The following is a 57,671-nucleotide window of genomic DNA, read 5'->3' on the forward strand; positions in this document are numbered from 1 at the left end:
TGCAAGTAGTCGTTTTTTAGCAGAATCATCTAACTCAAAGGACAAATCGATCCATTCGCAAAGGATAGCTTCTGTGCTTAATTCATTGTTCCAAATCAATCTGCCATAGCCAAAAAGGTTCGCTTGCGCTAGCTTGTGTCCGGTCCAATTATCATCCATGCCGACATTGACGACTGCTGCCACGCCAGAGTATTTAGGATTTGGACTTTGCTCTGGTAGAATCTTCTTTACTGTAGCGTGTTCAAGTGGATGCTTCGTATCAAAATCTAGCACATCTTTCCACATAGGTAGTAAGCAGCAAATGTGCTTTTGTTGTCCGGTATACTCTTGCGTCATTTGGAATTCCAACATTTGATTGGTGTATTTTAACGCGCCAAAAAGCGTCGTCACGGGTTCTCGTACTTGAAAATCAATCGGTCCATTTTTAATCTGTAAAATAACATTTCCCTCAAACGTACCGTCTAATTTCATGAAGTGGTCGTAGGCAGCTTTGGCACGATCAATTGAGCGATCTCGCCAATCCTGTAAACAGTCATAAACAAAGCAGCGCCATATCAGTAGCCCTCCATAGGGTTGCAACGCCCGTGCCAGCATATTGGCACCATCATTATGGTCACGCCCGTAAACAAACGGTCCCGGTTCCCCTTCAGAATCAGCTTTGACTACAAACCCACCAAAATCCGGCATCACTTGATAGATTGTATCTGCTGTTTTTTGCCAAAATGCAATAACTTCCTCAGCTAACGGGTCGGCGGTCGTTAGTCCTCCAACGGATATAGGGGCCGCAAAGTTGATACTTAAAAACGTCCGAATCCCATAGGCAGCGAATGTATCTGCGATCTTTTTAATCTCGATCAAATACGGTTCCGTAATAAACCATTTGGCATCTCCGCGAACATTCACGTTATTGATAGAAACCGCATTCATTCCGATGGAAGCTAAGAAACGCGCATAGTCGCGTACCGTTTCATGGTCTTGCCGAAACTGATTGTTTGAATAGAAAATCGATTCTCCAGCGTAGCCACGTTCAATCGTCCCATCAAAATTATCCCAATGATTGACCATACGAATGGCTTGATTGGGAATCGACCTCAGATTTTCTGGCAACTCAGTGGTTCGAATCACATGCTTGTAAAGTTCAAAGAAGCCATATAACCAGCCTTTACTAGCATTCGCATAAACGACTGTCTGATTGTGCTCATGACTGATCTCAAATCCTTCATCCTCAAGCAGCGCATCCGTTGCCTTTTTGAAATATAACTCTGCATTTGCCTCTTCCACACAGCGGCACATTGGAAATAATGTCTGCATCTCTCGTTTGATCGTATCCGTCAATTGGTCCGACTGCTCGAAACTATATGTCGAAACTACATCAGTTGCTACACGCTTTTTTAGCCAACACTCGTCTTTCTTTCTCATTGCTTCATCCCCTCTTTTATCTAAAAAATCCCTTCCGGCAGTTTCCAAGCAACTTCACTTTCTATGTGAATCCCTCCTCAGAACTTTTTGATTATTTGATAGACGAATAGAAACCGAGGCTTGCCGACACTTTATTTTATAAATGAAATGTGTCAATACCTGTTATTTTAACTTCCCCATTTTAAACACAAAAAAAGGATTGGACGACTGTCCAATCCTTTTGACATAGCGAAATAAGCATAAGGCATCCTGCATAAAATCCCAGAAAATCTGCTTTTCCTACTAGAAAAAGAACAGAATATTAGGTACAATAAACAGGTCGATACCTTAGGGTATTGACTATGGCAACTTGATTAGTCAGGCGAATTGACTTTTCAAGGCCTCGTATTGGAGCGCCAACTCTGATACGGGGTGCCTTTTTTTATTCGGTTTCTATTCCCCTCTATTGTATAGAAACCCGTTTTGGAAAGCAAGACCAAATCTGAGGGAAATGATTTAATAACAGAATTGATTTATGGTTTTTTGATGGATAAAGTAATCGATGTGTACAATTTGTTATTATGCTGTAATCTCTTTGACCGTATTAATATTATCATATGAGGTGATTTTGTGTATCATAGAATTCGCGACTTACGCGAAGACAAAGACTTGAATCAAGAACAACTTACTAAACTACTGAATATCAGCCAAACCACTTACTCCCGCTATGAGTCAGGGAAATTAGACATTCCTACTCAACTTTAATATCCTCGAGATATCATCAATGTCCAACGCATCTGCAATCCTTTCAATGTGTTCTAAATAAATTTTTTGTCTTTTTCCATTTGCCAAATTGCTTAAATTTGATGGCTCAATTCCCGACAACCTTGCGAGTTCTCTTAAAGACATCTGACGTTCTGCTAATAAATCGTTGATTAGCACTTCCACTTTTCTATCACCTTCATTTTCGTTCATTTATATTTCCTCCTCGTGTTGTCTATATAAACATGGTATAGTACAATAATTTTAGATTGTTGTTCGTATAGACATGAAGTTTATAAATATAGAAGAAGGTACCCTTATGACATCGGAAAATGAAAATAAAGAATTCCTGACAAAGAAGAATCAACCGATTAAAACCATTACTCAACAAGATATCAATGCGCTATAAACAACACATGAGCAACTTCGATCATGGTCATCGACGCTAGAGGTATTTATCAAATTATTTGGTTGTAAAAAGAACCGATTAATAATGAAAAATTGTTCAAACTTACCATTAGATACGAAAAAAGACACTCTCCAAAAAGAGAGTGTCTCGAATCTTCGATAAAAAGATTAACGTTTTGAAAATTGAGAAGCTTTACGAGCTTTCTTAAGACCTGGTTTTTTACGTTCAACCATACGTGCGTCACGAGTAAGTAAGCCAGCACGTTTAAGAGCTAAACGGAAACCCTTATATATCAACGTTTACAATGGTTTTTATCGCCATTTATTCCCCTTTAGAATACAGTCTTAAATTCTTCGATTTACCTCAAAATTTCAAAATCCAGACCCAAAAATAAAATGGAATTTAGCTATATTTATCAAGGGATTAGATAACATTTCTAAAATAAAATAGACCCAATTTATTAGAATATGGAAAGTTTTTGCATGTATTCTACAGCCCCTAATACATGTGAATCCTCAGAAGCATACAATTCGTCCTTTAATTGCTCCGTATCTATTACAATACTTCCACTTAGAAAATCAACTGCATTCTTAAATTCTTTATCTTCATGATAACCATCATAAAAATCGGCAAGCTGTTTACAAGTAACTGCTCCATCTACGGTTAGTTCTATTAATGCTTTCTTGATGTTCATATTTACTTACCCCAATCTGTTTTTAAAAATACTTCTTTTAATTCCTCTAAAGTTTTTATTCTTTTAGATAAGTCCGCATTCATACCAGAGTCAATGAACTTCTCTACTTCTTTATTTTTATTATTATTCAAATTCTTTCTTCCAGTCATTATATAAAAAATCACCTGAGTTAGTGCGTAAATTTCATGTTGAATAGTGTATTTATCCGCTCCCATAATTTTCAACTGTGGGTCATTTAAACTTCCTTGAAATTCAGTGTTTTGACGAGTCAATGTACTATCTGATTCTTTTAGATAACCAAAGTCACAAACTTTTAAGATAACGGTTTTGTCATCGTATTCCTTTACTAATATATTGGGTAAAGAAATATCTCTATGAAAAATCCCTTTAGAATGAATGTATTTAAACGCATTAAACAATTGAATTACTAACCATTTTCTTTCAAATAATTCTAATTTAGTATTATTTGAATCAATAAAGTCTTTTAGCGTTTGCTTCACGTATTCCATAATAAATTCATTTGCATCATCATTATAGCTATAAACTTTTAATACATATAAGGAATCCATATTTCTCATATTTTCAAACTCTTTTTTAAATCGTATTAACTCAGTAGATGTCAATTCTTTTCTTGCTCTTTTTAACGCAAAAATCTGATTATAAAAAGTGTCTTTAAACTTATAAACTGTAGCATAAGAGCCTGAATTAACCAATTTTAAAGAAGAGTATAAACTGTTATTCTCCTTGACGATTTCAATTTGCTTTTCAAAATAAATGATTGGTTCATATTTAACAATATTCAGTAACTTATAGTCTTCTGGAATAGCTGACCCACCAGAATTACTAAGATGCGGTTGAATAAATCGAATCGTGTCTATATAATCATCAATCATTTTAAAAGCATAATCAGTTCTAGATAAAGCATGTTCAAATTCTTCATATTTATCAATTAATATAATTAAATCTCTACTGGGGTCTGCATTAAAATGATTATTATACTTTGCTTTTTCATTCAAGAAAGATAATAGAGAATTGAACTGATTTTGAAATACTGCGAAACAAAATCTTAGGCGGTCATCTTCTACATTTTCATATAACCGTTCTTCCGTTAATTGTCCCATCACTTTATTGGAAAAACCCATTAAAAAATCAACATTTTCATCTAAAATATAGTCCACATTCATAATATTTCAGCTCCATACATCAATAGTAATTTTCTATTAAAAAATATATTTCTTAATACAATAAAAAGCCTAAATAAAGGCTTCTTATTGAGAATATTTTACACTTTAGTCAATTATCTCCAAAGGTGGTAAACTTTCTACTAAATCCATTGTTTGCATAGATACATTAATGATTGACAACAGCAGATTAAATATATATTTTGGATTATCTGAGAACTCGTTAGGGTCATCAACTATCCCAGATTTTTTATCTTTTTTCACTTGGTATTGGTCGATAATCCACTCAATAGCAGGCCTTCCATTCACAACATATTCATATGCACGTTCAGGAATATCTGTTATCACAATATCTTCATTAAATACAATGGTATCTAACTGACCACGTTTAGGATGTTTCATCTTCTTCACTTTGAAACTTGGATTATCTGATTTAAAGACTATACTCACACCATCATAAGCAGGAACATCTTCATAATTTAAGTGTAAATCAGCTAATTGTTTGCCGATTTTCACATATTCTTCTTTGTCTTTAACTAATGGTATACGAGGAAGTTCTTTTTTTAAATCATTTGCGTATTTTTGACGATACTCTATAGAATGAAGAACTCCATAAATATAAAATAAACATTCATCTTCTGATTTAAAATTATCAAGGAATTTTGAAGAGAAATTTGATATATCCTCATTAAATAAAATTGAAGGTTCTGACTTAATTTTTTCCATAAAACCTGTTCCACTCCCCCCCAATACGACTTCGGCTGGAACATTTTTTAACATCATAGCTGAAAAAGACTTTGTACCTTTTGTGACATATAGAATTTTAGAGTTTTCTATATACTTAGTTCGATATTGACCTGGCATGTCAACTACATCAGACGAATACATCAAATATTTTTTTGTGAAAGGACGATATTGGCTAACAATAATTTGGCTTGTATCTACTGATAAAGTTTTTTTAGATTTAATCTTATTTATTAATGCTCTTGACCACTTAATAAAATTTTCATCACTATTTAGAACCGATGTTATTTCCGTAAATTGTAATTGTGAAATTCTATTTAACTCAAACATATAATTTTGGACTAATTTTTGTGAAGTTTTATCAACCATAATTTTGCTGAAATTATACACCCAAGGGTCACGCTTAGTCCCTGCTCCAATGGCTTTTTCCAAAAAAACATCTTTATCAAGGGAAGAATAGTTTTCGTAGTTACTATCCCGCTGATTTACCCAGTCATTATTTTTATCTGGTATAACTTCAGCAAATTTCATTCCTTCAATGGAGCTTGCTTCTTTAATAATCATTAATTTTTGGTCACGATTAAGATAATCGCCAATATCGTGATAAAAAATTTCATGATTATCACTACCATCTTTTACCAAAATACTAATTGCAATCGATGTTCTGCTACCTGACCCAAATATTTTCCCACCTTCCTTACGAGAAATTTCCCCTTGTGTTCTTTGGTCACCTCGTAAATTAAAAATATATAAATGATTAAATTCTTCATACAAGCACTTTCTTAATCCATCCGCTGCTCTCGAGTCAATAAATGAACCATTTGAGACAAATCCAATAACACCTTTGTCAGTTAATCTATCTGATGCCCAGCGAATAGCTGCATTATATGTATCATAAGCAGTATTACTTGCAACAGCATCTGAATATTTAACAAATGTATCCTTAATTCTTTGTTCTAAAACTGGATATGATATATTCTGATTTCTTTCATTTGCTGAGTTTTGTCCACTAGAATAAGGTGGATTTCCTATAATCGCAGTAATTGGAACTTCTTGCTGACGCTTCAATCGTTCATCATTTGTTCCAAAGAACGAATCGTCTAAAGTATCTTCTTGTTCAGTGGATTCAAACGTATCAGTCAATACAATCCCTTCAAAAGGTTTATATTCTTCATGATTAATCTCTGCAAAAGTTGATTCGATATTAATGGCTGCAATATAGTAACTCAACAATACAATTTCATTTGCGTGTAATTCTTGTGTATATTTTCTTGTAATATCAGCTAAAGTTATTTCTCCATTTGTTAATTTATCTTTTAGATAATGCAATGTCCGAACAATAAATGTCCCTGTGCCAGTAAAAGGGTCTAAAATATGAACCCCTTCATCTTCAAGAGCTTTTCCAAAGTGTTTTTTTAACACATCATCGACTGATTTAACAATAAAATCAACAACTTCTACTGGGGTAAATACAATCCCTAATCTTTGAGTAGTTTCTTTGAATCCTTTAGAGAAGAATTTATCATATAAAGTAATAATGATTTTTTGTTTTGCTTCTGCGTTATCAATACCTTCCGCACGTAATTTTACAGAATCATAAAACTCTTTTAATTCATCTTGCTCTTTATTAAACCCACCAAATCTTGACAACTCTTCTACAATTTTATCCATTGCTTCAGAAACAGGATTGTTATTCACAAAGCTATATTCCCCAAAAAGAGCTTCAAAAATAGGAGCAGTAATTAAATGCTGAGCTAACATTTCAATTGCTTGTTTTTCATCAATACTTTCATTGATATTATGTTGTAAACTTTTCAAAAACTTATTAAATTTAATGGCAGTTTGAGAATTTTTATCACTAATCATGATGGTTATTTGTTCAATATGACGTTGTGCTATTTTCGCAACATCTTCTGACCAATCTTCTAGGTATCTTCTGTCTCCTACCTTTTTGACAACTTTTGCATAAATAGCATTCTCTATTTCTCCCCAATCTAAATCTAAAGAAGTTTGATAAGTCGCATCACCCTTTTCTCCAATTGTTGAAGTATTCTCTATATCTTCAACAGAAGGTGCTTCGCCTATACCTATGACGTCCATATTTTCAGGTTTTTTTCTATTTAATTCCAGTTTATTAATCATTGCTGAAAACCGCTCGTCCACTGAACGCAAAGCATTTAGAATTTGCCAAACCGCTTCATATTTTTTATTATTATCCAAAATTGATTCTGGGGTTGTCCCTTCTGGTATTACAATAGGTAGAATAATGTAACCATACTCTTTATCTTTAAATTTCCGCATAATACGTCCAACTGCTTGGACAATATCTACTTGGGACTTTTTAGGTGCTAAAAATATTACAGCATCTAAATTAGGAACATCAATTCCCTCTGTCAAAAATTTCACATTAGATAATACTCTTGTTTCATCTTCTGCAAAGTCCTCTGAAAGCCAATCTAACGCTTCTTTCTTTTCTAAGGTATTCATCATACCGTCTACATGTCGAACATTTATTGATTGCTGAATACTTTCATTTCCATCTAGGTATTCATTGACTACTTCATTGAACTGCGAAGAAATTTTCTTTGAATTATTTATGGTATTAATGAAAGAAATAGCTCTCTGCATAGGTTTTCCTTCAAAAACAGCATCTTTATCTACACTACTTCTTTTCATTAATCCGTTCCAAACACCGATTAATTTAGAAACATCATCAACATCTAAGCCATTTTCACTATCCGATAAGACTCTTTGCATGTCTTTTTGAATAACCTTTTCATCAACTGCTAAGACCATTACTTTATAATCCGTCAAAATATCGTTTGAAACGGCTTGACCAAATCCTAATCGGAAAATTTCTTCTCCATAAATACCCTTATTATCCATTGATGATAAGACAATACTAGAATCTTCTGCTTTTTGTTTTGCATCTGTTCCGTAAATTTTAGGCGTTGCTGTTTGATACAAGCGTTTGTTTGCTTTGACATAATTGTTATTATGAACTCTTGTAAATACGCTTGCTTCTTCTCCTAAAGCCTTAGCCCCTGTGGTTCTATGTGCTTCATCACAAATAATAATATCAAATTCAGGAAATCCTTTTTCTTGTGCTTCATGTAGAACTTCAATAGATTGATAAGTAGAATACACAACCGTTAAGTCACGTTGATTATTCTCTATTTTTTTATAATTGGATAGTAATTTTTCTGAATCTGTTGTCGCAGGAAAGCCAATATCTTTAGCAGATAATTCGTCATCATTCTTCTTTTTAGAAGCATTTCTGTCACTTGTGACAGCAAATGAATGCATACTTAGTTCCGTGTCATTATTCCAGCCAATTAGCGTTTGACTCAATAATTGTATACTTGGCACTAAATATAAAACATTAAAGGTTTCTTTATTCGTTTGTTTAGCCATCTTTTCAACTAATTTCAAGCTGGTAAAGGTTTTCCCTGTTCCCGGTGCCATAATTAACTGACCACGGTCATGTTCCTGAAAGTATTCAATTGTTAAATCAATTGCTTCATTCTGATAAGGTCTAGTTTTCTTCACATTCTTTACTTTTACTTCATTCGGTCTACTTGGAATAAAAGATTCCCAATCAACTTGACTATTTCTTAAATCACTCAAACCAATTTGTGCAACTGGTTTTGATAATTGATTAATCGCTTCATCTGCATTACTACTCAATGAATCTAATGAATACACAATAATTCCATCAGAATAATAAGACTTCCCAAGTTCAGCTAAAAATGAATCAATATGTCTTTTATATATTTTGCTATCATAAAATTTCGCTTGAATGGCAGTTAGTTCACCTGTAGCTTCATTCCTTGCTACTAAATCAACCCCCGTATCTTTTTTTGGGATTGCATATTCCTCTGGAACTTCATTTAATAGCCAAACATCTGAAAATAAGTTTTTGTATGTGGGTTCATTTTTGAAATAAATTTGTGCAATTTTTTCAAAAAGAGTTCCCTTATCTCTTTGAATCTCACTTGATTGTTCTCTTGCTAATTGAATAAGTTCATCAAATGTCATTATTTTTCTCCTTCACCAAGTATTCATTTTAATTATAACAGTTTTCAACTTAGTTGAGTTTTAAAAAAAAAATTGGCCCTATAATTTTTGGGTCCGATGTATCAAACTGATGTTCACTCTGATACAGACTTGATTTTGCGAAATTCATCAGACCTTATCACCAAAGAGCAAAAAAAGACACCATCCAAACGGATGATGTCTTGAAACTGCTGATATACCAACGATTAACGTTTTGAAAACTGTGAAGCTTTACGAGCTTTCTTAAGACCTGGTTTTTTACGTTCAACCATACGTGCGTCACGAGTAAGTAAGCCAGCACGTTTAAGAGCTAAACGGAAATCAGGATCAACTTGTAACAATGCGCGTGCGATACCGTGACGGATTGCACCTGATTGTCCAGCGTATCCACCACCATTTACGTTTACAAAAACATCGTATGAACCTTTAGTTTCTGTAACGCCGAATGGTTGGTTGATTACTTCACGCAAGTCTGCGTGTGGGATGTATTCTTCAACATCTTTTTTGTTAACAGTAATTTTACCAGTACCTGGTACTAAACGTACGCGGGCTACTGCATTTTTACGACGGCCAGTGCCGATATATTGAGCTTGTGCCAATGAAATTCCCTCCTATTAGATTAAGTTTGTGATGTCCAATACTTCTGGTTGTTGTGCAGCATGTGGGTGTTCAGCGCCAGCATAAACATGAAGTTTCATTCCTTGTTTACGGCCTAAAGTGTTTTTAGGAAGCATGCCTTTTACAGAAGTTTCGATCAAACGACGAGAATTTTTAGCACGTAATTCTCCAGCAGAGACTGATTTCAATCCTCCTGGGAAGTTTGAGTGACGGTAATAAATTTTATCGCTTGCTTTGTTACCTGTTAATTTGATTTTTTCTGCATTAATGACGATTACGAAATCGCCTGTATCCACATGAGGTGTGAATGTTGGTTTATTTTTACCACGTAAGACAGATGCTACTACTGCTGAAAGACGACCCATAGGAACATCTGTTGCATCTACTACGTACCATTTACGTTCTACTTCGCCTGGTTTGGCCATATATGTTGTACGCACAATTTTTTCCTCCAATTCAATTTCACGAATGTTTGACATACACTTGAGTTTCCGGGGCTCTTGTGGGGCAAACAATACCATATAACATAATACCTTCTATAAAGCCTAATGTCAACGTAATTCCGCCTCTTTTTGAAAATTTTCTCCATTCGTTTTCTGCCATTTTCTCTGAAAAACGAAACTTGTTGTTGCAAGCTTCTAAAACTGAATAACTTTATGAATATCATGTATAAACTTTCATTAACAAAGTGAGCATCCTCTTCTTTACCTCAATCACCGATAATAGTATAAAAACCTGATAATCGACACTTTTATGTATAAATATTTAATTTTGCCCTTGATTTATTATTTTTATTCTGATAAGATAGCTTCAATCACTTGAAAACACGCGGAAAAGGAGTTAATAAGTATGAAAGAAAAAGTAATATTGGCCTATTCTGGAGGATTAGATACCTCCGTTTCAATTAAATGGTTAACGGACCAAGGATATGATGTGGTGGCTTGCTGCCTAGACATCGGTGAAGGTCGCGACACCCAATCCATTAAAGACAAAGCTTTGGCAGTTGGCGCGATTGAATCTTATGCCATCGATGCCCGCGAAGAATTCGCCCAAGATTTTGCTTTGATCGCTTTACAAGGCAATACTTTTTATGAAAATTCTTATCCTCTTGTTTCCGCTTTGTCTCGTCCATTGATCGCCAAGAAATTGGTAGAGTTGGCATTAGCGACTGGCGCAACGACCGTCGCCCACGGCTGTACTGGTAAAGGCAACGACCAAGTTCGGTTTGAAGTGGCGATCGCTGCTTTAGCGCCTCACTTGAAAGTCATCGCACCGGTTCGGGAATGGAAATGGTCCCGGGAAGAAGAGATTGCCTATGCGGCTGAAAAAGGAGTGCCGATTCCCGCTGATTTGGACAATCCGTATTCCATCGATCAAAACTTGTGGGGACGTGCCTGTGAGTGTGGCGTCTTAGAAGATCCTTGGGCAACGCCGCCAAAAGGGGCCTACGCTATCACGCAAGAATTAGAAGATACTCCTGACGTACCAACGATCGTTGAGATCACCTTTGATCAAGGGGTACCGACCGCCATTGATGGCGAAACGATGAATCTAGCAGAATTGATCATGAAACTGAACCGGGTGGCTGGCGAACATGGCGTTGGTCGGATCGACCATATCGAAAATCGTCTGGTGGGAATCAAATCACGGGAAGTTTATGAATGTCCGGGAGCGATCGCTTTGATGACGGCTCATAAAGAATTGGAAGATTTGGTCTTTGTACGGGAATTGGCGCATTTCAAACCAATCATTGAGCAGCAATTAGCCCAAGTCATCTATGATGGTCTTTGGTTCAATCCATTGACGGAAGCTTTGATTACCTTCCTGAAAAGCACGCAAGTCTACGTCAACGGAATCGTGCGTTTGAAATTGTTCAAAGGCAACGTCATTTGTGAAGGACGGAAATCTGAAAACAGCCTGTACGATGAAAACTTAGCAACGTACACGTCTGCAGATACCTTTGATCAGCATGCGGCCATCGGCTTCATCAAATTATGGGGACTGCCAAGCAAAGTGCACGCTGAGATCCAAGCACAACAGCAACTAACAGAAACATTGATTTAAGTATGCACGGCTGAAGCTGCCGCTTCAGCCGTAATCTTTTTTTGAGGTGAGAATATGGCAAAATTATGGGGCGGACGTTTCGATGGGAAAAATGAAGCTTGGATCGATGCTTTTGGGGCTTCCATCACGTTTGATCAAAAGTTAGCAAAACAAGACATTCTTGGCAGTTTGGCACATGTCAAAATGCTGGTCCATACGGGCATCATCAGTCAAACCGATGGCGAAGCGATCATTGGCGGCTTGACCACGATTCAGCAGCAATTAGCCGCTGGCGAATTGACCTTCACGATTGAAAATGAGGACATCCATTTAAACATCGAGACATTCTTGCATGAATTGATTGGACCAGTGGCAGGCAAATTGCATACTGCCCGTAGTCGTAATGACCAAGTGGCGACCGATATGCATTTGTATTTGAAAGAAGTCGTGCAAGACGTGATCACTTTGATCACTGAATTGCGAGAAGCGCTGGTTTTACAAGCCGAAGCCAACATCTACACCATCATGCCCGGTTATACCCATCTGCAGCATGCACAGCCGATTTCTTTTGCCCATCACCTCTTAGCCTATTACAGTATGCTGACGCGTGACCAAGAGCGTTTCAGTGAGAGTTTGAGCCGCATCGATGTGATGCCTTTAGGCAGTGCTGCTTTGGCAGGCACCACCTTCCCTATCGATCGTGATTTCACCGCTCAAGAGTTAGGGTTCAGCAATATTTACAGCAACAGCCTAGATGCGGTCAGCGATCGTGATTTTATCTTGGAATTTTTAAGCAACGCCTCTTTATTGATGATGCATCTGTCTCGTTTTTGTGAAGAGCTGATTCTTTGGTGCAGCCACGAATACCAATTTGTGGAGCTGACCGATACCTTCTCCACTGGCAGTTCCATCATGCCTCAAAAGAAAAACCCTGACATGGCGGAGCTGATCCGTGGAAAAACAGGACGTGTCTATGGGAACCTCTTTGGTCTTTTGACGGTCATGAAGGGCTTGCCGCTGGCGTACAACAAAGATTTCCAAGAAGACAAAGAAGGCATGTTTGACAGCGCCGAGACCATCACGAAAAGCTTGCAGATCATGACGGGCATGATCGCAACGATGAAGGTCAATCAAGCACGGATGCAAGAATCCACTGAAAAGGATTTTTCCAACGCAACAGAATTAGCGGATTACTTAGCTGGCAAAGGCGTGCCTTTCAGACAAGCCCATGAGATCGTCGGCAAACTCGTCAGTGAGTGTTTGAGCAAAGGCATCTATCTGCAAGATGTTTCCTTGGAAGACTACCAAGCGATCCATCCTGCCATCGACAGCGATATTTTTGAAAAACTTGACTCCTATACCGCCGTCAAAAATCGCCATTCTTATGGCGGCACCGGTTTTGATCAAGTGGCACAGCAAATTGAAGCCGCTAAAGCATTATTGGCAGGCCATTAAAAAAACCAGCGAAGAAAATTCTTCGCTGGTTTTTTTGTTGATTAATGACGTACGCGAGATTTCGCTGGATCGATCAATGGCGCTTCGCCTAAGTGCGCTTGGATCATCCAAATACGTTTTTCGATGGCTGTTTTGAAGCCGATGAAGATATCTTGGGTTGGATCGTCGCCTTCTTCACCAGATACTTCGATCCCTTTTTGGTATAAGTCCGCTAAGTAACGGTAGCCTTCCACCAATGTAGCTAAGCGTTCTGGAATCGTGCGGTCCCAGTTGCCGACTTCATCAGGGATTTGAGTGTGTTCTGCCATTTCACGCAAAGTTGAATATGGTGAACCGTCTAATGTAATCAAGCGTTCAGAAACTTCATCCAATTGCTCATTTAAATCATCCATGAATTCGTCCATCATTGGATGCAATGTCAAAAAGCCAGGTCCACGCATGTACCAGTGTGTTTGGTGAACGACCATAGCCATTTGGCTTAAATCAGCAACAAGTTGGTTTAATACTTCTTTTGTTTGTTCAAATTTCATAACGATTCCTCCTCTAAATTATCTATTTTAAGGATAATACGAAACAAATAAAAAGTACAACAAAATCATCTATTTGAGAAAATTTCTCACTCTCTTACGTATTTCTTTATAAGGAGGATCAAAAAATGACGATTTTCGTGTTTTTTTTAGGCGCTTTACTCGGCTTCTTTTGGCTTATGCTCTTACATACCCTGTTTTGGAATCCACCAAAAAGTGATTCTCGTTCTCATTACGAGAAGGTGAACAAAGTTTCGGATAACCATTGGTTTTTTCGCCTTCCTACGAGATGGCTTTTACCCCTGCTTTATTGGGCCATCGTCTGCTTGTGCTATGGCGGACTTTGCGTGGTTGCCTTTCATGATTCCCAAAGCTTCCTGGCTTTTGTCTGGCTGACCAGTGCCTTTTTACTCAGTTTGACCGACTTGATAGACTATAGCGTCTACCCGCAACTGCTGTACCCCGCCCACCTACTGCTAGCGCTGGCACAGCTTAGGAGCGGCGCTTCTTTTCAATGGCTGTCTTTAGGCTTGCTGGTTCCACTGGTCTTTTTTGTCTGGCAGAAAAAAATGGGCGGCGGCGATCTCTTAGTGCTGGCAGGTTGGAGTATTTGGCTAGCGCCAACGACCCTTTTGGCCCTCTTACTAATAGCCAGTAGTCTTGGTCTTCTCGCTTTTTTTAGCTATCAAGGCATCTGGAAGAAACGATTGGCGCAGTTGCCCTTTGTCCCCTTCTTGAGCCTGGGTTTGCTGATTGTTCGCTTCATAGCGTTCCATACTTTTGACGCTTTTTTTCTTTGAAGTGAAGAAAAATAGGGCAGGAAAAAGCGGGACAAGTTGGCCTCATCCCGCTTTCTCTTTCTGCTCTGTTGCTTCCCCTGCCTATGATAACGGCGTCCGTTTTTTGCGATCAAGGTAGATGCCTACTGCGATCACTACTAACAACAGTCCCAAGACGACCCAACCAGCGGTCGTGGTGTCATTGGTTTTCGGTAAGTTGCCAGTTCCCGGTTTCGTTGTTTTGCCTTCTTTGACACGGTTGTTGAATACCATGTCTGCCGTTTGTTCCGCTTCAGCCACTAATTTTCCGTCTTGATCTTTGACGGTGACCGTCACTTGATAGGTGGTTTCATCATAGATGATCGTTGCGTCATTGCCAGCTTTTTCACGAATCGTGTAACGATGTTCCCCAGCATCGTCATACGTCAATGCATCAAAGGTAATCGTTCCATTTGCGTCATTGCGTTGGGTTTGCAGAACCTTTCCAGCTTCATCCACTAATTCAAATGCGAATTCGTTGGCTTGCAAGTCTCTACCCGTCAAGACTTTCTTAGCACTTAGTACGACACTGCCAGCTTGTGGTTGGTAGCTGTTTTCAAAGACTTGATCGCCTTCGTATTCCGCCACTGCGGTCAACTGTCCAGCTTCATCGGTGACCGTTACGACTACTGCCAGTTCTTTTGCATCGTAGGTGATGGTACCGTCAGTTCCTGTTTGCTCACGAATGGTGTAGTGGTACTCACCTGTTTCTTCGTAAGGGAGAGCATCAAAGTAGATTTGTCCGGTTGCATCATTGGCTTTTGTCTGAAGTACAGTTTCGTCTTCATCGACTAGTTCAAAATCGAATTCATTTGCTTGTAGTGTACGACCAGTTAAGACTTTCTCGGCATTCAATACGACACTACCAGCCTTTGGTTGATAGCTGTTTTCAAAGACTTGGTTGCCTTTATATTCCGCTACGGCGGTCAACTGTCCATCTTCATCGGTGACGGTCACGACTACCGCTAGTTCTTTTGTATCGTACGTGATAGTGCCATCGCTGTCTATTTTCTCACGAATGGTGTAGTAGTACTCACCTGTTTCTTCGTAAGGGAGCGCGTCAAAGTAGATCTTGCCAGTTGCATCATTGGCTTTTGTTTGAAGAATGTTCCCTTCTTCATCGACTAGTTCAAAGTCGAATTCATTTGCTTGTAGCGTACGACCGGTCAATACTTTCTCGGCACTCAGTACGACACTACCAGCTTTTGGTTGATAGTCGTTTTCAAAGACTTGATTGCCTTCGTATTCGGCCACTGCGGTCAACTGTCCGTCTTCATCCGTCACGGTCACGACTACTGCAAGCTCTTTTGTATCGTACGTGATAGTGCCATCGCTGTCTATTTTCTCACGAATGGTGTAGTGGTACTCACCTGTTTCATCATAGGCGAGAGCGTCAAAGTAGATCTTGCCAGTGGCATCATTGGCTTTTGTTTGAAGTACGTTGCCTTCTTCATCGACTAGTTCAAAGTCGAATTCATTTGCTTGTAGTGTACGACCAGTTAAGACTTTCTCGGCACTTAGCACGACACTGCCAGCTTTTGGCGTATAGTCATTTTCAAAGACTTGGTTGCCTTCATATTCCGCCACTGCGGTCAATTGTCCGTCTTCATCGGTGACGGTCACGACTACCGCTAGTTCTTTTGCATCGTAAGTGATGGTACCGTCAGTTCCTGCTTTCTCACGAATAGTGTAGTGATACTCACCGGCTTCCTCGTAAGGGAGCGCGTCAAAGTAGATCTTGCCAGTTGCGTCGTTGGCTTTTGTTTGAAGAACAGTTCCTTCTTCATCTACCAGTTCAAAGGCAAATTCGTCAGCTTGTAAGGTGCGTCCGGTCAAGACTTTCTCGGCACTCAGTACGACACTACCAGCTTGTGGCGTATAGTCGTTTTCAAAGATCGCATTGCCTTCATACGTTGCTTTTGCCACCAGTTGCCCGTCTTCATCGGTGACTTTCACGACAACGCCAATTTCTTTCATGTCATAGGTAATGGTACTATCTGCGTCAGCTTTTTCTCGAATTGCGTAGCGGTATTCGCCGACTTCGTCATACATTAATTCATCGAAGTAGATTTGTCCGGTTGCGTCATTGGCTTTTGTTTGAAGTACGTTGCCTTCTTCATCTACCAGTTCAAAGGCAAATTCGTTGGCTTCCAGCGTGCGGCCGGTCAATACTTTCTCAGCATTCAGCACCACTTCGCCAGCTTTTGGCGTATAGTCATTTTCAAAGACTTGATTGCCTTCGTATTCCGCCACTGCGGTCAACTGTCCGTCTTCATCAGTGACGGTCACAACTAACGCTAGTTCTTTTGCATCGTAGGTGATGGTATCATCAGTTCCTGCTTTCTCACGGATGGTGTAGCGGTATTCGCCTGCTTCATCATATGCGAGAGCGTCAAAGTAAATCTTGCCAGTGGCATCATTGGCTTTTGTCTGAAGTACAGTTCCTGCTTCATTGACTAATTCGAAGTCAAATTCTTCTGCTTTCAAATCACGACCAATCAGCACTTTCTCAGCGCTTAAAACGACACTGCCGGCTTTTGGTGTATAGTCATTTTCAAAGACTTGATTGCCTTCATAGACTGCTTTCGCAATCAACTGGTTGTCTTCTTCAGTGACGATCACGGTTACCTTTAGTTCTTTGTCGCTATAGGTGATGGTTGGATCATCGCCGGCTTTTTCCCGAATCGTGTAATGATATTCGCCAGGCTCGTTGTAAGTGATGGCGTCAAAGGCAACTTGACCGTTGCCGTCATTGGTTTGGGTTAGAATCACAGAGCCAGCTTCATCCACTAGTTGGAACGTAAATTCGCCGTCTTTTAGCTCGCGCCCATCAAGTAGCTTCTGAACATTCAAGGCAAGGGTTGTCTCTTTGGTATCTCGCTTATTAGCTAGTTCAAAGACATAATTGACTTGCTTATCAGAAATAGTGAAGGTGTACTGAGTCGCATCTCGTTCGTATCCGTCCGGTGCGGTGATTTCTTGGATCATATAATCGCCGTAACGCAGATTGTCGATCCGATCAATGGCGTTGCCGTTTTCCATGATCTGATTGTTTTTCACCACCAGGTTCGACAAGATGACTTCATAGGTATTTTGTGCATTTTTGCGGCTTAATTGGAAAACCGCTTCTTCATCGATCCCTCGCTCTTTGGTGCCATCGGCATCGTATTTCACGATCGTCAAGGAACCGTTCGTCCCAGAAGACGTTCCGCTGCCATCTGTCGATTTGATGGTGATTTCTTTGGTTACTGTGTGAATCTCGATCTCACTACCCGTCAAATTGACATTGTTGGTCACCCGTTCATTGTTCAAAATCCCGGGGTCAAGTTGTGTTTGATAAACGATAAAGTATGGTTTATCAATCATTTCTTCAAAAGCGATCACTAACGATTGCGTCCCTGCTACCACATCCGAGGTGATTTTCGGATTGTCTTCGTTGGTGAAGGTGACTTTTTCTCCTTTTTCCCACGTACCATTGTTTAAGACCGCTTCATACACATCTACGATCACGGCATCGTCGGCATCTCGTAAAAAGGTGTGTTGATTGTAGTTGATGGTATCGGTGACCACCGCATTGTGGATTTTGCGACTGTCAGCGTTGATCATGATTTCCCAATCGATCAACCGATTGTTGTCGGCATTCTGACTACCGTTTTTCATCAACCAGTCCGTTTTCGCCGACTTATCGGCTTGGCCATCCGCGGTCAACGTTGTATCGTTGTCTGTCAACGTGATGGTATTTTTGTAGGTAAATACATCTTCCGCTGCTTCCGTTGCCAAGAAGACCGCCAGTGTTTCTGACGTTTCTTTCAGCAAGGTGATCGTAACTTTCTTCGTGTCAGGGTCATAAGTGTAACTGTAATCCTCGTTTAACACCAATTGCTCTTTCAGTGCTCTGACTTGTGTCGTATATCCAGTTACCGTGACCGTGTAAAGCGCCAAGTCTTTCAAAGTTTGGCCTTCTTGCAGCTGGTCAGTGATGACTGCATCTTTATTGATTTTTTCTTTGTACGTATTGAATAGCCCCATCCAATAGACTTGATCGCTTGAAGCAGTCTGCTCATCAAAAATAGTTCCTAGATTCCGACCAAATACAGCGGTAATCGCTTTGGCGACATCTTCGCCTTCACCAATGAATAGGCCGTATTTCAAGGCATTTTTTAACCAGTTGGTATCCATCCAAGTATTGGATTCAGAAGCTTCCGTGAACGTATTGCCGGCTTCATCTTTATAATGGACAAACGCTGCATTACTAAACCGGCTGCTAGAACTTCCTAATGCGATCTGTTGTGAAACATCGAAGCTGGTTTTAAAATTAACAGTGATCGTTGCCGAGGTCGTTTGGTACGCCCCTTGCAGCTTGATGCGAAAACCAGTCTCAAGTTCCTTCGTTGAGCCATCGGCTAGCGTTTTCGTTTCTGTGATCAGCTCTAGCGTATAGTCGGTATTGAGCTCTAAAGGCTCGGTCACTCCGCTTGCCGTCACTACCAGCGTATCCGCCAACAAGGCCAGTGCGCTGCTGTTTGCCCCTGAGATCAATTGATAGCGGTCTTCTATAATCAGGTCGCTAACTTTTTGCTGATTGGTATTGGCTTCAATTTTCCATGCGACAGTCTTCGTTTCATAGTCTTTGGTGCCAGCGGTTTTCACGACACCGATCGTTTTGGTTGGTGTCACTGTCCCACTGCCCGTCAAAGAGGTATTTTGATTGTCGCGGATCGAAGCGTAATTGTATATACGTGTATCGGCTAAAACCGATTCATACAACTGGGTGTCGTATTGGATCTTGTAGTAGCCAGCATTGGCAAACGTGATGCCAAAGCGTACGATTTCCCCCTCTTTATTCTGTTGTTCTGTCCCATCAAAGGACCAGTCCTCTGAAGGGATTGGATTACCGTCTTTATCAGTGATCACCAAAGTTTCTGGAACAAAAAAGTGCAAGGCTTTTTCAGGATCTGTTCCCGAGTAGGTCTGATCCAAAACTCTGGCTTGATCTTTGTCCAATGTAACGGAAATTTCCCAAGATGCTCGTTTCGTTTCTGGATCGTAGCCTTTAAATCGTTTGTATTCTGATTGTTCATCGTAGGTAACCGTTGCTTCTGCGGTTTTTTCTGTAAAATCGCTACCGTTGATTGTTGCCGTGTTTTTGAAAGAAGAAGCCGTTGGATCGGTGACTGCACTATTGATGACGATTCGAACCGGTTGATCAACCGTTTGATTGAAGGTAAACGTGTTGTTAACACTGTTATACGTATATAAGCCATCGGTACGAATCCATTCATCGGTGGATTCATCGTACAAGTAGCCTGTCGAAGTACTATAAGCTAATCCTTGTGGCATCTTATCGGTAATCACCACATCATGCAATTCACGACTGGTTTGGTTAAAAATAATTTCCCAAACCACTGAACCGCTGGAAGTCACGTTACCAGTCTTAATGATATCGACCTCATAAATAGGCAATGTAATGATGATCTCATGGCCATCTTCATCGTAAATCCCGGTAGGAATGGTCACTTCCTCAGTAACGGTGCTTACACTTAATTCAGTGATCAGATCAATAGTCCCTGAGCGGTTGGAAAGTGTTTGTGCCGCCTCATTAAAAGTAACGGTCAATGTACCATCGAGTGCTAAGGTAAAGCTTCCGATCGATTGTCCGCCGGAACGGGTCAATTCACCACTGACGGTGTTATGAATGGCAAAATAATTCGGCAATTGATACGTATAATAATCACCAGCACGAATTTCTTCCGTATCTGCTAACGACCAGTCAAAATGAATTTTGATATTGTCATTATACATCGGTGGATTTTCGGCAGTGAAAGGCTGATCGTTTAAGTCAGTGATTCGGACATTGTCAAAAAGCTGCACGCCCCGTTCATTCAGGTTGGCACTAAGATTTTCAGCGGTAGCAGAAGCTTCCGTTTCCGTCTCAGCATCTGGTGCTCGGGGTTGAATGCTGTTTTGATTCAGTGTCGAAGATGCTTGGGTTGCTTGACTTTCACTAGGAACGGTTGCTTGTTCTTCTTCTGCTTGACTCGTTGCTGACTGAACTGCTCCCGCTGTCGATGAATCCGTAGGTGCTTTTTCCGTATCGATCGTTCCGGTCACAGGTTCAGTACTTTCTAACGTTTCGGTCGTTCTTTCGGTGCTTTCGGTTGCGTTGATTGCTTCTGCTAGTATGATCGTTGGTTCACAAAAAATGGAGCCAAGCAAGACTAGCAAACATATATAGATAGAAAATTGTTTTTTCATAATTGCTCATTCCTTTTTATAAATTTTTTCAATTGATCTCGGAAGCGCTCGACGAATAATATTGTTCAACAGTGAGCAAGATATCCCAACAAACAACTGCTTTTTGCCTCCTCCCCATGATTCAAAAATTTTGGTCTTTGCTACTTGTATCAAACGTATTACTACTATTCCACACTTCTATTTTCCCAAAATTTTGGGGTGGGATGTATTCAAAAAAAATACAACACGCAATTTTTTTGAATACATGTAAAAACGTGATACTATTTACTTAAAAGGGGGCTCAGGGGCAATCATGTTACGGAAATTGTTATCATCTACAACCCAAAAGAAACTACAGCTGATTGAGTATTTATTAGACGATCAGGGGACGAGTCTTCACGATTTGGCAGTAAAATTTTCCATTTCAATGTCTGCAGCAAAAACCTATATCGCGGAAATCGACAATGAATTTTCGTTTCTGGACTTACAATTTGATGATTATTCAGCTGTTCGCCTACACTTGCATCCTTTCGCTACTCGACTAGACGTATACAGCCAGTTTTTAACTCGCTCGTCTGCGTTTCAATTGTTAGAACTACTCTTCTCATCAAGTTTCACTAGTTATGACATGCTGGCACTAGAATTAAATTTAAGCAAGTCATCGATCATTCGTTTGATCAAGAGGATCAATTTGGTTCTGGCACCGTATGATTTCTTCATCGCAACCAAACCCATCCAGTTAAAAGGAAATGAAAACAATATTCGCCAATTTTTTCTGATTTTCTTCTTAGAGAAGTACCAGTATGAATTTGTGGATGCCAACATTAACCAAGAGCAGGATTTCTTGAAGATCGCCCGTATCATGGCGGCTGCGACACCCTTAAAACTTTATTTTTCCGACATCAAAAAAATTGCCTTTGTGATCTATATCAATACAAAGCGCGATCGCCTATACGCTTCCAATCCCAATGGAAACCACATTGAATATTTCTTAGAAAAAATCGATTTGAGTGAATTTACTGGCTACAGTCGTGCTTACGTCGAAAAAATGGTCGGCTATATCACAACCCATATCGGTCAAGACCCCGCTGTCTTTCGCGAGACCAAACAAGAGTTTTATCAAATGACCAAGCGTATATTTAAAAAATACAACTATCATGAAGCCAATTTTGAAGAGAAGCTGGATGCCGTCGTCTTTTCCTATTTTCTTGGAATCAACTTGCAGGTTCCTTACTGCATCTTGGATGATCGCTTTGCTCGTTTTGTCAATAACTGTGATTTGGTCCAACAGACAGTCAATCAAGACATCGTTCAGGTTTTAACCCATTCGAATTTGCCAATCATTCGACCAAGTACAATCAATTACCTAATTTATATTTTCCATACCTCTTTTCCAAATTTCGCCAAAGAAATCATCGATGCCCACGCTGACTTTCGCTTAGCTTTGTTTTATGATACAAATAGTTACCATACGGAATTTATCCAGACGAAAATCCAACAGTTTATTCCTTATCAGCTAACAATCACGATTTTAAATCCTCTGGACTCGTTTTCTCTGACCAAACTGGACGAGACTTATGATTTGATCATCGGCAATTTGACCCCCTCCTGCAGAAAAAATGTGTTTCATTATGCAGACATCAACCTGACTTCGAATGACTTGGCGTTTATCGCTCGGCAGATTCAGGAAAAGGGGATTCGTATGCTGCAATAAAAGAATGCGCAATAAAAAAAACACCCTTGAAAAGCCGCAATTTAGCGATTTTCGAGGGTGTTTCCATTATTTGTGTGCTGTTTAGTTTTGTTCACTACGCCATGGCTGGATATTTTGCTGGCGATACAGAGCTGCTTTCCCAATTGCATTGAAGAGGGTCATTTTTTGCGTAACCACTGCTTTGGCTGCCTCAATGCATTCTGGGTAAATAGCATTTGGGTCCCATAATTCCGTTTCTGCTAAGATTTGACGGCATTTTTTGTAAAAGGCGTATTTATAATCAGAGGAGATATTTACTTTTTGGATACCGATTGCCACTGCCTGAGCGATTTCTTCATCGGGATTGGCCGATCCGCCATGCAACACCAATGGGATATCGACACGATCTTTGATTTCTTGTAAGACATCCATTTTTAATTCCGGTTTGATATCTTTCGGATAAATACCATGGGCAGTTCCAATCGCAACTGCCAGTGTGTCAATGCCTGTCTTCTCAATGAATTCTTGTGCATCTTCTGGACGAGTATAAATCACTTCGGAGACGCCCCCTTCAACGGAGGTTCCGGTATTACCGATCGTTCCCAGCTCGCCTTCGACAGACACCCCAATCGGATGGCAAATCTCGGTAATCTGTTTTGTCAGAGCAATATTTTCTTCGAAAGGCAGCAACGACCCATCAATCATCACTGAGCTGAACCCGCAATGGATCGCCCGCATAATACTCGCCAGACTGTCACCATGATCCATATGGATCACGATTGGCACAGAACTGTTTTTCGCTCTGGAAACTGCATAGTGGAAAAATTCATCCTTTGTAAAGGCCAATTCTGTTGGGTGGACCGCAATGATGGCTGGTGCATCGTTTTCTTCCGCTGCTTCGATAACGACGCGTAAGAAGTTACTGTCTGCGACGTTAAAGGCACCCACGGCAAATTGATTTTCTTTGGCAACGGTCAGTAATTGTTTCATATTGATCAACATATAAGTGTGCTCCATTCTTTTTTAAAGTGATTTGTTTTTTGATCCAGATAATTCGATATACTCTTTGACGACTGTTTTTCCTGCTTCGATGGTTTGGTTGATCAGGGTCGGATAATCGCTTTCCGGACAAGCATTCAGCTGTTGGTGCAGGGCATTTCTCTGGGCTTTCATAAAATCAGCCCCTACATTGATTTTATTGATCCCTAATGCCACGGAACGCAAGATATTTTCACTGCCGGCTCCCGAGCCGCCATGCAAAACCAGCGGTAGGTCAGTGGCTTCTTTGATTGTTTGAACGATGTCAAAGCGAAATGCCGGACGATATCCTGCTGGATAATCCCCATGACTGGAGCCGTAAGAAAGGGCGAGACAGTCGACCCCGGTTGCTCGAATAAAATGGATGGCTTCCTCTGGATCGGTATACATCCCATCGCTAGTAAACTGATCCCCAGCCACTGCTCCCATGTCCCCAACTTCTGCTTCGACACTGGCATTATAGGCTTGCGCAAACTGTACGATCTCTTTGGTGATGGCGATGTTTTTTTCTAAAGGATGCATAGAGGCATCCATCATGACGCTTGAGAACCCTTCATGGAGACATTGTTTGACGAAGGCGATATCCTGTCCGTGATCCAGATTGATGGCAACCTCCACATTGGCATTTTCCGCCATTCGAATGATCGGCTGGGTTAAGTAACGATGATCTAGATGGGTCTTTAAATGGTCTTGCAGCAAATCCACGATGATGGGTGCATGTGATTCTGCAGCGGCATCGATCACTGCTTTAGCGGTTTCCAGGTTGAAACAATTGATGGCCATAACCGCATAGTTTTCTCGATTGGCTTTTTGCAGCATCTCTTTCATTGATACATACATCTTCTTCGCTCCTTTTTTTAGGAAATTTCAATCGACGAAAAGTCAATGTCTTCTTCCTCTTCCATGATCGGCATTTCCACGGGTGCCTTTTTCAATGCAAACAGCAAAACACCGGTGATGGCAGAACCAATCAGGAGTGCGATGGTAAATTTCAGTGGATCCGTCATGGCAGGAATGATGAAGACCCCACCAGATGGCACTGGTGAACCGACGCCCCAAACCATGCTTAGACCACCGCCGACGGCTGCTCCGACCGTACAAGAAAAAATGACGCGAAACGGGTCGACGGCAGCGATCGGGATCACTCCTTCTGTAATCATACAAAGGCCCATTGGAAAAGCGATCTTGATGTTGTCTTCTTCTTCCGTAGAATATTTGGGCCGGCGTAAGAGACGAGAGAGGCCCCAAGAGATCGTAACACCAAAGGGAGGCACCATTGAGGCTAAAATTTTCACGGCTTCGGGTTCTTGAATGCCTTCCAGTAATGGACCATCAGCAAATAGCGAGGCGACTTTGTTGACGGGTCCGCCAAAATCAAAGGCAGCCATGCCACCGACAATCGCGCCAAATAAGAAATTCCCCGAGCCTTGCAGATTCGTTAAGAAAGTAGTCAACGCCTCCGTAGCCCACACGATCGGTACACCGATGACGAAGAACATCAAAGCACCGACGATCAGTGTCGACAAGACCGGTACGATCATCATTGGCATCAGACCTTGTGCCCAACGTGGTACTTTAAGGTTTTTTACTAAGAATAAGACCAGATAACCTGCGAGATAGCCTCCTAACATTCCCCCTAAAAAGCCTGCGCCAATCGCATTGGCAATCAGTCCCATAAAGAGTCCCGGAGCGATTCCTGGACGATCAGCAATGGAATAGGCGATCGCGGCAGCGATCACTGGCGCCAGCAGCCCCATCCCTAAAACGCCCAGCGAGACCAGTGCATCCGGGATCGTATAGGCAGCATCGTAATTTTCAATGACTGTGCCGTTGGTAAGATTGCCGATCGCAATCAAAAGCCCGGCTGTGACAACGACCGGCAGCATATACGAGATGGCGGTTAAGGCATGTTTTTTCAACTGCAGCTGTTTCATCATTTGTTTCATCCCCCTTTAAATTTGAATTGTCAGAACATTTATTGATTCATCCCTGATTTAATTTTTCTTCAATTGTTTCAAGCAAACGCTTAGGCGCTTTGATCACCATACTAGTTGGAATTTCTACTATTCGCTTGCCTTCAAAGCGGTCTCTGCCGCCGATTTTGATATCTGCCGCAATAATGACAACATCGGCTGCTTGAATAGCGGCTTCCGTCAATTCACTTTCCGTCCCGATGGTTCCTTGGGTTTCGATATGGACTTCATGACCAAGTTCTTTCGCAGCTGTTTCGATTTTCTGCTTAGCAATATACGTATGAGCGATTCCTGAAGTACAAGCAGCTACACCAACGATTTTCATCTTTTCTCCCCCTTTCTTAGTTTTCTGCCATTGGATCTTTAGCAAGCAAGGTCATCATTTGATCCTTTGTCCCTGACGCAACGAGACGATCAATAAACGATTCATCCGCTAGTAGCATCGCTACCTTTTGCAGCAGTTTGATATGCATCGTATTGGCATCGGTATTTTTGACTGCAAACAAGATAATTACTTGAACGGGCGCTTCATCGATGGACTCCCATTCAAGCGGACGCTTGGTTTTTCCGATCACTAAAGAGGTTTTTTTCACACTGTCCGACTTTCCGTGAGGAATTGCCAATCCATGCCCGATACCGGTCATTCCTTCCGTTTCTCGGGCAAAGACATCTTGGGTGAACCCTGCTAAATCGGTAATTATCTGGTTTTCATATAAAAGTTCAGACAGTTCAGTGATCGCTTCTTCTTTTGAATTCGCTTCCATTTCCATCTTGATAAGATTGGGATTGATTACATCTGCGATGCTGAACGTTTGGATCGTTTGGCTTTCGTTTTTCATCTTTACATCTCTCCTAATAGTTGTTTGACTCGCTTTTCATCCTGTTTGGTAAATACCGAATTGACTAAAATCGTCGGCACCTTCGTTTCTACTGGAAAATTAATGGTGGTTAAGATCAGATCGATATCCTGGTAGTCTTGCGCATGCTTTCGATACATCCGAGCGGAAAGCACATCCACGATATCCAACTCTGGAAATGCCCGTTGGACTTTGACTTTCAGCAGTTCAGAGGTCCCTACGCCGCTGCTGCACATGATTAAGACTCGCTGTCTGCGCCGACGAATGACTTTAAATTTCACAAAATACAGAACCAAGAAACCAATCTCGTCTTCCGATATGGGATTCGTTCCATAGGTTTGCTCCACTTCCTTGCTGACTTGTGCCACTTGCTCAAAAATCCTTGGGTACTCTAGTTGAATGTCATTTAGCAGCCCATTTTTCACGATGATTTTATTTTTTAGACGATAGAGCATCGGCTGGATATGGCAAAGTAGATTGGTCTTGTCTGTTTGCTGGTTCAATTTGATACCCAGTGCTTTTTCCATCCGCTTAGTAAAAAACTCCGTGATTTCGCTGGCTTCTTTTGTCAGATTGGTCATTGCCAAGGGTTTGTTTTCCACTCTGGAAGACACTAGATACTGGTAGAGATAAAATACCTCACTTTCTGGTAGCTCCGTCACGAGATAGGCATTGATTTTTTCAATCACTTGTTTGGCAATTTGATAAAACTCTTGGTGCTGTTCAATCAAATGCTGTTCTTCCTCATCTAAACCCTCAATTATCTCTTCGCGGTCAATTTCTCCTTCTCTCATTCGTAAAATCAGAATATACAGATGCGAGAAAATATTCATATTGTAAGGATACGCAATACTGTTCGCGAGTTTTCGCTCAATGAATTCAAGAATGGAGGTAATAAAGTTGATATCAAAGGCATTGATGGGATATTTTTGCGCGACCATTTCTTCATTCCACACATGGTTTTTCGTAAAGAGATCATTGACACAGCGACGGATATTTTTTTCGGTACCAATCACTGCAATTCTCTTATCGGATCGGATCAACTGGAGTTCAAAGTACTGAAAATATTCCGAAAGACGATTGATATCACTACTTATCACTGCTTCACTCAAATAGTAAGGGGCGAACAGCTCTTTGATCATTAATCGCTTTGGTGATTTAAACAATACATGCAGTGCAATCGCATGACGCCGCTCAAGCGGCTCATCATTTTGATCCGTTTCTTGATTTTCAATCGTGCCTTTGAGATACGCTTCATAATCCAAACAAAATCCTTTGCCGATTTCAGACCGAATGATTTCTGAACCAGCAGCCTCATTGATCCGCTTGATCGTCCGATAAATGGTTTTTGTTGAAACCTTAGCAGCTGTGGCTAGTTCATTAGCGGTCAAATTCATCCCCTGTATCATAAACTGCTCAATCAAACGTGTTTCTCTCTTGCTCAGCTTCATACTGTCTCCCTCCGTATCTTTACTATAGCCTTCTTTGGCTCGAGTAATTCTTAATCGATGTCCACTGATTTGGACATTTTAAAAATAACGCTTTCATCAATCGTCCCAAATGCCCCTTTTCTAGGATGAAAGAAGGGCGCATTCATTTTCGTGATATTTCCTTTTGCTAAACAAAAAAAGCTTGCCATTCCGAAGAATGACAAGCTTTTCCGTCACACTGAGTCAATCAGGTGCTGGGCATTGATTAGTTTTGGCTATTCAATGCGTCTTCAGCAGCCATTTGTGCTTCGATGTCTGAGATGCTGTAGACATTTTCGCTGGCAACTGTTACTTCTTTTGGTTCCATTTCACGGTAACGAGGCATACCAGTACCAGCTGGGATGATCTTACCGATGATAACATTTTCTTTCAATCCAAGAAGTGGATCTTTCTTGCCGCGAATCGCTGCATCGGTCAACACACGAGTGGTTTCTTGGAAGGACGCAGCAGACAAGAAGCTGTTGGTTTCCAAGGATGCTTTCGTGATCCCTAGTAGGACTGGACGGCTAGTTGCAGGAACGCCGCCGGCTACCAATGTGTCGTAGTTGCGGTCTTTAAAGTCGGCGATATCCAACAATGTTCCTGGCAAGATGCCTGAATCACCTGGATCCATGACGCGGACTTTACGCAGCATTTGACGAACCATTACTTCGATATGTTTGTCGCCGATTTCTACCCCTTGCATCCGGTAAACGCGTTGAACTTCTCGTAATAGGTAGTTTTCAACAGACAAGACATCGCGAACTTGTAACAGTTGTTTTGGATCGATCGATCCTTCCGTCAATGGCGCACCACGATGGATAAAGTCGCCTTCTGCTACTTTCATCCGGGCAGTATAAGGAACGGTATACGTACGCGTATCGGTTTCCCCTTTGATGGTCACTTCTTTGGTCCGAGTTGAAGGGTCTTCTGAGATATCGATGACTTCTCCGGTAACTTCGGTAATGACCGCTTGTCCTTTCGGATTACGGGCTTCAAAGATTTCTTGGACACGAGGGAGACCTTGCGTGATATCGTCTCCGGCAACCCCGCCGGTATGGAAGGTACGCATGGTCAACTGAGTACCAGGTTCACCGATTGATTGGGCAGCGATGGTACCGACTGCTTCCCCAACTTCAACTTCAGAACCAGTAGCTAAGTTGCGGCCATAACAATGTTTACATACACCATGTTTGGTGTTACATGTAAAGACAGAGCGAATGGATACTGTTTCGATGCCAGCGTCCACGATGGCTTTAGCTAAATCTTCAGTGATCAATTCATTGACCCCTAGAAGGACTTCGCCAGTTTCAGGATGGATCACTGATTTACGTGTGTAACGTCCAATCAAACGTTCTTCTAAGGATTCGATGATTTCGTTTCCTTCGCGAATTGCTTGAATGTCTAAACCACGGTCAGTACCACAATCGTCTTCACGGATGATGACATCTTGGGCAACGTCAACGAGACGACGTGTCAAGTAACCGGAATCGGCTGTTTTCAAGGCGGTATCGGTCATCCCTTTACGGGCACCATGGGTCGAGATAAACATTTCCAAGACAGACAGACCTTCACGGAAGTTTGAGATGATCGGCAACTCCATGATTCGTCCGTTAGGCGCGGCCATCAATCCACGCATCCCAGCAAGCTGAGTAAAGTTGGAGATGTTACCACGGGCACCGGAATCAGACATCATGAAGATTGGGTTTTTCGCTTCCAATGATTCCATCAGTTTTAACTGAATTTCATCTTTGGCTGCATTCCAAACACCAATAACTCGTTCATAACGCTCGTCATCGGTAATCAATCCACGACGGAATTGTTTCGTGATCGTTTCTACTTGTTTGTGGGCATTGTCGATGATTTCATGTTTTTCGTGCAAGTTCATGATATCAGCGATACCAACGGTGATACCCGCCATTGTTGAGTGGCTGTATCCTAAGTCTTTCATACGGTCAAGCATGCGTGACGTTTCAGTGATGCGGAAACGTTTGAAGACTTCTGAAATGATGTTTCCTAAGTTTTTCTTCTTGAATGGGCCAACAAGCTCTTGTTCTTTGATGAAGGCAGGCACATCTGTACCAGCTTCAATAAAGTACTTGTCTGGTGTTTGAACCGTCAAGTTGTAGTCTGTCGGTTCGTTCAAGAATGGGAATTCTGGTGGCATGATCGAGTTAAAGATCACTTTACCCACCGTTGTTACCATCAAGCGTTGTTTTTGTTCAGACGTGAATGGTTTGTCCCCTAAAGTGTTTGGATTGATGGCGATCCGTGTGTGTAAATGCACGTAGCCATTGCGCCATGCCGTAACTGCTTCGTCCATGTCACGGAAGATCATGCCTTCCCCTTCACGGCCTTCTTCTTCCATCGTCAAGTAGTAGTTCCCTAGGACCATATCCTGAGATGGTGTTACAACTGGTTTTCCGTCTTTTGGATTCAAAATGTTTTGGGCTGCTAACATCAGCATACGTGCTTCTGCTTGCGCTTCTTCGTTCAATGGTACGTGAACGGCCATTTGGTCTCCATCGAAATCGGCATTGTAGGCTTCACAAACAAGTGGGTGCAAACGAATGGCACGGCCTTCAACTAAGACTGGTTCAAATGCTTGGATACCTAATCTGTGAAGCGTAGGTGCCCGGTTCAATAGCACTGGATGTTCTCTGATAACATCTTCTAAGACATCCCAAACTTCGTCTTCTTGACGTTCGATTTTGCGTTTGGCATTTTTGATGTTTGACGCGATTTCACGAGAAACAAGTTCCCGCATCACGAATGGTTTGAACAATTCGATCGCCATTTCTTTTGGCAGACCACATTGGTACATTTTAAGGAATGGACCAACGACGATAACTGAACGACCTGAGTAGTCGACCCGTTTTCCTAGCAAGTTTTGACGGAAACGACCTTGTTTCCCTTTCAACATGTGAGAAAGAGATTTCAATGGGCGGTTCCCTGGCCCTGCAACTGGACGGCCGCGACGACCGTTATCGATCAAGGCATCGACTGCTTCTTGCAGCATCCGTTTTTCATTTTGAACGATGATGTTTGGTGCATTCAAATCTAACAAGCGTTTCAAACGGTTGTTACGGTTGATTACACGACGATACAAGTCGTTCAAGTCACTTGTGGCAAAACGTCCACCTTCTAATTGCACCATTGGACGCAAATCAGGCGGGATAACTGGGATAACGTCCATGACCATCCAGCTTGGTTTGTTTCCTGAAGCACGGAATGCTTCTAAGATGTCCAAACGGCGGATCGCACGGGTCCGTTTTTGACCAGTCGCGTTTTTCAATTCTTCTTTCAATTCAGCAACTTCGCCTTCAAGATCAACGCCATCTAATAATTGTTTGATGGCTTCGGCACCCATCGCTGCTGAAAATTCTTGACCGTATTGGTCACGTTTTTCACGGTATTCCCGTTCAGTCAATAGTTGTTTTTTCTCAAGGCTGGTGTTTCCTGGTTCAATCACTACGTATGAAGCAAAGTAGATGATTTCTTCCAATGCACGTGGGCTCATGTCTAAGACAAGACCCATCCGTGAAGGAATGCCTTTGAAGTACCAAATGTGTGATACTGGTGCTGCTAGTTCAATGTGTCCCATGCGTTCACGACGCACTTTTGAACGTGTTACTTCCACGCCGCAACGGTCACAAACGATGCCTTTATAGCGGATCCGTTTGTATTTGCCGCAAGCACATTCCCAGTCTTTGGTTGGACCGAAAATACGCTCGTCAAACAACCCTTCGCGTTCAGGTTTTAACGTACGGTAGTTAATGGTTTCTGGTTTTTTTACTTCACCATAAGACCAGCTTCTGATTTTTTCAGGAGAAGCCAAACCGATTTGCATACTTTCGAATTTATTTACATCGATCAAAAAAGGTTCCCTCCATTTCATTTCATGGACATATCCGATAGAACGGGGGCTATTCCCGCTGGTGGCGGAAATAGCGAGGGCCGTCTATTATTGCAAGCGATCTTCTGCTGTCTCGATTTGTTGGTTCAACGCGTCGGCGGCATTTTTAGCTTCTGTTTGTGCTTTTTGTTCTAATTCACGGGCTGTTTGTTGCTCCGCAAATTTTGTTAAGGCATCAACGGTGATCAAATCATCATCGTCATCATCCATATCACGCAGTTCGATCTCTGCATCATCGATATCTAGGACACGCATGTCTAGACCCAGTGATTGCAATTCTTTTACTAATACGCGGAATGATTCTGGTACACCTGGTTTTGGAATTGGTTCCCCTTTGACGATCGCTTCGTATGTTTTCACACGACCAACCACGTCATCTGATTTGTAGGTCAAGATTTCTTGTAAGGTGTAAGCAGCACCGTATGCTTCCAGTGCCCAAACTTCCATCTCTCCGAAACGTTGTCCACCAAATTGGGCTTTTCCTCCCAATGGTTGTTGCGTAACCAATGAGTAAGGTCCAATGGAACGGGCATGCAATTTATCATCGACCATGTGGGCCAATTTGATCATGTACATGACACCAACGGAGATGCGGCCATCAAATGGTTCGCCGGTACGTCCGTCGTAAAGCACTGTTTTAGCATCGCTGGCCATCCCTGCTTCAGCAACCGTTGCCCAAACATCTTCATCGCTGGCACCATCAAAGACTGGTGTTGCCACGTGAATGCCTAATTGACGCGCAGCCATTCCTAAGTGTAACTCTAATACTTGTCCAATGTTCATCCGAGAAGGTACCCCTAATGGGTTCAGCATGATATCGACTGGTGTGCCATCTGGTAAGAAAGGCATGTCTTCTTCTGGCATAATGCGAGAAACGACCCCTTTGTTTCCGTGACGTCCGGCCATTTTATCCCCTTCATGGATTTTCCGTTTTTGAACGATATAAACGCGAACCAGCATGTTCACACCTGGTGACAATTCATCGCCAGCTTCGCGGGTAAAGATTTTGACATCGTGGACGATTCCGCCGCCGCCGTGAGGCACGCGTAGAGAAGTGTCACGCACTTCGCGGGCTTTTTCACCAAAGATTGCGTGCAACAAACGCTCTTCTGCTGAAAGTTCCGTTACCCCTTTTGGAGTGACTTTCCCAACAAGCAGATCGCCATCTTTGACTTCCGCACCAATGCGGATAATGCCCATTTCGTCTAGGTCTTTCAACGCGTCTTCCCCAACGTTCGGGATTTCGCGAGTGATTTCTTCAGGTCCTAATTTTGTGTCGCGGGCTTCTGATTCATATTCTTCAATATGGACAGAAGTGTAAACATCATCTTTTACCAAACGACGGCTCATGATGATGGCATCTTCATAGTTGTATCCTTCCCAAGTCATGAATGCGACTAAGACGTTTTGTCCTAATGCCATTTCACCTTGTTCCATAGATGGGCCATCTGCTAAGATGTCGCCTTTTTCCACTTTTTCACCAAGTGCTACTAATGGACGTTGGTTGTAGCTGGTTCCTGAGTTTGAACGACGGAATTTGGTAACAGAATAAACGTCTAATGCGCCATTGTCACGACGAACGCGCACTTCGGCTGCATCCACGTATTCTACGATCCCATCATGTTTACATAACAAAGCAGCTCCTGAGTCATGTGCTGATTTGTATTCCATACCAGTACCAACCCAAGGTGCTTTCGGATTGATCAATGGTACAGCTTGCCGCTGCATGTTGGCACCCATCAAGGCACGGTTGGAGTCATCGTTTTCCAAGAAAGGAATACATGCGGTTGCGACTGCGACTACTTGTTTTGGTGATACGTCCATGTAGTCGACTTTATCGATCGATACTTCCAAGTTTTCAGAAGTAGCACGCGCCATAACAACGTCGTTTACGAAAGAGCCGTCTTCATTTAACAAGCTGTTTGCTTGGGCCACAACGTAGTGGTCTTCGGTATCGGCAGTCAAGTAATCGATTTTGTCTGTAACACGGCCTGTTTCGCGGTCAACTCGACGGTATGGTGTTTCAATGAAGCCATACTTGTTGACTTTGGCATAAGAGGCCAAGCTGTTGATCAACCCGATGTTTGGTCCCTCAGGCGTTTCGATCGGACACATACGGCCATAGTGGGAATAGTGAACGTCTCGGACTTCATAGCCGGCACGGTCACGGGTCAAACCACCAGGTCCTAAGGCAGATAGACGACGTTTATGGGTCAACTCACCCAGTGGGTTTGTTTGGTCCATGAACTGTGACAACTGAGAAGAACCAAAGAATTCTTTGATACTTGCGACAACTGGACGAATATTGATCAATTGTTGCGGTGTCAAGGTTTCGGTGTCTTGGATCGACATCCGTTCACGAACGACACGTTCCATCCGAGCAAGCCCGATCCGGAATTGGTTTTGCAATAATTCACCAACAGAACGAATCCGACGGTTTCCTAAGTGGTCGATGTCATCGACATTGCCGATGCCTTCCATCAAGTTGAAGAAGTAGCTCATTGAAGCAATGATGTCTGCTGGACGAACGGTACGTGTGGCAGTATCTGGATAGCCATTACCGATCACGTTGACTTCTTGTTCTGGATCTTTTGGTGAAAAGACTTTGATGACTTGGACGGTCATTGGTTCGGTAACGACCCCATCTTCTGATGGATAGTACGTTACACTGTTTAGGCCATTATCGATAAATGCGCCTAGTGTTTCCATGACTTGGTGAGTCAAAACAGTGCCTTTTTCAACAATGATCTCGCCTGTTTCAGGGTCAACCAAGGTTTCTGCTAAGGTCAAGTTCAATAGACGTGTTTTCAAGTCTAATTTTTTGTTTACTTTGTAGCGACCAACATTTGCTAAGTCGTAACGTTTTGGATCGAAGAAACGTGCGTTCAGCAAGCTGCGTGAGCTGTCTGCTGTTTTTGGCTCGCCTGGACGAAGACGTTCGTAAACATCTTTCAATCCTTCTTCGGTACGAGAATCGCTTGCGTTTTTATGCAAGTCTTTTTCGATCGTGTTGCGCAATGATTCACTGTCGCCGAAAATTTCAAAGATCGTGTCATCAGAACCAAACCCTAGGGCACGGACTAAGACCGTCAAAGGAATTTTACGGGTACGGTCAATCCGTACGTAAGAGATATCTTTGGCATCAGTTTCCATTTCTAACCACGCACCGCGGTTAGGGATAACAGTTGAACCAAAGCCTTCTTTGCCGTTTTTATCGACTTTGCCATGGAAATACACACCTGGAGAGCGGACCAACTGAGAAACGATAACCCGTTCTGCCCCGTTGATGATAAAGGTTCCTTGTTCAGTCATTAATGGGAAATCACCAAAGAATACTTCTTGGGATTTGATTTCCCCAGTTTCACGGTTCGTCAAACGCAAAGTAACATGTAATGGTGCCGAATAGTTTGCATCATGGGCACGGGCTTCTTCTACTGTATACTTTGGTTCTTTCAATTCATAATCCACAAATTCTAGGGACAAGTTACCGTTGAATCCTTCGATTGGCAAAATATCTTCAAACATTTCTCTTAGGCCCTCATCTAGGAACCATTGGTAAGAGTCGGTTTGAATTTCAATCAAATTCGGTAATTCTAATACTTCACTGATCCGTGCGAAACTTCTACGTTCGCGATGCTTTCCGTATTTTACTACGTGTCCAGCCAAGCTCTTCACCTCTTCATAAAGTCTTTCAAAAAGGCTATCCGATTATTTACAAAACTGTAACAAATATTAAATATAGGTTACAGAAAGCATTTTTTGCGGCTTTTAGGCAAAAAAAAACCAAAAATAGAACGGATGCATTGGGCATTTTCTACTTTTGTTTCCTTATTCCTAAGCCGAAACGGACAATATTTCGTTTCTGCTTTTTTCGTTCAGATAGTTTTTGCAACTCCTTATTATACAGATGAAGCACTTCTCTGTCAAGCTTTCATTGGAAGTTACAATGCTTTTCTGGCGCACCCATTTCCTAAGATTTTCTAAAGAAAAAAACAAGGCTGGTGTGGACTGTTTTTCGTAAGAAACTACTTTGCTTTTTGCCGATTTCTTGCTATGCTAACGAAAACGTTACACGTGAAACATTAGGAAGGATATCCTTATGACGACAAAAGAAAAAATACTGACCTTATTACAAAAAGAAGATACTGTGCTATCTGGAGAGAAACTGGCCCAAGCTTTGTCGATCTCTCGTACCGCAGTCTGGAAAGCCATTAAAGAACTCGAGAAAGAAGGCTATCATTTCGAACACTTGGCCAACGGCTATCGCTTTGTCTCGGATGATCGCTACGATCAAACAGCACTTGCGGCAGCCTTGCCGATGATTCCCACGATTCAAATCAAGGAAGCTGTTGAATCCACCATGAAAGAAGCCAAGATTGCCGCTTTGGATAGTGGACTGGCAACCCCCGCCCTTTTTTTGACCGAAACGCAAACAGGCGGTCATGGCCGCTTCGAACGACCGTTTTTCTCACCGAAAAAACAAGGGATCTATATGAGCTTGCTTTTAAAACCAAACCAAGCGTTTCAAGAATTGCCGCAATATACCGTTCTGGCGGCGGTAGCAGTTGCCGAAGCCATCGATGCCCTTCTAATGAAGGAAACGGCCATTAAGTGGGTCAACGATCTGTACTTAGATGGAAAAAAAATCTGCGGTATTTTGTCTGAAGCAACCAGTGACTTTGAGACAGGCCGTATTACTTCGGTTGTGATCGGTATCGGCATCAGTTTTTCAATTCCGCAACAGCAGTTTCCAGCAGAGATTCGGGAAAAAGCGACCTCACTCTTTCCTGGTGAAGAGTATCCAACCTTTTCTCGGGTCGCGTTGATCCAAGAAATTTGGCGTCGGTTCTTCCAATTGTTAGCGCAACTGCCTGACATGAATTATATGGCCCGCTATCGGCAGAAATCCTTCGTTTTGGGCCGCACCGTTCAATTTACGCAACAAGGTGTGACCTATGAAGGGATCGCCAAAGACATTACCAACACCGGTGAATTAGTGGTGGAAACAGCGACGGAGCGCAAGGTGCTTTCTTCTGGAGAAATCAGTTTGGAACGGTATTGATGCTGCGAAAAAACCGCAAACCAGCTTGCTGATTCGCTGCTTTCGTAGGCAATTACTCAAAGCAATCGCGAGCACAAATGCCTCCATAAGCTGACCTGCTTATTCCGAGGGTTTAAGCAAAAAGCAACCTAGGCAGGTCCCCTTTCTTTCGGATTTAGCCACTGTCACCAAAACTTTACTGTTGCGATCAGGATCGCAGAGAAAGCAAGCCTAATCTTTTCATAATAAGCATTATGATCGTTATTTTATCAAATGATTTCTGAAGTTTTTTACGTTATTTTGGTTCTCAAAAAAAGATCGACCTGCTCTTTCAAGAGCGGGTCGATCTTTTTTTTAAAGCAATTGCCACAACAGACAGAAAAGCAAGCCCAAAGCATAGCTGCTGTTGAATAGAATCATGTTCTTAATCGAATAGCCGAAACTACGTGGGTGGGGCAGGCTGGCTTGATGCTCTTTCAAATTTTGGTGGATTTTCGGCAGTGTCAGAAACACGAGCAAAATCGGCCATTGGAAGAGACCAAACAAGAGGCCCAATAAAATAGCGGCGTAGGAAGCTAGCATCATTCCTTGAAACAGACGGATACCTGCTTCGCGACCGATGTAGTACACCAGTGTGTAGCGGTGATTTTCGATATCGGCTTCCAGATCCCGTAAGTTATTGGCTAACATGATGTCAGCAATCGTGAAAATCAATGGCAAGGATGCCAACACAATCGCACAAACGGCCCAGAGGTTCCCCACTAAGCCAAAGGTCCCGTTCGCAAAATCCAGTGCCAGATAAAACACTTTTTGATCAATAGTATTGATATAGATCGTGATGGCAAAAATCCCTAATCCCATCGTTACGCCGCTGAACACCTCGCCTAAAGGCATCCGCGATAACGGAATGGGGCCAAAGGTATAAAAGACTCCGATAAAGCAAACGACCAACCCCATCACTAGCAGCAACCAGCCAGTGACAAACGACAAGTAAAGACCAATTAACAAGGTTCCTGCCAACATCGCAAAAATCAGATTGCGAACAGTAGCTTCTGAGATGTTTTCTCGCCCGATCACATTGTGCTGGTATTTGTAGGTTTCTGATTTGGCTTTTTTGAAATCCATATAATTGTTGATGGACGTCGTCGTCAAATCAAACAGCAGCATCCCCAGAAAAAAGATTGCGGTATTCAACGGATGAAATTCATGAAAATACACCAACGAGAACAACACACCCATAATGAAGGGGAAGACACTGGCCACTTTGGTACGGATCTCCACTACTTCTAAAAACACTGAAAGAGACATCTTTCACTCCTCCTATTCTAAATCAGCACGATCACCCATCGTGTAGCCTGATTCCTCTGAAAGCTCAAAGGTATCTTTGATGCCGTCTGTAACGTACACTTTATCTTCTTTTGTGATAAAGATCGCATCGGTCCCCTTTTCGGTATGCTGTTCGATATAAGCCAAGCCTTCTTTGACCCCTTTATCAAACGCCACCGTAGTCAACCCGTCACCATCGATGGATTTGTCGGTGATCACAGTCACACTTGCTACATCGCTATCGTAAGGATAGCCAGTCTCAGAATCAAAAATATGGTGATACGTTTTGCCGTCTACTTCTAAGTAGCGTTCGTAGATCCCTGAAGTAACCACTGTTTTATTGGTTTCTTTGATACTACCGATAATCGAGCCGCGAGATTTGTTCGGGTCTTGGATTCCGACATTCCATGGCTCATCTGTGCCGCGGTTACTATGACCTAATACATAGACATTCCCGCCCAAATCGACGATCGCGGAAGTCACGCCATTGTCCTTCAACACTTTGACGACTTCGTCCGTGATATAGCCTTTAGCGATCGCCCCAAGGTCAAGGATCATGTCCTTGTCTTTTAAATAAACGGTTTGATCTTCATCGTTAAACTCGACTTGTTCATAATTGATATGTTTCAATGCTTCATCGATCTCAGATTGCTCTGGCTTGCGGGCATCATCAAAGCCGATTCGCCATAATTGGGTGATGGCACCGATGGCCATATTAAAGCCGCCATCTGATCTCACACTGTAATCGTAAGCTTCTTTTAGCAAATAATAAATATCATCCGAAACCTTCACTGGTTTGATGCCAGCTTGCGCATTGATTTCATCGATCTCTGATCCTGCTTGGTTGATGGTGATTTTATCGCCTAATTCTCTGATGCGGTCAAAGGCTGGCTTCATAGCGTCCTCTTTGCCTTCATCATAAATGCGGATTCGAGTATAAGTGCCTAATAAAAATTCTTCTTGAAAATATGGTTCTTCCCGCAGCGTCGTTGCTTCCTGATTACTGCCACAAGCTGCCAACATTGTGCCTAAAAAAACAAACATCAGAAAAAACGTTACTTTCTTTTTCATGATTTTCCTCTTTTCTATTGTCTTCAACCTTCATATAATAGCCTTTTTTTGGCAGAATGAAAAGGGGCATTCCGTGATTTCACAAGGTATTTTAGGAATCCTTAATCGATGCTTTCCATCATTAAAGCACCCATTTCTTTTAAAAAAAAGTACTCACCAGATTGCTTTTTTTTGCACGAACTTTTCCCCTCTCATGGCTGCCCACGAAAAAAAGACAGCACTCAAAGCGAATGCTGTCCTCTTAATGGAAAGAAGTTGTGATTATTCAGTAACGAAGTTATCGACTTCAATGGTTGTTTGGTCACCTTTTTCAGCGGCATTCAACAATTGTTGTGCATAGATAACAAAGCTGTGGAAGCTGTGGGTTGCACCAGAAACGACGTCCATATCTGCCACAGAACCATCTTCAGCATTGACTGCAGAAACAAAAGCTTCATTGAAGTTTGGAATGAATTCTTCTGGACCAGTGCCAGATTTTGCTTCCATGTTTTCATTGTATTCTGCATCATCTTTTTTCGACTCGCCGGCTTCGTTCAGGTAGTCGTAGTTTGATTCAGCGATTTTACCGTCAGCCACAGTCATTGAGAAGACCACGCGGTAACCGTTTGAGTAGTTCTTTTCTTCTAATGTATAGGTTCCGTCTTGCAAGTCTGCACCATTGTCGATTTCAATGGTTTCCGTGTTGCCTGCTTGCGCCGCTTGAATCAATTGTTGTGCATAGTTTTGGAAGGAATCAAAGGAATGAGTCGCGCCAGAAACTACTTCGATTGAAGAAGGGCTTTGTGCGGCAACTAATTCTTCATTGAATTTAGGAATAAATTCTTCTGGGCTGATGCCTGCTTTTTCTTTCATCGTTTCATTGTATTCAGTGTTTTCTGTTTTTGATTCGCCATCAGCATTCACGTTGTCATATTTTGATTCAACGATTTTGCCGTCTTTGACTGTGATCTCAAATGTGACACGGTAGTCGTTTTTATAGTTCTTTTCTTCTAAACGATACGTCCCATCTTGCATTGGCTCGCCCGCAACAACGGTTGCTTCCGTGCTTTCTGTTGATGCTGAATCGCTTACAGAAGTTTGTGATGTACTTTCACTAGTTGACGAAGAAGCTGTGTTATTGTCGTCTGCTCCGCAACCCCCTAACAACATTGCTGAGAATGAAAATACCGCCATACCTACAATCAATTTCTTTGCTTTCATAATTATCCACCTTTTACTTGTTTATTTTCCCCACAAAAAAGTTTGTGATACATCTAACATTGTAAAGTAAATTTACGATATGTCAACCGCTTCCTTTCCGCTTTTTTACGGAAAAAGGACTTATTTTTTGATTTTCGCAAGTTTTCACGAATTTCAGGAAATATGCGTTTTTTTCATCAGAATCGTTAGACAAATGAACCATTTGTCTATATAATAGGAACGATTGTGTAATTATTATCATAGATTATTTTTATTAAGGAGAGATTTGCAATGGCAAAGAAAAACATTGTCGTTGTCGGTGCCGGTTATGCAGGCGTTTCTGCTACGAAGTACATGGCAAAGAAATTGAAAAAAGACAATGATGTTGAGATAACATTGATCGACCGTCACTCTTATCATACGATGATGACTGAACTGCATGAAGTCGCTGGAGGACGTGTAGAACCTACCGCAATTCAATATGACTTGCAGCGCTTGTTCTCACGCAAGAAAAATGTTCGTTTAGTAACCGATACAGTAACTGGGATCGATAAAGAAAATAAAACCGTCCAAACAAAATTAGGTAGCTATTCATTTGACTACTTGATTTTAGGGATGGGTGGCGAACCGAATGACTTTGGTACACCTGGTGTTAAAGAAAATGGCTTTACTTTATGGTCATTTGACGATGCTGTCCGCATTCGCGAACACATTGAAAAAACTGTCGCAAAAGCAGCGATCGAACCAGATGCAGCATTACGCAAAGCAATGTTGACCTTTGTCGTTTGTGGTTCTGGATTTACCGGGATCGAAATGATCGGTGAACTGATCGATTGGAAAGATCGTTTAGCTTCCGATTATAAATTGGACCCAAGTGAAATCAGCTTGAAAGTCGTTGAAGCAATGCCAACAATCTTGAACATGCTTGATCGTAACGATGCAGCCAAAGCAGAACGCTACTTGAAGAAAAACAATGTTGATCTTGTCTTGAATGCACCAATCGTTGAAGTGGCACCTGACCACATCAAACTAAAAGATGGTTCAACGATCCCAACCCACACATTGATCTGGACTGCCGGTGTCAAAGGGACTAGCGATGCTGCTGATTTCGGTTTAGAAACAGCCCGTGGTTTCCGTCTAGTTGCCAATGAGTACATGGAAGCAAAAGGGTACGAAGACAAAAACATCTATATTATTGGTGACTTGGTTTACTTCGAAGAATTCCCGAATACACCAACACCACAAATCGTGCAAGCAGCTGAACAAACAGGTCACACTGCAGCAACGAACATCGTTTCAGCCATCAAAGGCGGCGAAAAACATAAATTCAAAGGAAACTACCAAGGATTTATGGTTTCGATCGGTGCCAAATGGGGCGTGGCGAACTTATTCAATAAGATTCACCTGAGCGGTTTCTTAGCGATCATTATGAAACACATCGTTAACTTGAAATACTTCTTTGATATTCGTTCTGGTTACTACATGTTCCAATACTTGATGCATGAAATCTTCCACATCAAAGATGACCGGACAGTCGCTCGTGGTCACACGTCTCGTTACGGTAACGTCTTGTGGAGTGTTCCGCTTCGTATTTTCTATGGTCTTGTCTGGTTCGTTGAAGCCTTCAAGAAAATTTTAGGTACGAATGGGGAAGTCTTCAAACCTGGTACTTGGTTCGGTGAAGGTTCTTGGTTCCAAGGCAACAGCGTATTCCCTTGGACTTGGGAATATCAAACAGTCGCTGATGCAGCAAGTGGTGCTAGTGAAGCAGCCGATGCAGCAAGTGCCGCTAGTGGCACCGGTGAAGCAGCCGATGCAGCGACACAAGCCGCACACTTTGGTTTGAGCTATGCTTACGGTGAACAACCAATGATCGTGATCGAAAAATCACCTGACTGGTTCACAAAAGTTATGCAATTTATTATGCCAAACAACGACGTTGCAATGTTCTTCCAAAAATTCATGGTCTTCTTTGAAATTGCTTTAGCTCTTGCATTGATGGCTGGTCTCTTCACTTGGTTAGTGAACGCAACGACCATCGTTTTAGTGTTGACTTTCTGTATGTCTGGTATGTTCTACTGGGTAAACATCTGGTTCATTCCAGTTGCGTTTGCCTTGATGAACGGTTCAGGACGCGCAGTCGGTTTAGATCGTTGGGTAATCCCATGGTTGCAACGTACCCTTGGAAAATGGTGGTACGGTACCCCTCGCTCCTTATATGGCAATAAATAAGCCAGCAAAATAGAATACCTGTACGACTTCATGAGACTAAGACATTCTGATTTTCAATCAGTGTCTTGGTCTCTTTCCAAGTACAGAACTTTTTCTTGATCGTCCTTGCACAGAAATCGGTGGATTATTGAGGATTCAGCTAGTAGAATCTTGTCTTCTTATGCTAGAATGAGACACATCACATGAAAGAACAGGAGTCTTTTTTGATGAAACTAAAAGAATTTATCCGCGATGCCCATTTAAAACCATGGGATGGCGTCATCATACTTGTTTTGATCCTCAGCTCTTTTTTACCGATTTTTATTTTTGGCCAGACGCAAACAGCGGACAAAGAAGCCGTCTTGCGGGTCGATGGGACAGAAATCAAACGTTTTGACTTAGTTGAAGGTCAAAAAACGTACACCTATCTTTATGAAGATGAAGACGGGGATACCAATTTACTGGAGATCGAAGGCGATCGGATCCGAATCAAGGAAGCTGATTGCGGCGACCAGATTTGTGTGCGCCGTGGCTGGGCCAGTAAAAATGGGGAAACCATCGTCTGTCTACCTCATAAATTGGTGATCGAAATCCAAGCCGCAGATGGGAGTGAGACCGACGATCTAATCTATTGATCGTTTGCTTATGAGTCGATTACAACGAATAATTTTCATCTCACTGCTGGTCGCCCAAGGGGTCGTGATTGGTTTAGTTGAAAATATGATCCCTTATCCATTTGCCTTTGCGCCTGGTGCGAAACTAGGTTTGGCAAATTTAATTACCATTATTGCATTGTTCACCATGCCGAAAAAAGACAGCTTTCTCTTGATTTGGCTAAGACTGATTTTAACGACGTTACTAGGAGGAACGGTTTCAACCTTCTTATATAGTATGAGTGGTTCCTTACTGAGCTACTTTGGGATGTCTTTGGTGAAACAGTTGGGGCCTAAGCGTGTCAGTATCATCGGCATTAGTGCGGCTGGCGGTTTCTTACACAACGTCGGACAGTTGATTACTGCCTCATGGATCGCTCAATCCTGGAGCGTGATGCTCTACTTGCCGGTCCTGTCTTTCTTTGGGATCTTGTCCGGGATCGCTATCGGGATCGCCGCCAACTACTTGCTACGTCGTGTTGAAACACTGCGCCGTTTTCAAATTGATTATGAACGCCAGACCAAAGTCAAATGGCGCTCGGATTCAGAATAAAGGAGTTAATTATGAAACTTCATTCCATGTGGCAAGAGTATCCAGCATTGCAAGCTGACTTATCTGCCTCCTTGCAATTGATGGAAAAATCATTAAAACTAAAAAACAAAGAGGTCGAACAAGCGATCCTGTCCATGATCCATTCAGGTGGAAAACTGCTGCGTCCTGCTTATCAGCTGCTCTTTTCTGCTTATGGCAGCGACAAAGATCGCGAAAAAGCCGTCGCATTGGCGGCTTCGATTGAGATGCTCCACACTGCTTCGCTGATCCACGACGATATCGTCGATCATGCGGACACCCGCCGCAAGCTGCCGACCATTCGTTCCGAATTTGGCAACGATGTCGCTGTCTATGCTGGTGATTACCTCTTCGTCTGCTGCTTCAAATTGATGGCGGATTATGCTAGCTCCATGAAAAGCTTGCAAATGAATTCCCGTAGTATGGAAAAAATCCTCGCCGGCGAATTAGGGCAAATGAGCAAACGATACGATTTGTCCGTCACCGTCGAGGATTACTTAGAAAACATTCGCGGCAAAACCGCTGAATTGTTTGCCTTAAGCTGCTTTATCGGGGCTTACGAAAGCGGCACCTCCTTGCGCTTTGCCAATCAAGCCCGTGAGATCGGCGAAGCCATTGGCCTTGCCTTTCAAATCATGGATGACGTCTTGGATTACAGTCAAGATGCGACTGCCTTAGGAAAACCAGTATTGGAAGATGTTCGGCAAGGCGTCTATTCTTTGCCGCTGTTGATGGCATTGAAAAATGACCGCCAACAACTGTTGCCACTGCTGGAAAAACAAGCTGCCATGACTGAGGCGGATACCCATGAAGTCTATCGGATCGTCCAAGAAAGCGCCGGTATTGACGAAGCCAAGAAACTCGCTGCCGACTACACGAAAAAAGCTTTGCAAGCGATCCAGAAATTGCCTGAGACCAAAGATGAAACCAAAACATATCTTTATCAGATCACTGCTCAGATCCTTGGGCGTCAGAACTGATCAAGGATAAACCCAGCAGCTGGGATCATCCTGAAATAAGCCCCCAAGGTTCGATTTCTGATCTACTTTTGGGGACTTTTTAGTTGATAGCTAGAATTTTATACGCAAAAAAAGCCTCAACGGACAACTCATCTGTCCGTTGAGGCTTTTTTTTCTTTTAACGCATCGTCACAAATTCTTCTGACCCCGTCGGATGAATGGCAACGGTTTGATCAAAGTCTGCTTTTGTAGCACCCATTTTGATGGCTACAGCGAAGCCTTGCAGCATTTCATCGACACCGATCCCGATGCCGTGCAGACCGATGATTTTTTCTTCTTCTCCTAAGCACACCAATTTCATCTCACACTTTTGGCGATACTCATTTAAAGCAAAGTACATCGGTGTAAAGCGCGAACGATACACCTTTATCTGCTCTTGGCCGTATTTTTCCAAGGCTGCTTCTTCGGATAAACCAATCGTGGCAATCGGTGGATGCGTAAAGATGACCGTCGGTACTAAATTATAATCCAAGTACGCATCGCTTTGACCGTTGAACAAGCGTTCAGACAAGCGACGACCGGCGGCGATCGCAACCGGGGTCAAATCCAATTTTCCAATGACATCGCCCACCGCAAAAATCGAGTCATCTGTGGTATTTTGATATTTGTCCACAATGATAAACCCTTTTTCATCCAATTGGACATCGGTGTTTTCTAGGCCTAACTTATCCGTATTCGGCACGCGACCACCAGCAAAAAGGACGCAATCGCCGGTCAAGGTTTCACCATTTTCAAAGTGAACGAGATACTCGTCACCTTCTTTAATGATACGAGAGGCAACGTAGCCTGCATAAGTTTCGATCCCTGATTCTTGGTACATCTCCACAAGATTATCCGCAAGCATCTTGTCAAAGGTTCGTAATGGCCGCTCTTTGCGGTACGCCCAAGCCACTTGGCTGCCCAGCTGTTGGCTGACCCCGCTGATTTCGGCTGCGATGTAGCCTGCCCCTAAGACGACCATACGCTTTGGTGCTTCTCGCAACGCAAAAAAACCATTCGAGTCAATGGCGTACTCACCACCGGGAATATTCATAGCGCTGGGTTTTCCACCGGTGGCAATCAAAATATTTGCTGCATGGTAGTTTTCCCCATTGACGGTGACCGTGTGGTTATCCACAAACTGTGCATAACCGTGGATAACTTCTACATTATTGCTATCTAAGCCTTTTTGATAGGCTGTGTGTAAAAAATCAATGTATTTTTCACGGTTATCCACAAGCTCAGTGAAATTAAATTTATCCACATGTGGATAAATGCCGTAGCTAGTTGCGTCCCGCTTGATCATTTCTAACATCTCACTGGCTTGCCACATGACTTTTTTCGGCACACAGCCGACATTGACACAGGTGCCGCCTAATTCATTGCCTTCGATCAATAATACTTTGGCGCCGTGCATTCCTGCTCGATTGGCTGAGGCGATCCCGCCGCTGCCGCCGCCAATTACTATGTAGTCGTATGTTTCCATATTTGTTGTTTCCTCCTTAAGATTGTCTATGTTCTCATCGATCCTTTTTGGCTGGATTGATTCAACAAAAAAAGCCGAGAGAAACTCTCGACCTTATTTTTTCTTCCGAATCATGTCTCCGACTTCCACCGGTTCTTTGACCGGCATCGTCAGCAGCATCATAGGATTTGGTGCACGATCGATGGATTCACCGTCTTCATTATACATGACTTCGACGGTTTGGTGAAAGTGATGGAATCCGGGACCGTAAAATTCGATTTCATCGCCGACGGAAAAGTGGTTCCGTTGCCGGATCGTAGCTGTTTTCGTTGCCGGATCATATGCCATGACTTCCCCAATAAACTTGTATTGTGGAATTTTCCGACGTGGACCAAACAACTGCTCATTTTCACTCGGGGTATCATAGTAAAAGCCTGACGCAAGCTCGCGCTGCGCAACTTTCCACAGTTCATCGATCCATTCTTGTTTGCAGACATAGTTCTCTGGATCGGCCATGTAACTGTCCACGGCTGCTTTATAAACGTTCGCCACGGTTGAAACATAGTGGATCGATTTCATGCGGCCTTCGATTTTGAAACTATCCACGCCGTTTTCAATCAGATCAGGGATATGTTCAATCATCGACATATCCACAGCACTCATAGAAAACTCTTCTTCCACTGTACCGTTCTTGGTCAAACTGTTTCGTTCCGTTGCAAAGGGCATGTCAAACAGATCATATTTCCAACGGCAAGATTGCGAACAGCCGCCGCGATTAGCGTCTCGCATCGACATATGATTGGACAAAGTACAACGGCCAGAATACGAAATACACATGGCGCCATGAATAAAGGCTTCGATCTCCACGCTGGTATTTTTGCGGATCTCAGCGACTTCCTCCATCGACACTTCCCGAGCGAGGACGACCCGTTCTAGGCCTTCTTCTCGCCAAAATTCCAACGTTTCATAGTTCGTGGCACTGGCTTGGGTGGACAAATGGATCGGTAGACCCGGCGCTTCTGTTGCGCAGATCTGGATCAAAGCTGGATCAGAAACAATCACGGCCGAAATACCGACATCTCGCAATTCCCGAAAGAACTCCCCTGCACCTTCTTGATTGCCCTCATGAGTCACCATGTTGGCTGCTACATAGACTTTTGCGTTGTGGGCTTTGGCAAAAGCTACCCCTTCCGCCATTTCTTCATAGGTAAAGTTTCCCGCGCGACTCCGTAGGCCATAGGCATTGCCGCCGATATAGACAGCGTCAGCGCCATAGTGGATCGCTGTTTTTAATTTTTCTAACGTACCAGCTGGTGCTAACACTTCTGGTCGTTTCAATGCTTGTTTAACGGTCATTTGTTCTTGCTCCTTACTTGATATCGTCAGGATCGATGGCATAAAATCCAGTGTCTAACCCACGTTCTGCCGGATGAAGTTGGGCAACTTGTTCACTGAGCACAGCAGCTTGCTCTGCTTGCCACTCCCCACTTTCTACAAGGGTCTTGGCTTGGGCAAACAGTTTAGCAATTGCCACAAAGGCTGCCCCTCGTGTATAGATTCCGTCCAACTTCCAGGTTTGAAAGCCTGTTTCGGCTAATTCCGCCAGCTGCAGCAGCAAATTAATGTCGTTATTGGCAAAAATGTGCGTACCGTGGCTATCTTCATAAATGGAATAGTGGGTTTCTTCTTTTTTCGGTTCGGATAAAAACAACCCACGATCGTGGTTCTTTTCTTCCGATTGTTGGGTATAGTTATAATAATTTTGTAAAAGCGGACGCTTCGATTGGTGAATGCAGGTCGCACCATAAACCAATACTTCCACAGGAATATTTAGTTGCGGGGCCATGATTTTCATTTCCTCGAAAGGAACTTCTCGCGCTAAAACGGCTGCCCTTGCCCCTTTTTGTCCCCAAAAATTGATTTGACGAGCGCTTGTTACTAAGGTTTCCCCTGCATAGATAAATGGCAAGGCACATTCTGGATTTTGCTTCATGCGGTAAATGATCCCAGGATCTCCGAGAGCGATTTGATCGGCTTGATTGGTCTTCAGAAATGCTAGGTATTCTGGAATCAGCTTCATTTTTTCTGGGTGCATGATGCCATTGACCGCGATCGTCACTTTCTTTCCAGCTTCGTGGGCCATGTCGATCAGTCTGATTTGCTCTTCACGAGAAAAAGAGGCCGGTAGGCGCAGCCCAAATGTCTCTTCTCCAAAAAACAATGTATCAACATAAGGGATCAGCTGCTGTGCTTGCTCGATCGATTCCACCGTGGCGATAATCTCAACCATAATACTCCTCCTTTTTTCAACTCATTCATAGTATCACACAGCAGGATTCTTTCCAAGAGGTCTCGTTACTCTTTTTTTCACGAATAGCGCTTTGATCATTAATCAACCGTTGTCATAAAGCTATTTAGAAGGATATTTTTTTGTGAATCATCAATCATAACCAGTGGAGACTTCTTGATCACTACTAGACATAACAAGACAAAAAAGCGGCGTTCCTATGGATGCCGATTGCTCGACCATAGAAACGCCACTGCCGTTATTGGCTCGACTTAAACTTGTTGCAAGACCCGTGCTTGTCCCTCTTTGACATTGAGGGTAATCGATCCTTTGGAAGCACCGATCGTCACTTTGTCACCTAAATGAATTTGTCCTGATAGGAGTGCTTCACTTAAACGGTCTTCGACTTCTTTTTGCAAGGCCCGACGAATCGGCCGTGCCCCATATTCTGGATCAAAACCAGCTTTACCGATCACATCAATGGCAGATGGCGTGATCTTCAATTGGATGTCTTGGTTGCCTAATCGTTTGATGATCGCTTTGCTCATGATCTTCACGATCTCGTGGATCTCCCCTTCACCTAAGGATTGGAAGACCACTGTTTCATCCACACGGTTCAAGAACTCTGGACGGAAGGCTTTTTTCAGCTCTTCTAAGATCCGTTTTTGCATCGCTTGGTGATCTTTCGTTAAATCAGTGACATTAAACCCAACGCTTTTTTCTTCGCGGATTTGTTGGGCACCGATATTAGAGGTCATGATCAAAATCGTGTTGCGGAAATCGACCTTCCGACCTTTGGCATCCGTCAAATGACCATCATCTAGCACTTGCAAGAGGATATTGAAGACATCGGGATGGGCTTTTTCCACCTCGTCCAATAAGATGACGGAGTATGGTTTTGAACGGATTTTTTCCGTCAATTGCCCACCTTCATCGTAGCCGACATAGCCTGGCGGTGAACCGATCAAACGGCTCGTGCTGTATTTTTCCATAAATTCGGACATATCGACACGAACCAAGGCATCTTCACTACCAAACATCGCTTCTGCTAAGGCTTTGGCAAGCTCGGTTTTCCCGACACCGGTCGGGCCTAAGAACATGAAGGAACCAATTGGACGGTTCGGATCTTTCAACCCACTGCGGGCGCGGCGGATCGAACGAGCGACTGCCTTGACTGCTTCTTCTTGGCCAACTACCCGTTGATGCAAAATCTTTTCAAGATCCAACAAGCGTTCGCTTTCTTTTTTCTCCATCTGCTGCAAAGGTACGCCGGTCCATTGGGAAACGACCGTAGCAACATCTTCTGCAGTAACACTATCGGCATAGCCTGACGCTTCTTTGACTTCCATAAACGCCACTTCCGTCAATTGTTGGGTCAATTTCTTTTCCTTGATTCGCAGACGAGCTGCTGCTTCAAAATCTTGCTGGCGAATGGCTGCTTCTTTTTCTTCGATCAAGTTAGCGATCTCGTTTTGTAGATCTGCCAATTCCGAACTTTCATCGGTTTTGTCTAGACGCACTTTGGCTGCTGATTCATCCATCAAATCGATGGCTTTATCTGGTAATTGGCGCGAATTGATGTAACGTACGGACAATTGCACAGCGGCGTGTAACGCATCATCAGAAATTTCCACCCCATGATGTTCTTCATAACGAGGACGCAAGCCGCGCAAAATTTCTTCCGCTTCTTCTGGTGTTGGTTCGTCGACTTGCACCCGGGCAAAACGGCGTTCTAATGCAGAATCTTTTTCAATGTATTTTTGGTACTCATCTAGTGTCGTGGCACCGATGGTTTGCAATTCCCCACGGGCTAAGGCTGGTTTCAGAATATTCGAGGCATCAATCGCCCCTTCTGCTCCGCCGGCCCCAATCAGTGTATGCAATTCATCAATGAATAAGATGATTTGACCATCTTGATAGATCTCATCAATGATTTTTTTCATTCGGTCTTCAAATTCGCCCCGGTATTTCGTTCCGGCAACTAAAGCCCCCATGTCCAGCATCATCAAACGCTTGTTTTGCATGTCTTCTGGGACTTCCCCATTGATGATTTTTTGGGCTAAGCCTTCGGCGATCGCGGTTTTCCCAACACCAGGTTCCCCCACGAGAACAGGGTTGTTTTTGGTCCGACGGCTAAGGATCTGGATCAGGCGTTTGACTTCTTTGGCACGACCGACAACAGGATCCAACCGTTTTTCACGGGCTAATTTGGTCAAATCACGGGCTAAGGAATCCAAGGTTGGTGTTCCTTGCTGCGCTTTGGCTTGGGCTGGACGACGACGACCAGCACTTCCGTTCGTTTTGCTTTCATTGAAGCCCATTTTTTTCTTCAAAAGCTGACGCATTTTCGCGAGACTCAAGCCGAGATTCAGCATGATTCGTGAAGCCAAAATGTCTTCGTCTCTTAATAAGCCTAATAATAGATGTTCGGTACCAATCTGTGGTGCCCCTAAACGCTTGGCTTCATCCCCTGCATAAGCAAATGTATGTTTTGCTCGTGGTGAATACGCGAGATAGGCATTTTCTGGGTATTGACGAACGGTGCCGTACCCTGTTAAATGTTCGATTTCTTCACGAATATCGTTTTCTGTGATATTCATTTCCCGTAACGTTTTGCCGGCGATCCCGTTTTGTTCAATGACCAGTGCCAATAGAATATGTTCAGAACCTACCGCTTGGTGCTTAAAGTATTTTGCTTCTTCTTGGGCGATAGCCAAAACGGCTTTCGCGCGTTGGGTGAATAATTCATCCATCTCTTTCACTTCCTGTCTTCGTAACTTAATCGTTCTAGAATTGCATGGAGCAAATCAGCTCGTGTTCTATTTTCATAAGGAGAACGTCCTAGAACTGCTTTCGCGATGACGGTCAATAATAAGTTGCCTTCTCGCTTGGACAGGATTCCTTCCTCATAAAGTTTCTGGATTATTGCATACGCATCTTTTTCCGAGATGGTTTCATCGAATAGTTGATTCATTTCTTTTAAGTAGTGGTGGCTGTCCGTGATTTTGACTTTTTCGATCCGAATATAGCCGCCCCCGCCGCGTTTGCTTTCAACCGCATAGCCTCTTTGAACGGTGAAGCGGGTATTGATCACGTAGTTTATTTGTGAGGGCACGCAGTTGAACAAATTTGCCATTTCCGCGCGACGAATCTCAATGGTTTCACTATCTTCAAGAATTTTCTTCAAATATGCTTCAATCAAATCGGAAGTGTTGTGATGACTCAATTCATTCCCTCCCTTGACTAATTCTGACCTTCATTATACCCAATTTTTGAATCCTTGGAAAGATGTACGCTTGCACAAAAGGAAGGTCTAAAGGAAATTTTAAAGACACCTGTGTCTCACTATAAGGTTTAGAAACAAAAACAAGCAGCTGGACGGGGAACAAAAAGAAAATTCTTTGGTCCCCGTAGGCTGCTTGGTTAAAGTATTTGATTTTAGCTAGTTTCTAATCACTATCTGAGCTACTTTCACTCGTAGCGCTTGAATCAGAGGAATCATCTGAACTACTGCTTGGCGTCGATGAGGACGAATCATCTGGTTCAGGTCCTCTAGAGATCGTGACCGTTACAGTGGAGCCAACTTCGACGGAGGTTCCAGCACCTGGAGAGACACGGACAACATGTCCAGCTGGTACCGAGTCATTATAGCCGTCCTCTTCCTCAAAAGTCGAGTCCAATCCCGCTTCATTCAAGTCTGCTTCTGCATCGGCTTGGCTTTTCCCAACGATTCTTGGTACATTGACCATTTCCTGCCCACTGCTGACCGTCAAAGTGATGGTCGTTTGGGAAGTCACCACCGTTTCACCTGTTGCGGGTGCTTGGGCGATGATCGTGCCTGATGGTTGACTGCTAGATTGATAGTTCACTTCGATCTGTGATCGGTCGACACCACGAGAAGTCAATGCTGCTCGTGCATCTGCCTCTGTCATGCCATAATAGTTGTCCATTGCGAAGCTATCTGGTCCAGAGCTGACCTTAAAGGTGATTTCGTCTTCTGCTGGGGAAACTTCCCGCCCTGCTGCTGGTGATTGACTGATAATATCCCCTTCATCGACATCATCTGACGACTCTAGCTCTTCTTTGATTCTGTCTTCATCAAAGCCCAAATCGATCAACTCTTTTTTGACATCATCAAAGGAGCGACCTTCATAGTCATCAAGGGTGATTTTCTTGGTTCCGCTACTGATGTAGAGGGTCACGACGGAATTCTTTTTGACTTCATTGCCTTCTGGCGGATCGGTCTTGACGACATTGCCTGCTTCGACTTCATCGTCTTCGATTTCTTCCACCTCGTCTGCCACTTGTAAGCCAGCGGCTTCCAGTTCGGCCCGGGCGGCCGCTTCTGTCTTGCCGTTGACTTCAGGAATCGCTACATCCCCCCGACCACCGCCGAATAGGAAATAACTGCCTATGCCTAGCAGTGCGATCACCATAATGACCGGCAGCAGCAGCCAGCGTTTGCGTTTTTTCTTTTTCGGTTTCGCTGATTCTTCGGCTTGATCCGCAGCCGTTTCTGCCACGGGTTCTTCCACTGGCGGCGTTTCAACTTGGGCTGCTTCTACAGGGGTCAGCACTCTCGTTTCATCCATCAGGGCATGAGGTTCCCATCTCGGTTCATTGAGTCGATCAGGTGACAATACAGTATCAAGATCCGCTCGCATTTCATCGGCAGTTTTGTACCGATCCGCCGGTTCTTTGGCGGTCGCCTTCAATACGACGTTTTCCAGCGATTGCGGAACATTTTTGTCATAGATCCGAATCGAAGGGATCTCATCTTGGAAATGTTTCAGGGCGATCGTTACGGCTGATTCGCCATCAAAAGGTACTTTGCCGGTTAAAATTTCATAGAGAATGATCCCAATCGCATAAATATCTGATTGATTGGTCGCCATACTGCCTCGTGCTTGTTCTGGTGAAAGATAATGCACCGAGCCTAACATCGAGTTGGTTTGGGTGATCGATGTTTCTGATAGGGCGATCGCGATCCCAAAATCGGTGATTTTCACCACGCCATCTTCATTGATCAGCACATTCTGGGGCTTGAGGTCCCGGTGAATGATGCGGTGTTGATGGGCCAGCGCTACCGCTGATAAGATTTGTTGGATGATATCAACGATCTGCAAATAAGGTACTGGATAGTGCGTTTGGATATAGCGCTTGAGATCCATCCCTTTGACATATTCCATCACCAAAAACTGCATGCCGTCTTCTTCGCCGACATCATAAACGGTTACGATGTTGGGATGAACCAGCTCAGTCGCCGCCAATGCTTCTCGTTGAAAGCGCCGAATCGCACTTTGGTCGTTTTGGAAGTCAAAACGAAGCACTTTGATTGCCACTTCACGGTCTAAGATCAAGTCATGCGCCAAAAACACATTTGCCATTCCGCCGCTGCCGATATTGCCGATGATTTTGTATCGGCCGTTTATCTTCTTCCCAATTTCGATCATGGGCGCTCTCCTCCAACTTTAATCAATAATACCGTGATATTGTCGACACCGCCGCGTTCGTTGGCTTGATCGATCAATGATTGCACTGCTTCTTCCAGCACAGGGGTTTCTTGGATCGTTGCTGTGATCTCTTCATCTGAGACCATGTTGGTCAATCCGTCTGAACACAGCAGCAAATAATCCCCGTCTGCAATAAAGTGGATCGCCACATCGACTTCGACTTCGCTTGGCATGCCGATCGAGCGGGTCAAAACGTTTTTGCGAGGATGATTCAAGGCCATTTCTGCTGTGATTTGTCCTGACTTCACCAATTCATTGACCAGTGAATGGTCCTCTGTGATTTGGGTCAGCACTTGATTGCGTAAAAGATAGGCACGGCTGTCCCCGACATTGGCGATCGTAAACTGGTCGCCTAATAAGGCCACAGCAATGATCGTGGTGCCCATGCCGCTAAGTTCTTCTTGTTCTTGTCCTTTTTGGAAAATCACTTGGCTTTCTGCTTGGATTTTTTGGATCAACCATTGGGCAGTTTTTTCACTGTCTGTCAGCTCTGTCTGTTCCCAAGCGGTGCCAATCTCACTGACTGCTTGACGGCTAGCGACATCTCCGGCCCGGTGGCCCCCCATGCCATCGGCAAGCAAGGCCAATGTCACATTGGCTTTATTTACATAGGTTGCTGCAAAATCTTGGTTTGTGTTGCGACGTTTGCCGACATCTGTTTGAAAACGAATCTCCAATTTCTTTCACCTCGTTACTTTTTGCGTAGACAACTGATAAAAAAGCCATCTGTCATAAAATCTTGCGGATAGATCGTCAACATATCCTCTTGAACAGCTTCGGCTGCCAGCGGTCCTACCGCAAGAGGCATTTGCTCAAATTCAGGATGGTCAGCGAGAAACGCTGCCACGACTTGTTGATTTTCTTCCTCTAGAATCGTACATGTGCTGTAGACCATTATACCCGATTTTTTCAAGGTTGGGGCGGCACTTTCCAAAATCTCTCGCTGAATCTGCGGCAAGCGTTGGAAATCGGCCTCCGTCTTGCTGTATTTGATGTCCGGCTTACGGCGCATCAACCCTAATCCAGAACAAGGGGCATCCACTAAGATGCGATCAAATTGTTCGGGGGCAAAGGTTTGAGCCGTCTCTCGGGCATCCATCACGCGGGTTTCCACAACTGCTTCTACGCCTAAACGTTGGGCATTTTGCTGAATCAGCTTAACTTTATGGGCATGGATATCCAGTGCTGTCACTTTGCCGCCCTCTGCGGCAGACAAGAAGGCAGCGATATGGGTCGTTTTGCCTCCTGGGGCGGCGCACGCATCCAATACTTGATGGTTCCGGGCTACTTGTAAAACGGGGGCAACCAGCATCGAACTTTCATCTTGGATCGTCAGTAAGCCTTCTTTGTAGAGGGAAGAGCCCGCCATAAAGCCTTTATCAGCCACAACCCCATAAGGGGAAAGCTCACTTGGTCGTGCGTCAATGCCTTCTTCTTGTAGCCGTTCGATCGCTGCTGCTTGCGAGATGCGCTGCAGATCGATACGACCACTGGCATGATTGGGTTCAAATAGGGCATAGCCTAGCTCACTGGTTTCTTCGATCCCAATTTGTTTGACTAGTTTCTTCGTTAGCCATAAGGGCAGGCTGATTTCCGTTGCTAAACGTTCCATTGGGTCTTTAATCAATGCCAAGTCTGGCACTCCTTGTCGTTGGATCGTGCGCAGCACGCCATTGACGAATTTACCAGTCCCCGGATTGCCTTTGGCTTTCGCAATATCCACGGCTTCATGAATGATGGCATGGGCGGGTACTTTATCGAGATACAGCATCTGATACAAGGAAAGCCGCAGCAGCGTTTTGACCCACGGGTCGACTTTGCGGGCATTTTTAATAAACCGGTCCAAATAATAATCCAATAAAAGCTGACGACTGATGGTGCCGTACACCAATTCAGTCAGTAAGCGACCGTCCTTGTCATTTAAACGCCCTTGATTCATCAATTCCCGCAGCAGTAGATTGGAATAAGCACCGCCTTTTTCGATTCGCAACAACGCTTCTAGTGCCACAAAACGCACTGTATATTGTATGTCTCCAAGATTACGCTTCATAGGTACCTACCTGATCCCCTTTTTGAATCTGTTGTCCACTGCCGTTTAAGAATGCGGCAATGTCTTGTCGGCCTTTTCCAGCTGGCTGCAATTCATCGATAGCCAATACCGTGCCTTCCCCACAAGCGATCAGCAACGTTTTTTTCGTCCGTTCAATGATCGTTCCTGGCTGGGCTGTCGTCGTTTGCTCCAGCGGTGTTACTTGCCAAAGCTTCCAGCGGTTGCCGTTTTGTGTCGTAAAGGCGATCGGCCATGGCCGCATGCCTCGGACTTGGGCATCGATTTGCACCGCCGTTTTCTGCCAGTCGATGGCTTCTTGTTCACGGCTGATATTCGGCGAGAAGGTTACTTTCGCTTCTTCTTGCGGAACCGGCTGCAACTCTCCTGACAAGATTTTCGGCAGGGTTTCCAGCAGCAAGTCTTTGCCCAGCAGGCTCAACTTATCAAACATCGTCCCCACATCATCTTGTGCCGTGATCGGCAAATGAGCTTGAGCAAAAATACCGCCAGCATCCATTTTTTTGATCATTTCCATGATGGTTACACCCGTTTCTTGCTCGCCTTCCATGATGGCATAATGCACAGGTGCTCCGCCCCGGTATTTCGGTAGTAGGGACGCATGAACGTTGATAGCGCCATACTTCGGTACTTCTAGTAAAGCACTAGGTAAAAATTGGCCGAAAGCTGCCGTGATCAGCAGATCAGGTGCTAAAGCTTGAATCTGCTCCATTTCTGGTGACCCACTGATTTTTTCTGGTTGTAAAACCAACAAGCCATGCTTCAACGCCGCTTCTTTGACGGGTGTCGGAGTGATGGTTTTTTTGCGACCGACGGGACGATCCGGCTGTGTCACGACTGCTGCCACTTCATAGCCGGCTTCAAGCAAGCCTTCTAAAATTGGGACGGAAAACGCCGGGGTACCCATAAAGACGATTTTAGTCATTTTCATGTTCCTCCATATACTTTTCTAAGTCTTCTTCAGGAATGCGTTCGACGAGCTTGTCGACAAACAGCACGCCATTTAAATGATCGATCTCATGCTGCATCGCACGCGCCAAGTAACCGAATGCTTCCACTTCCATTTCTTCTCCTTCTCGATCGAAATAGCGGACAGTGATCTCGTCTGCTCGTTTGACGGTCCCAAAGGTGTGGGGAATACTCAAGCAGCCTTCCACATCAAGGGATTCACCAGAAGAAGCGATGATCTCAGGGTTGATCATTTCAAAGCGATCGTCTTCTTCGACTTCCACGATCGCCACTTGTAGGTTTTTGCCGACTTGCGGTGCGGCAATACCGATCCCGTCATGGGCGACCATCGTTTCATAAAGGTCGTCTAGTAGCTGAACGAGTTCATCGGTAATTACTTTGACGGGTTTTGCTTGCCGACGAAGACGTTCATCGGGGGTGATAATAATAGGATA

39 protein-coding genes and 2 pseudogenes (2 of these 41 only partly in view) are annotated in these 57,671 nt (G+C 43.1%); 10 read left to right on the plus strand and 31 right to left on the minus strand.

Annotated features, from left to right (window positions below; all coding sequences use genetic code 11):
* On the minus strand, positions 1-1,419 hold the 5' portion of the coding sequence (locus A5882_RS04150) for an alpha-glucuronidase (protein WP_086372949.1). 540 nt of this gene lie to the left of the window's left edge; 1,419 of the gene's 1,959 nt are visible here — the first part of the coding sequence; it begins with the start codon at positions 1,417-1,419; its stop codon lies beyond the left edge, outside the window.
* A 609-nt stretch (positions 1,420-2,028) separates the two neighbouring features.
* Between A5882_RS04150 and A5882_RS04155 the strand changes: the two are divergent.
* A pseudogene (locus A5882_RS04155) lies at positions 2,029-2,157 on the plus strand (helix-turn-helix transcriptional regulator); the annotation flags it as partial.
* On the opposite strand, the gene A5882_RS04160 reads toward A5882_RS04155, so the two are convergent.
* The 7 genes and pseudogenes from A5882_RS04160 to rplM form a co-directional block, all read right to left on the minus strand.
* Positions 2,140-2,373, minus strand: a complete 234-nt coding sequence (locus tag A5882_RS04160; RefSeq protein ID WP_086372464.1) for a helix-turn-helix transcriptional regulator — start codon at positions 2,371-2,373, stop codon at positions 2,140-2,142. The pseudogene A5882_RS04155 and the gene A5882_RS04160 overlap by 18 nt on opposite strands.
* Positions 2,374-2,736: 363 nt before the next feature.
* Positions 2,737-2,850, minus strand: a pseudogene (rpsI, locus tag A5882_RS04165) (30S ribosomal protein S9); the annotation flags it as partial.
* Positions 2,851-3,029: 179 nt separating this feature from the next.
* On the minus strand, positions 3,030-3,263 hold the full coding sequence (locus tag A5882_RS04170) for a hypothetical protein (protein ID WP_086372466.1): 234 nt from the start codon (positions 3,261-3,263) through the stop codon (positions 3,030-3,032).
* A gap of 2 nt (positions 3,264-3,265) precedes the next feature.
* The gene (locus tag A5882_RS04175; protein ID WP_086372467.1) at positions 3,266-4,447 is read right to left on the minus strand and encodes a protein kinase family protein; all 1,182 of its coding nucleotides are present in this window, start codon (positions 4,445-4,447) and stop codon (positions 3,266-3,268) included.
* A gap of 105 nt (positions 4,448-4,552) precedes the next feature.
* Positions 4,553-9,226: a type ISP restriction/modification enzyme gene (locus A5882_RS04180; RefSeq protein ID WP_086372468.1), complete on the minus strand. Its 4,674-nt coding sequence runs from the start codon at positions 9,224-9,226 to the stop codon at positions 4,553-4,555.
* Between the two features lie 224 nt (positions 9,227-9,450).
* A complete protein-coding gene (gene rpsI, locus A5882_RS04185) occupies positions 9,451-9,843 on the minus strand; it encodes a 30S ribosomal protein S9 (RefSeq protein ID WP_003128901.1) in 393 nt (130 codons plus the stop codon).
* A gap of 15 nt (positions 9,844-9,858) precedes the next feature.
* Positions 9,859-10,305 carry a 50S ribosomal protein L13 gene (gene rplM / locus A5882_RS04190; RefSeq protein ID WP_301280258.1) on the minus strand — a complete coding sequence of 149 codons (447 nt, stop codon included), beginning with the start codon at positions 10,303-10,305 and terminating at the stop codon, positions 9,859-9,861.
* 406 nt (positions 10,306-10,711) lie between these two features.
* On the opposite strand from rplM, the gene A5882_RS04195 reads away from it, so the two are divergent.
* Together A5882_RS04195 and argH are read left to right on the plus strand one after the other, a co-directional pair.
* Positions 10,712-11,926, plus strand: coding sequence for an argininosuccinate synthase (locus A5882_RS04195; protein WP_005230386.1), 1,215 nt, complete (start codon positions 10,712-10,714; stop codon positions 11,924-11,926).
* A 54-nt stretch (positions 11,927-11,980) separates the two neighbouring features.
* The gene (argH, locus tag A5882_RS04200; RefSeq protein ID WP_086372469.1) at positions 11,981-13,360 is read left to right on the plus strand and encodes an argininosuccinate lyase; all 1,380 of its coding nucleotides are present in this window, start codon (positions 11,981-11,983) and stop codon (positions 13,358-13,360) included.
* A 41-nt stretch (positions 13,361-13,401) separates the two neighbouring features.
* On the opposite strand, the gene A5882_RS04205 is transcribed toward argH, so the two are convergent.
* Positions 13,402-13,890, minus strand: coding sequence for a Dps family protein (locus tag A5882_RS04205; RefSeq protein ID WP_005230382.1), 489 nt, complete (start codon positions 13,888-13,890; stop codon positions 13,402-13,404).
* 125 nt (positions 13,891-14,015) lie between these two features.
* Here A5882_RS04205 and A5882_RS04210 point away from each other — a divergent pair, with 125 nt between their 5' ends.
* Positions 14,016-14,687, plus strand: a complete 672-nt coding sequence (locus A5882_RS04210) for a prepilin peptidase (protein WP_086372470.1) — start codon at positions 14,016-14,018, stop codon at positions 14,685-14,687.
* Positions 14,688-14,768: 81 nt separating this feature from the next.
* Here A5882_RS04210 and A5882_RS04215 read toward each other — a convergent pair whose 3' ends face one another.
* Positions 14,769-20,960 carry an FctA domain-containing protein gene (locus tag A5882_RS04215; protein ID WP_086372471.1) on the minus strand — a complete coding sequence of 2,064 codons (6,192 nt, stop codon included), beginning with the start codon at positions 20,958-20,960 and terminating at the stop codon, positions 14,769-14,771.
* Between the two features lie 292 nt (positions 20,961-21,252).
* On the opposite strand from A5882_RS04215, the gene A5882_RS04220 reads away from it, so the two are divergent.
* Entirely contained in the window at positions 21,253-22,653 is a 1,401-nt protein-coding gene (locus A5882_RS04220) for a helix-turn-helix domain-containing protein (protein ID WP_086372472.1), read from the plus strand.
* An 81-nt stretch (positions 22,654-22,734) separates the two neighbouring features.
* Here A5882_RS04220 and A5882_RS04225 read toward each other — a convergent pair whose 3' ends face one another.
* The 8 genes from A5882_RS04225 to rpoB all read right to left on the minus strand — a co-directional run bounded on the left by A5882_RS04225 (position 22,735) and on the right by rpoB (position 35,551).
* Positions 22,735-23,634, minus strand: coding sequence for a ketose-bisphosphate aldolase (locus A5882_RS04225; protein ID WP_034871971.1), 900 nt, complete (start codon positions 23,632-23,634; stop codon positions 22,735-22,737).
* Positions 23,635-23,655: 21 nt separating this feature from the next.
* Entirely contained in the window at positions 23,656-24,510 is an 855-nt protein-coding gene (locus tag A5882_RS04230) for a class II fructose-bisphosphate aldolase (RefSeq protein WP_086372473.1), read from the minus strand.
* 17 nt (positions 24,511-24,527) lie between these two features.
* Positions 24,528-25,607, minus strand: coding sequence for a PTS fructose transporter subunit IIC (locus A5882_RS04235; protein ID WP_086372474.1), 1,080 nt, complete (start codon positions 25,605-25,607; stop codon positions 24,528-24,530).
* Positions 25,608-25,653: 46 nt separating this feature from the next.
* The gene (locus tag A5882_RS04240) at positions 25,654-25,968 is read right to left on the minus strand and encodes a PTS fructose transporter subunit IIB (RefSeq protein ID WP_005230357.1); all 315 of its coding nucleotides are present in this window, start codon (positions 25,966-25,968) and stop codon (positions 25,654-25,656) included.
* Positions 25,969-25,984: 16 nt separating this feature from the next.
* Complete coding sequence (locus tag A5882_RS04245) at positions 25,985-26,482, minus strand: PTS sugar transporter subunit IIA (protein WP_086372475.1); 498 nt, start codon at positions 26,480-26,482, stop codon at positions 25,985-25,987.
* Positions 26,483-26,484: 2 nt separating this feature from the next.
* Complete coding sequence (locus A5882_RS04250) at positions 26,485-27,951, minus strand: PRD domain-containing protein (RefSeq protein WP_086372476.1); 1,467 nt, start codon at positions 27,949-27,951, stop codon at positions 26,485-26,487.
* Positions 27,952-28,195: 244 nt separating this feature from the next.
* Entirely contained in the window at positions 28,196-31,846 is a 3,651-nt protein-coding gene (gene rpoC / locus A5882_RS04255) for a DNA-directed RNA polymerase subunit beta' (RefSeq protein ID WP_034871965.1), read from the minus strand.
* Between the two features lie 87 nt (positions 31,847-31,933).
* Positions 31,934-35,551 carry a DNA-directed RNA polymerase subunit beta gene (rpoB, locus tag A5882_RS04260; RefSeq protein WP_008381746.1) on the minus strand — a complete coding sequence of 1,206 codons (3,618 nt, stop codon included), beginning with the start codon at positions 35,549-35,551 and terminating at the stop codon, positions 31,934-31,936.
* Between the two features lie 433 nt (positions 35,552-35,984).
* Between rpoB and A5882_RS04270 the strand changes: the two genes are divergently transcribed.
* On the plus strand, positions 35,985-36,947 hold the full coding sequence (locus tag A5882_RS04270; protein ID WP_016612072.1) for a biotin--[acetyl-CoA-carboxylase] ligase: 963 nt from the start codon (positions 35,985-35,987) through the stop codon (positions 36,945-36,947).
* 333 nt (positions 36,948-37,280) lie between these two features.
* Here the strand turns inward: A5882_RS04270 and menA are convergent, their stop codons facing one another.
* The 3 genes from menA to pplA form a co-directional block, all read right to left on the minus strand.
* Positions 37,281-38,234, minus strand: a complete 954-nt coding sequence (gene menA / locus A5882_RS04275) for a 1,4-dihydroxy-2-naphthoate polyprenyltransferase (protein WP_008381742.1) — start codon at positions 38,232-38,234, stop codon at positions 37,281-37,283.
* A 12-nt stretch (positions 38,235-38,246) separates the two neighbouring features.
* Complete coding sequence (locus tag A5882_RS04280) at positions 38,247-39,323, minus strand: FAD:protein FMN transferase (RefSeq protein ID WP_086332804.1); 1,077 nt, start codon at positions 39,321-39,323, stop codon at positions 38,247-38,249.
* 261 nt (positions 39,324-39,584) lie between these two features.
* Positions 39,585-40,523: an extracellular electron transfer flavoprotein PplA gene (gene pplA, locus A5882_RS04285; protein WP_086372477.1), complete on the minus strand. Its 939-nt coding sequence runs from the start codon at positions 40,521-40,523 to the stop codon at positions 39,585-39,587.
* Positions 40,524-40,793: 270 nt separating this feature from the next.
* On the opposite strand from pplA, the gene A5882_RS04290 reads away from it, so the two are divergent.
* The 4 genes from A5882_RS04290 to A5882_RS04305 all read left to right on the plus strand — a co-directional run bounded on the left by A5882_RS04290 (position 40,794) and on the right by A5882_RS04305 (position 44,917).
* Positions 40,794-42,734, plus strand: coding sequence for an NAD(P)/FAD-dependent oxidoreductase (locus A5882_RS04290; protein ID WP_086372478.1), 1,941 nt, complete (start codon positions 40,794-40,796; stop codon positions 42,732-42,734).
* Positions 42,735-42,940: 206 nt separating this feature from the next.
* On the plus strand, positions 42,941-43,348 hold the full coding sequence (locus A5882_RS04295) for a NusG domain II-containing protein (RefSeq protein ID WP_010748871.1): 408 nt from the start codon (positions 42,941-42,943) through the stop codon (positions 43,346-43,348).
* 10 nt (positions 43,349-43,358) lie between these two features.
* Complete coding sequence (locus tag A5882_RS04300; RefSeq protein WP_005232987.1) at positions 43,359-43,919, plus strand: Gx transporter family protein; 561 nt, start codon at positions 43,359-43,361, stop codon at positions 43,917-43,919.
* Between the two features lie 11 nt (positions 43,920-43,930).
* Positions 43,931-44,917, plus strand: coding sequence for a polyprenyl synthetase family protein (locus A5882_RS04305; RefSeq protein WP_081119194.1), 987 nt, complete (start codon positions 43,931-43,933; stop codon positions 44,915-44,917).
* A gap of 157 nt (positions 44,918-45,074) precedes the next feature.
* Here the strand turns inward: A5882_RS04305 and gor are convergent, their stop codons facing one another.
* The 10 genes from gor to def all read right to left on the minus strand — a co-directional run.
* Positions 45,075-46,421: a glutathione-disulfide reductase gene (gene gor, locus A5882_RS04310; RefSeq protein ID WP_086316702.1), complete on the minus strand. Its 1,347-nt coding sequence runs from the start codon at positions 46,419-46,421 to the stop codon at positions 45,075-45,077.
* 93 nt (positions 46,422-46,514) lie between these two features.
* Positions 46,515-47,756 (minus strand): U32 family peptidase, encoded by a 1,242-nt coding sequence (locus A5882_RS04315; RefSeq protein ID WP_008381725.1) that lies wholly within the window; start codon positions 47,754-47,756, stop codon positions 46,515-46,517.
* A 13-nt stretch (positions 47,757-47,769) separates the two neighbouring features.
* Complete coding sequence (locus tag A5882_RS04320) at positions 47,770-48,690, minus strand: peptidase U32 family protein (RefSeq protein WP_086298904.1); 921 nt, start codon at positions 48,688-48,690, stop codon at positions 47,770-47,772.
* A gap of 269 nt (positions 48,691-48,959) precedes the next feature.
* Entirely contained in the window at positions 48,960-51,440 is a 2,481-nt protein-coding gene (locus A5882_RS04325; RefSeq protein ID WP_008381720.1) for an ATP-dependent Clp protease ATP-binding subunit, read from the minus strand.
* 5 nt (positions 51,441-51,445) lie between these two features.
* On the minus strand, positions 51,446-51,913 hold the full coding sequence (locus A5882_RS04330; RefSeq protein ID WP_005230319.1) for a CtsR family transcriptional regulator: 468 nt from the start codon (positions 51,911-51,913) through the stop codon (positions 51,446-51,448).
* 223 nt (positions 51,914-52,136) lie between these two features.
* On the minus strand, positions 52,137-54,140 hold the full coding sequence (gene pknB, locus A5882_RS04335) for a Stk1 family PASTA domain-containing Ser/Thr kinase (protein WP_086298905.1): 2,004 nt from the start codon (positions 54,138-54,140) through the stop codon (positions 52,137-52,139).
* On the minus strand, positions 54,137-54,877 hold the full coding sequence (locus A5882_RS04340) for a Stp1/IreP family PP2C-type Ser/Thr phosphatase (protein ID WP_005230317.1): 741 nt from the start codon (positions 54,875-54,877) through the stop codon (positions 54,137-54,139). The genes pknB and A5882_RS04340 overlap by 4 nt, the downstream gene beginning before the upstream one ends.
* Positions 54,878-54,891: 14 nt before the next feature.
* Positions 54,892-56,250 (minus strand): 16S rRNA (cytosine(967)-C(5))-methyltransferase RsmB, encoded by a 1,359-nt coding sequence (gene rsmB, locus A5882_RS04345; protein ID WP_008381714.1) that lies wholly within the window; start codon positions 56,248-56,250, stop codon positions 54,892-54,894.
* A complete protein-coding gene (gene fmt, locus A5882_RS04350) occupies positions 56,240-57,193 on the minus strand; it encodes a methionyl-tRNA formyltransferase (protein WP_008381712.1) in 954 nt (317 codons plus the stop codon). The genes rsmB and fmt overlap by 11 nt, the downstream gene beginning before the upstream one ends.
* Positions 57,186-57,671, minus strand: partial view of a peptide deformylase gene (def, locus tag A5882_RS04355; RefSeq protein ID WP_005230314.1) — the 3' portion only. The gene runs 6 nt beyond the window's last position; the window shows 486 of its 492 coding nt (coding positions 7-492); the start codon falls outside the window, past its right edge — the gene reads right to left on this strand; its stop codon occupies positions 57,186-57,188. Before def ends, fmt begins: the two co-directional genes overlap by 8 nt.

Origin of the sequence: Enterococcus sp. 4E1_DIV0656 (assembly GCF_002140695.1) — a bacterium.
GTDB classification, from domain to species: Bacteria; Bacillota; Bacilli; order Lactobacillales; family Enterococcaceae; genus Enterococcus_D; species Enterococcus_D entomosocium.

Coding starts and splice junctions, on each gene's coding strand:
- A5882_RS04160 (WP_086372464.1), bottom strand. CDS start 2,373: ATGAACGAAAATGAAGGTGATAGAAAAGTGGAAGTGCTAATCAACGAT.
- A5882_RS04170 (WP_086372466.1), bottom strand. CDS start 3,263: ATGAACATCAAGAAAGCATTAATAGAACTAACCGTAGATGGAGCAGTT.
- A5882_RS04175 (WP_086372467.1), bottom strand. CDS start 4,447: ATGAATGTGGACTATATTTTAGATGAAAATGTTGATTTTTTAATGGGT.
- A5882_RS04180 (WP_086372468.1), bottom strand. CDS start 9,226: ATGACATTTGATGAACTTATTCAATTAGCAAGAGAACAATCAAGTGAG.
- A5882_RS04195 (WP_005230386.1), top strand. CDS start 10,712: ATGAAAGAAAAAGTAATATTGGCCTATTCTGGAGGATTAGATACCTCC.
- argH (WP_086372469.1), top strand. CDS start 11,981: ATGGCAAAATTATGGGGCGGACGTTTCGATGGGAAAAATGAAGCTTGG.
- A5882_RS04205 (WP_005230382.1), bottom strand. CDS start 13,890: ATGAAATTTGAACAAACAAAAGAAGTATTAAACCAACTTGTTGCTGAT.
- A5882_RS04210 (WP_086372470.1), top strand. CDS start 14,016: ATGACGATTTTCGTGTTTTTTTTAGGCGCTTTACTCGGCTTCTTTTGG.
- A5882_RS04215 (WP_086372471.1), bottom strand. CDS start 20,960: ATGAAAAAACAATTTTCTATCTATATATGTTTGCTAGTCTTGCTTGGC.
- A5882_RS04220 (WP_086372472.1), top strand. CDS start 21,253: ATGTTACGGAAATTGTTATCATCTACAACCCAAAAGAAACTACAGCTG.
- A5882_RS04225 (WP_034871971.1), bottom strand. CDS start 23,634: ATGTTGATCAATATGAAACAATTACTGACCGTTGCCAAAGAAAATCAA.
- A5882_RS04230 (WP_086372473.1), bottom strand. CDS start 24,510: ATGTATGTATCAATGAAAGAGATGCTGCAAAAAGCCAATCGAGAAAAC.
- A5882_RS04235 (WP_086372474.1), bottom strand. CDS start 25,607: ATGATGAAACAGCTGCAGTTGAAAAAACATGCCTTAACCGCCATCTCG.
- A5882_RS04240 (WP_005230357.1), bottom strand. CDS start 25,968: ATGAAAATCGTTGGTGTAGCTGCTTGTACTTCAGGAATCGCTCATACG.
- A5882_RS04245 (WP_086372475.1), bottom strand. CDS start 26,482: ATGAAAAACGAAAGCCAAACGATCCAAACGTTCAGCATCGCAGATGTA.
- A5882_RS04250 (WP_086372476.1), bottom strand. CDS start 27,951: ATGAAGCTGAGCAAGAGAGAAACACGTTTGATTGAGCAGTTTATGATA.
- A5882_RS04270 (WP_016612072.1), top strand. CDS start 35,985: ATGACGACAAAAGAAAAAATACTGACCTTATTACAAAAAGAAGATACT.
- menA (WP_008381742.1), bottom strand. CDS start 38,234: ATGTCTCTTTCAGTGTTTTTAGAAGTAGTGGAGATCCGTACCAAAGTG.
- A5882_RS04280 (WP_086332804.1), bottom strand. CDS start 39,323: ATGAAAAAGAAAGTAACGTTTTTTCTGATGTTTGTTTTTTTAGGCACA.
- pplA (WP_086372477.1), bottom strand. CDS start 40,523: ATGAAAGCAAAGAAATTGATTGTAGGTATGGCGGTATTTTCATTCTCA.
- A5882_RS04290 (WP_086372478.1), top strand. CDS start 40,794: ATGGCAAAGAAAAACATTGTCGTTGTCGGTGCCGGTTATGCAGGCGTT.
- A5882_RS04295 (WP_010748871.1), top strand. CDS start 42,941: ATGAAACTAAAAGAATTTATCCGCGATGCCCATTTAAAACCATGGGAT.
- A5882_RS04300 (WP_005232987.1), top strand. CDS start 43,359: ATGAGTCGATTACAACGAATAATTTTCATCTCACTGCTGGTCGCCCAA.
- A5882_RS04305 (WP_081119194.1), top strand. CDS start 43,931: ATGAAACTTCATTCCATGTGGCAAGAGTATCCAGCATTGCAAGCTGAC.
- gor (WP_086316702.1), bottom strand. CDS start 46,421: ATGGAAACATACGACTACATAGTAATTGGCGGCGGCAGCGGCGGGATC.
- A5882_RS04315 (WP_008381725.1), bottom strand. CDS start 47,756: ATGACCGTTAAACAAGCATTGAAACGACCAGAAGTGTTAGCACCAGCT.
- A5882_RS04320 (WP_086298904.1), bottom strand. CDS start 48,690: ATGGTTGAGATTATCGCCACGGTGGAATCGATCGAGCAAGCACAGCAG.
- A5882_RS04325 (WP_008381720.1), bottom strand. CDS start 51,440: ATGGATGAATTATTCACCCAACGCGCGAAAGCCGTTTTGGCTATCGCC.
- pknB (WP_086298905.1), bottom strand. CDS start 54,140: ATGATCGAAATTGGGAAGAAGATAAACGGCCGATACAAAATCATCGGC.
- rsmB (WP_008381714.1), bottom strand. CDS start 56,250: ATGAAGCGTAATCTTGGAGACATACAATATACAGTGCGTTTTGTGGCA.
- fmt (WP_008381712.1), bottom strand. CDS start 57,193: ATGACTAAAATCGTCTTTATGGGTACCCCGGCGTTTTCCGTCCCAATT.